The sequence below is a fragment of the Pseudomonadota bacterium genome, assembly GCA_038533575.1.
Classification (GTDB): Bacteria; Pseudomonadota; Alphaproteobacteria; order Rhodobacterales; family Rhodobacteraceae; genus Shimia_B.
The window spans coordinates 271,067-326,075 of record JBCAYL010000001.1 but is presented as its reverse complement, the minus strand read 5'-3'; the positions used below and the strand labels follow the sequence as shown (position 1 = coordinate 326,075).

At 66.4% G+C, this 55,009-nt stretch carries 57 protein-coding genes (2 of these 57 cut by a window edge); 25 read left to right on the top strand and 32 right to left on the bottom strand.

Annotation, left to right across the window (positions count from 1 at the left end):
• On the bottom strand, window positions 1-634 hold the 5' end (the start) of the coding sequence (gene ftsY, locus AAFM92_01775) for a signal recognition particle-docking protein FtsY (GenBank protein ID MEL7299089.1). 638 nt of this gene lie to the left of the window's left edge; 634 of the gene's 1,272 nt are visible here — the first part of the coding sequence; its start codon is at window positions 632-634; its stop codon lies off the left edge, out of view.
• A 124-nt stretch (window positions 635-758) separates the two neighbouring features.
• Window positions 759-2,444, bottom strand: coding sequence for an NAD(P)H-dependent oxidoreductase subunit E (locus AAFM92_01770; protein ID MEL7299088.1), 1,686 nt, complete (start codon window positions 2,442-2,444; stop codon window positions 759-761).
• 191 nt (window positions 2,445-2,635) lie between these two features.
• On the opposite strand from AAFM92_01770, the gene AAFM92_01765 reads away from it, so the two are divergent.
• Entirely contained in the window at window positions 2,636-3,031 is a 396-nt protein-coding gene (locus tag AAFM92_01765; protein ID MEL7299087.1) for a hypothetical protein, read from the top strand.
• A 3-nt stretch (window positions 3,032-3,034) separates the two neighbouring features.
• Here the strand turns inward: AAFM92_01765 and xseA are convergent, their stop codons facing one another.
• On the bottom strand, window positions 3,035-4,597 hold the full coding sequence (gene xseA / locus AAFM92_01760) for an exodeoxyribonuclease VII large subunit (protein ID MEL7299086.1): 1,563 nt from the start codon (window positions 4,595-4,597) through the stop codon (window positions 3,035-3,037).
• Window positions 4,598-4,663: 66 nt separating this feature from the next.
• On the opposite strand from xseA, the gene purD reads away from it, so the two are divergent.
• Window positions 4,664-5,938, top strand: coding sequence for a phosphoribosylamine--glycine ligase (purD, locus tag AAFM92_01755; GenBank protein ID MEL7299085.1), 1,275 nt, complete (start codon window positions 4,664-4,666; stop codon window positions 5,936-5,938).
• Between the two features lie 43 nt (window positions 5,939-5,981).
• On the opposite strand, the gene AAFM92_01750 is transcribed toward purD, so the two are convergent.
• Both AAFM92_01750 and AAFM92_01745 read right to left on the bottom strand, forming a co-directional pair.
• The gene (locus AAFM92_01750; protein ID MEL7299084.1) at window positions 5,982-6,680 is read right to left on the bottom strand and encodes a VCBS repeat-containing protein; all 699 of its coding nucleotides are present in this window, start codon (window positions 6,678-6,680) and stop codon (window positions 5,982-5,984) included.
• Window positions 6,681-6,741: 61 nt separating this feature from the next.
• Window positions 6,742-7,065 carry a 2Fe-2S iron-sulfur cluster-binding protein gene (locus AAFM92_01745; protein ID MEL7299083.1) on the bottom strand — a complete coding sequence of 108 codons (324 nt, stop codon included), beginning with the start codon at window positions 7,063-7,065 and terminating at the stop codon, window positions 6,742-6,744.
• A 137-nt stretch (window positions 7,066-7,202) separates the two neighbouring features.
• Between AAFM92_01745 and AAFM92_01740 the strand changes: the two genes are divergently transcribed.
• Window positions 7,203-7,583, top strand: coding sequence for an OB-fold nucleic acid binding domain-containing protein (locus AAFM92_01740; GenBank protein MEL7299082.1), 381 nt, complete (start codon window positions 7,203-7,205; stop codon window positions 7,581-7,583).
• An 88-nt stretch (window positions 7,584-7,671) separates the two neighbouring features.
• Window positions 7,672-8,205, top strand: coding sequence for a peptidoglycan-binding domain-containing protein (locus AAFM92_01735; GenBank protein MEL7299081.1), 534 nt, complete (start codon window positions 7,672-7,674; stop codon window positions 8,203-8,205).
• A gap of 57 nt (window positions 8,206-8,262) precedes the next feature.
• On the opposite strand, the gene AAFM92_01730 is transcribed toward AAFM92_01735, so the two are convergent.
• The 8 genes from AAFM92_01730 to rpiA form a co-directional block, all read right to left on the bottom strand.
• Window positions 8,263-9,666, bottom strand: coding sequence for a Do family serine endopeptidase (locus AAFM92_01730; protein ID MEL7299080.1), 1,404 nt, complete (start codon window positions 9,664-9,666; stop codon window positions 8,263-8,265).
• Window positions 9,667-9,920: 254 nt separating this feature from the next.
• Complete coding sequence (locus AAFM92_01725) at window positions 9,921-10,250, bottom strand: hypothetical protein (GenBank protein MEL7299079.1); 330 nt, start codon at window positions 10,248-10,250, stop codon at window positions 9,921-9,923.
• Between the two features lie 86 nt (window positions 10,251-10,336).
• Window positions 10,337-10,522: a DUF2065 domain-containing protein gene (locus AAFM92_01720; GenBank protein MEL7299078.1), complete on the bottom strand. Its 186-nt coding sequence runs from the start codon at window positions 10,520-10,522 to the stop codon at window positions 10,337-10,339.
• A 6-nt stretch (window positions 10,523-10,528) separates the two neighbouring features.
• Complete coding sequence (locus AAFM92_01715) at window positions 10,529-11,428, bottom strand: protease modulator HflC (protein MEL7299077.1); 900 nt, start codon at window positions 11,426-11,428, stop codon at window positions 10,529-10,531.
• Between the two features lies 1 nt (window position 11,429).
• On the bottom strand, window positions 11,430-12,605 hold the full coding sequence (gene hflK / locus AAFM92_01710) for an FtsH protease activity modulator HflK (protein ID MEL7299076.1): 1,176 nt from the start codon (window positions 12,603-12,605) through the stop codon (window positions 11,430-11,432).
• A gap of 78 nt (window positions 12,606-12,683) precedes the next feature.
• Window positions 12,684-14,126, bottom strand: coding sequence for an FAD-dependent oxidoreductase (locus tag AAFM92_01705; protein MEL7299075.1), 1,443 nt, complete (start codon window positions 14,124-14,126; stop codon window positions 12,684-12,686).
• 12 nt (window positions 14,127-14,138) lie between these two features.
• Window positions 14,139-14,612, bottom strand: a complete 474-nt coding sequence (locus tag AAFM92_01700; GenBank protein MEL7299074.1) for a hypothetical protein — start codon at window positions 14,610-14,612, stop codon at window positions 14,139-14,141.
• Window positions 14,613-15,401 (bottom strand): ribose-5-phosphate isomerase RpiA, encoded by a 789-nt coding sequence (gene rpiA, locus AAFM92_01695; protein MEL7299073.1) that lies wholly within the window; start codon window positions 15,399-15,401, stop codon window positions 14,613-14,615.
• Window positions 15,402-15,772: 371 nt separating this feature from the next.
• Here rpiA and AAFM92_01690 point away from each other — a divergent pair, with 371 nt between their 5' ends.
• Together AAFM92_01690 and AAFM92_01685 are read left to right on the top strand one after the other, a co-directional pair.
• A complete protein-coding gene (locus AAFM92_01690; protein ID MEL7299072.1) occupies window positions 15,773-17,143 on the top strand; it encodes an L-serine ammonia-lyase in 1,371 nt (456 codons plus the stop codon).
• A 45-nt stretch (window positions 17,144-17,188) separates the two neighbouring features.
• The gene (locus AAFM92_01685; protein ID MEL7299071.1) at window positions 17,189-18,133 is read left to right on the top strand and encodes a DMT family transporter; all 945 of its coding nucleotides are present in this window, start codon (window positions 17,189-17,191) and stop codon (window positions 18,131-18,133) included.
• Here the strand turns inward: AAFM92_01685 and AAFM92_01680 are convergent.
• Window positions 18,048-18,698 carry a thiamine diphosphokinase gene (locus AAFM92_01680; GenBank protein ID MEL7299070.1) on the bottom strand — a complete coding sequence of 217 codons (651 nt, stop codon included), beginning with the start codon at window positions 18,696-18,698 and terminating at the stop codon, window positions 18,048-18,050. The two genes, AAFM92_01685 and AAFM92_01680, sit on opposite strands and share 86 nt — an antisense overlap.
• A gap of 145 nt (window positions 18,699-18,843) precedes the next feature.
• On the opposite strand from AAFM92_01680, the gene AAFM92_01675 reads away from it, so the two are divergent.
• Entirely contained in the window at window positions 18,844-21,567 is a 2,724-nt protein-coding gene (locus AAFM92_01675) for a hypothetical protein (protein ID MEL7299069.1), read from the top strand.
• A gap of 70 nt (window positions 21,568-21,637) precedes the next feature.
• On the opposite strand, the gene AAFM92_01670 is transcribed toward AAFM92_01675, so the two are convergent.
• Both AAFM92_01670 and AAFM92_01665 read right to left on the bottom strand, forming a co-directional pair.
• A complete protein-coding gene (locus AAFM92_01670; protein MEL7299068.1) occupies window positions 21,638-21,880 on the bottom strand; it encodes a DUF2842 domain-containing protein in 243 nt (80 codons plus the stop codon).
• Between the two features lie 8 nt (window positions 21,881-21,888).
• Window positions 21,889-23,181, bottom strand: coding sequence for an adenylosuccinate synthase (locus AAFM92_01665; GenBank protein ID MEL7299067.1), 1,293 nt, complete (start codon window positions 23,179-23,181; stop codon window positions 21,889-21,891).
• A 132-nt stretch (window positions 23,182-23,313) separates the two neighbouring features.
• On the opposite strand from AAFM92_01665, the gene AAFM92_01660 reads away from it, so the two are divergent.
• The 17 genes from AAFM92_01660 (at window position 23,314) to AAFM92_01580 (ending at window position 37,826) form a co-directional block, all read left to right on the top strand.
• Window positions 23,314-23,712 carry a DUF6524 family protein gene (locus AAFM92_01660; GenBank protein MEL7299066.1) on the top strand — a complete coding sequence of 133 codons (399 nt, stop codon included), beginning with the start codon at window positions 23,314-23,316 and terminating at the stop codon, window positions 23,710-23,712.
• 59 nt (window positions 23,713-23,771) lie between these two features.
• Entirely contained in the window at window positions 23,772-24,131 is a 360-nt protein-coding gene (secG, locus tag AAFM92_01655; GenBank protein ID MEL7299065.1) for a preprotein translocase subunit SecG, read from the top strand.
• Window positions 24,132-24,269: 138 nt separating this feature from the next.
• Window positions 24,270-25,913: a CTP synthase gene (locus AAFM92_01650; protein ID MEL7299064.1), complete on the top strand. Its 1,644-nt coding sequence runs from the start codon at window positions 24,270-24,272 to the stop codon at window positions 25,911-25,913.
• 2 nt (window positions 25,914-25,915) lie between these two features.
• On the top strand, window positions 25,916-26,377 hold the full coding sequence (locus AAFM92_01645) for a TerB family tellurite resistance protein (protein ID MEL7299063.1): 462 nt from the start codon (window positions 25,916-25,918) through the stop codon (window positions 26,375-26,377).
• Entirely contained in the window at window positions 26,377-26,670 is a 294-nt protein-coding gene (locus tag AAFM92_01640) for a DUF1330 domain-containing protein (GenBank protein MEL7299062.1), read from the top strand. The genes AAFM92_01645 and AAFM92_01640 overlap by 1 nt, the downstream gene beginning before the upstream one ends.
• Window positions 26,671-26,750: 80 nt before the next feature.
• Window positions 26,751-27,191 carry a TerB family tellurite resistance protein gene (locus AAFM92_01635; GenBank protein MEL7299061.1) on the top strand — a complete coding sequence of 147 codons (441 nt, stop codon included), beginning with the start codon at window positions 26,751-26,753 and terminating at the stop codon, window positions 27,189-27,191.
• On the top strand, window positions 27,188-27,886 hold the full coding sequence (locus AAFM92_01630; protein ID MEL7299060.1) for a PhnD/SsuA/transferrin family substrate-binding protein: 699 nt from the start codon (window positions 27,188-27,190) through the stop codon (window positions 27,884-27,886). The genes AAFM92_01635 and AAFM92_01630 overlap by 4 nt, the downstream gene beginning before the upstream one ends.
• 66 nt (window positions 27,887-27,952) lie before the next feature.
• The gene (locus tag AAFM92_01625) at window positions 27,953-28,726 is read left to right on the top strand and encodes an amino acid ABC transporter ATP-binding protein (GenBank protein ID MEL7299059.1); all 774 of its coding nucleotides are present in this window, start codon (window positions 27,953-27,955) and stop codon (window positions 28,724-28,726) included.
• Window positions 28,727-28,754: 28 nt separating this feature from the next.
• A complete protein-coding gene (locus AAFM92_01620) occupies window positions 28,755-29,474 on the top strand; it encodes a transporter substrate-binding domain-containing protein (GenBank protein ID MEL7299058.1) in 720 nt (239 codons plus the stop codon).
• Window positions 29,474-29,797: a hypothetical protein gene (locus AAFM92_01615; protein ID MEL7299057.1), complete on the top strand. Its 324-nt coding sequence runs from the start codon at window positions 29,474-29,476 to the stop codon at window positions 29,795-29,797. Before AAFM92_01620 ends, AAFM92_01615 begins: the two co-directional genes overlap by 1 nt.
• Window positions 29,790-30,653: an ABC transporter permease subunit gene (locus AAFM92_01610; protein MEL7299056.1), complete on the top strand. Its 864-nt coding sequence runs from the start codon at window positions 29,790-29,792 to the stop codon at window positions 30,651-30,653. Before AAFM92_01615 ends, AAFM92_01610 begins: the two co-directional genes overlap by 8 nt.
• 91 nt (window positions 30,654-30,744) lie before the next feature.
• Entirely contained in the window at window positions 30,745-31,548 is an 804-nt protein-coding gene (locus tag AAFM92_01605; GenBank protein MEL7299055.1) for an ABC transporter permease subunit, read from the top strand.
• Window positions 31,545-32,840 carry a glutamine synthetase family protein gene (locus AAFM92_01600; GenBank protein ID MEL7299054.1) on the top strand — a complete coding sequence of 432 codons (1,296 nt, stop codon included), beginning with the start codon at window positions 31,545-31,547 and terminating at the stop codon, window positions 32,838-32,840. Before AAFM92_01605 ends, AAFM92_01600 begins: the two co-directional genes overlap by 4 nt.
• A gap of 162 nt (window positions 32,841-33,002) precedes the next feature.
• Window positions 33,003-33,686 (top strand): type 1 glutamine amidotransferase, encoded by a 684-nt coding sequence (locus tag AAFM92_01595; GenBank protein MEL7299053.1) that lies wholly within the window; start codon window positions 33,003-33,005, stop codon window positions 33,684-33,686.
• Entirely contained in the window at window positions 33,683-35,038 is a 1,356-nt protein-coding gene (locus AAFM92_01590; protein MEL7299052.1) for a glutamine synthetase family protein, read from the top strand. Before AAFM92_01595 ends, AAFM92_01590 begins: the two co-directional genes overlap by 4 nt.
• Window positions 35,035-36,324: an FAD-binding oxidoreductase gene (locus tag AAFM92_01585; GenBank protein ID MEL7299051.1), complete on the top strand. Its 1,290-nt coding sequence runs from the start codon at window positions 35,035-35,037 to the stop codon at window positions 36,322-36,324. Before AAFM92_01590 ends, AAFM92_01585 begins: the two co-directional genes overlap by 4 nt.
• A gap of 131 nt (window positions 36,325-36,455) precedes the next feature.
• Window positions 36,456-37,826: an aminotransferase gene (locus AAFM92_01580; GenBank protein MEL7299050.1), complete on the top strand. Its 1,371-nt coding sequence runs from the start codon at window positions 36,456-36,458 to the stop codon at window positions 37,824-37,826.
• 136 nt (window positions 37,827-37,962) lie between these two features.
• Here AAFM92_01580 and phaR read toward each other — a convergent pair whose 3' ends face one another.
• The 3 genes from phaR to phaC form a co-directional block, all read right to left on the bottom strand.
• Entirely contained in the window at window positions 37,963-38,505 is a 543-nt protein-coding gene (gene phaR, locus AAFM92_01575; protein ID MEL7299049.1) for a polyhydroxyalkanoate synthesis repressor PhaR, read from the bottom strand.
• 171 nt (window positions 38,506-38,676) lie between these two features.
• On the bottom strand, window positions 38,677-39,123 hold the full coding sequence (locus AAFM92_01570) for a phasin, PhaP (protein ID MEL7299048.1): 447 nt from the start codon (window positions 39,121-39,123) through the stop codon (window positions 38,677-38,679).
• Window positions 39,124-39,261: 138 nt separating this feature from the next.
• Window positions 39,262-41,055 carry a class I poly(R)-hydroxyalkanoic acid synthase gene (phaC, locus tag AAFM92_01565; GenBank protein ID MEL7299047.1) on the bottom strand — a complete coding sequence of 598 codons (1,794 nt, stop codon included), beginning with the start codon at window positions 41,053-41,055 and terminating at the stop codon, window positions 39,262-39,264.
• Window positions 41,056-41,243: 188 nt separating this feature from the next.
• On the opposite strand from phaC, the gene phaZ reads away from it, so the two are divergent.
• Window positions 41,244-42,512: a polyhydroxyalkanoate depolymerase gene (phaZ, locus tag AAFM92_01560; GenBank protein MEL7299046.1), complete on the top strand. Its 1,269-nt coding sequence runs from the start codon at window positions 41,244-41,246 to the stop codon at window positions 42,510-42,512.
• 73 nt (window positions 42,513-42,585) lie between these two features.
• Here phaZ and AAFM92_01555 read toward each other — a convergent pair whose 3' ends face one another.
• The 13 genes from AAFM92_01555 to AAFM92_01495 form a co-directional block, all read right to left on the bottom strand.
• Window positions 42,586-43,293: an alpha/beta fold hydrolase gene (locus AAFM92_01555; GenBank protein MEL7299045.1), complete on the bottom strand. Its 708-nt coding sequence runs from the start codon at window positions 43,291-43,293 to the stop codon at window positions 42,586-42,588.
• Between the two features lies 1 nt (window position 43,294).
• Complete coding sequence (locus AAFM92_01550; protein MEL7299044.1) at window positions 43,295-44,422, bottom strand: cobalamin-independent methionine synthase II family protein; 1,128 nt, start codon at window positions 44,420-44,422, stop codon at window positions 43,295-43,297.
• Between the two features lie 153 nt (window positions 44,423-44,575).
• On the bottom strand, window positions 44,576-45,598 hold the full coding sequence (locus AAFM92_01545; GenBank protein ID MEL7299043.1) for a transporter substrate-binding domain-containing protein: 1,023 nt from the start codon (window positions 45,596-45,598) through the stop codon (window positions 44,576-44,578).
• On the bottom strand, window positions 45,598-46,689 hold the full coding sequence (locus AAFM92_01540) for a transporter substrate-binding domain-containing protein (protein MEL7299042.1): 1,092 nt from the start codon (window positions 46,687-46,689) through the stop codon (window positions 45,598-45,600). The genes AAFM92_01545 and AAFM92_01540 overlap by 1 nt, the downstream gene beginning before the upstream one ends.
• Before the next feature lie 267 nt (window positions 46,690-46,956).
• Complete coding sequence (locus tag AAFM92_01535) at window positions 46,957-47,904, bottom strand: ester cyclase (GenBank protein MEL7299041.1); 948 nt, start codon at window positions 47,902-47,904, stop codon at window positions 46,957-46,959.
• 2 nt (window positions 47,905-47,906) lie between these two features.
• Complete coding sequence (locus AAFM92_01530; GenBank protein MEL7299040.1) at window positions 47,907-48,896, bottom strand: LacI family DNA-binding transcriptional regulator; 990 nt, start codon at window positions 48,894-48,896, stop codon at window positions 47,907-47,909.
• 52 nt (window positions 48,897-48,948) lie between these two features.
• The gene (locus tag AAFM92_01525) at window positions 48,949-49,695 is read right to left on the bottom strand and encodes an SDR family oxidoreductase (protein MEL7299039.1); all 747 of its coding nucleotides are present in this window, start codon (window positions 49,693-49,695) and stop codon (window positions 48,949-48,951) included.
• Window positions 49,685-50,347 (bottom strand): hypothetical protein, encoded by a 663-nt coding sequence (locus tag AAFM92_01520; protein ID MEL7299038.1) that lies wholly within the window; start codon window positions 50,345-50,347, stop codon window positions 49,685-49,687. The genes AAFM92_01525 and AAFM92_01520 overlap by 11 nt, the downstream gene beginning before the upstream one ends.
• Window positions 50,344-50,766, bottom strand: a complete 423-nt coding sequence (locus AAFM92_01515) for a VOC family protein (protein ID MEL7299037.1) — start codon at window positions 50,764-50,766, stop codon at window positions 50,344-50,346. Before AAFM92_01515 ends, AAFM92_01520 begins: the two co-directional genes overlap by 4 nt.
• Complete coding sequence (locus AAFM92_01510; GenBank protein ID MEL7299036.1) at window positions 50,763-51,626, bottom strand: ester cyclase; 864 nt, start codon at window positions 51,624-51,626, stop codon at window positions 50,763-50,765. Before AAFM92_01510 ends, AAFM92_01515 begins: the two co-directional genes overlap by 4 nt.
• Before the next feature lie 166 nt (window positions 51,627-51,792).
• Complete coding sequence (hisD, locus tag AAFM92_01505) at window positions 51,793-53,118, bottom strand: histidinol dehydrogenase (GenBank protein MEL7299035.1); 1,326 nt, start codon at window positions 53,116-53,118, stop codon at window positions 51,793-51,795.
• 97 nt (window positions 53,119-53,215) lie between these two features.
• The gene (locus tag AAFM92_01500; protein ID MEL7299034.1) at window positions 53,216-54,565 is read right to left on the bottom strand and encodes an MFS transporter; all 1,350 of its coding nucleotides are present in this window, start codon (window positions 54,563-54,565) and stop codon (window positions 53,216-53,218) included.
• A 215-nt stretch (window positions 54,566-54,780) separates the two neighbouring features.
• Window positions 54,781-55,009, bottom strand: the final stretch of a protein-coding gene (locus AAFM92_01495; GenBank protein ID MEL7299033.1) for an alpha/beta hydrolase. 527 nt of this gene lie beyond the right edge of the window; 229 of the gene's 756 nt are visible here — the last part of the coding sequence; its start codon lies beyond the right edge, outside the window; the stop codon is at window positions 54,781-54,783.

Below are 55,009 nucleotides of genomic sequence, written 5' to 3'. Positions count from 1 at the left end.
GCGGGCGCGCAACGCCCTCCATGATCCGCGCAATCTCCTCGGCCATGAGGCTCTTGATGTCGCGCGCCGACAGGCGGCGGCCCATGCGGCCCTCGGCCATGTTGGCGGTGACGCGCAGCGCCGTGTCCACGCCCATGTCGGAGGTGATGAGAAGCTCTTCGAGCTGCTCGAGCATGTCATCGTCGAGGACGCGCTTCTTCTCCGCCGGGCTTGCACTGCGTCCCATGAGGCGCCCGAGCAATCCGGGCCGGGGCGCGGCCTCTTCCGGCGCCTCGTGCGTGACCGTTTCCACGGGAACGGGCGCGGGCCTCGCGGCCTCCGCGGGCGGCGCCCTCACGGGCTCCGGCTCGGGGTCCGGTTCCGGCTCGGGCTCTGGTGCGAGCGCTCGCGCGGGCTCCGGCTCAGGCTCCGCCGCGCTCTCGGGCTCTGCCTCTGGCCCCGGGGCCGGCTCCGGCTCGGAGGCCGGGGCGGATTGCGCTTCGGGAGCTTCATCCGTGCGCATCTCATCCCGGGCTTCATCCGGGACCTCCGCCGCCTCCACCGTCCCGCCGTCATCGACGATGGCATCGAGCCCCTCGTCGAGCTTCGAGCTCGACTTGAACAAGCGGTCTTTGAGTTTGCCGAAGAAGGACATGTCACCTCGCGTTTCTCGTCACCTAACCCTCCCACGTCGGGAGGGGAAGATGCGGGGAGGCGCATAGAGGACGCGGGCGGGCGCTATCGAGGGCCTAGGTCATCGGAGCAGCCCCGTGTGCGGCTCAGATTTCCTCGGGGAAATGCCGCATGACCGACTTGATCGGGTTCGGCGCCGCCTGCCCGAGGCCGCAGATGGAGGCGTCGACCATGACATTCGAAAGCTCCGTCAGCAGCCCCTGATCCCAGTGATCGGCCTGCATGAGTTTGACCGCCTTCTCGCAGCCCACGCGGCAGGGCGTGCATTGCCCGCAGCTTTCATCCTCGAAAAATCGGAGCATGTTCAGCGCTGCGGCCCGCGCGCTGTCCTGGTCACTCAACACGACCACCGCCGCGGAGCCGATGAAGGTGCCGAGCGGCTGAAGCGTATCGAAGTCGAGCGGGACGTCGTTGATCGTGGCAGGCAGAAGCCCGGAGGACGGGCCGCCTGGCTGATAGGCCTTGAAGACATGCCCGTCGGCCATGCCGCCCGCGGCCGCGATGACATCCATGATCGTTGAGCCCGACGGCAGAAGATAGACGCCCGGCCGCGCCACGCGCCCCGAGACGGAATAGGAGCGCAGGCCCGTGCGGCCGTTCTTTTCCACGCCCGACAGGATCTCCGGCCCCTCACGGCAGATCCGCGCGACCCAGTGCAGCGTCTCGATGTTGTGGACGAGCGTGGGCTGCCCGAAGACGCCAACCTGGGCCACGAAGGGCGGGCGATGCCGGGGAATGCCGCGCTTGCCCTCGATGGACTCGATCATCGCGCTCTCTTCGCCGCAGATGTAGGCGCCCGCTCCGCGGCGAAGCTCGACATAGCCCGGCGCGATCAGGCCCGCGACTTCCATGGCCTTGAGCTCGGTGGCGAGGATATGGAGCACGGCCGGGTATTCGTCGCGCATGTAGAGAAAGACGCGCTCCGCTTCCACGGCCCATGCAGCGATCAGCATCCCCTCGAGGAAAAGGTGCGGCGTGCGCTCGAGATAGTAGCGATCCTTGAAGGTTCCGGGCTCGCCCTCATCGCCGTTGACGGCGAGGTATCGCGGCCCGGGATTGGCGCGGACGAAGCCCCATTTCTTGCCAGACGGGAAACCCGCGCCGCCGAGGCCCCGAAGCCCGGCTGCGAGGACGCGCTCCTGCACCTCTTCCCAGTCCCCGTCCTCTCGGAGCTCGGCCAGCGCCTTGTAGCCTCCGGCGGAGCGATAGGCGGCGAGGCCTTCATAATCCGGGATCTCCGGATGGATATGGACGGCGGCGATGGCGTCCTTGGTCTTTTCGACGGTGGCGTGGTCGACATGGTGATGCCCGAGCTCGAGGACCGGGGCGGTATCGCAGCGGCCCATGCACGGCGCGCGGAGCACGCGGACTTCGCCCGGGTCGAGCCCTGCCTCCAGGGCGGATTTCAACTCCTGCGCCCCGGCCAACTCGCACGAGAGCGAGTCGCAGACGCGAATGGTCAGCGCCGGCGGGGGCGTTTCGCCCTCCTTCACCACGTCGAAATGCGCGTAAAACGTCGCGACCTCGTAAACCTCCGCCTGCGAAAGGCGCATCTCCTCTGCCAGAGCGCGGAGATGGGCCGCCGAGAGATGCCCGTAGGTGTCCTGGATCAGGTGGAGGAACTCGATGAGGTGATCACGCCGCCGTTCCCGCGCCCCGAGAAGCGCCTTCACCTCGTCCCACGCGCGATCATCGAGCGGGCGCCCCTTCGTGTGGCGCCTTCCCTTGCCCTTGGCGGATTTCCAGATGCCTTTGCCTTCGTCGAGCGCCACGGCGCACCTCCTTCGTCGGTCGCGGGCAGCATAGGGCCTCCGCCCCCGGCCCGTCGCCCGAAAACGACATCTGCGCCCCGTTTCGCGCGCCCGAACGCCGCAGGCAAAGGACCGTGCGTCGCCTATGGGCGACAGGGGTTTCTCAAGCGAAGGCACTGGCCAAGCCCCGGCCCCGGTGGCACGGTCACCCCATGCGTATCCTTGCCCTGGCCGTTGCCCTGTTCGCCTGTCCCGCTGCGGCCCAAGAGACACCCATGACCGCGGCGGAGTTCGAAGCGTTCGTGACGGGGCGCACGCTGAGCTACGGCCGCGCGGGCGAGGCACCCTACGGCACGGAGGAGTACCTCCCGGGCCGCCAGGTCCGCTGGGCCTTCGCCGGGGAGGAGTGCCGCGATGGCTTCTGGTATGACGACGGGCCGCTGATCTGCTTTGTCTACGAGGACAATCCAGAGCCGCAATGCTGGCGGTTCTTCGAGGGGCCGGGCGGGCTGCGCGCCGATTTCGCTGGGCGCGATGGTGCTCCCGTCTACCAGGTGCAGGAAAGCGAGGAGCCGCTCTTTTGCCCCGGTCCGCAGATCGGTGTCTAAGCCCTAATCCCCAGCGTCGAAGAGCGAGCCCTGCGCGCCGCGCGGCGCCGCCTTTGGCTTTCTTGCAGGCGCGGCGACGGTCGCTCCCGAGCTCCCCGTGGCCAGGCGACCGTCGGCAAACTCGATCTCGATCGGCTCGGCAGGTTTCACCTGCGCCTTGCGGGTGACGACCGCGCCGCCGGAGCGCACGACCGCGTAGCCGCGCTCGAGCGTGGCCTTGTAGCTCAAGGTTTCTCGCAGTCGGTCGAGGGCGGTCAGACGGTCCCGAAGCTTTGCTTGGCGCGTGGCCGAGACATCGCAGAGCCGCGTGGCCAGCCGCGTTAGTTCCTGCCGCTTCTGCGTGAGACGCTCCTCCAGCAGCCCCGGCGAGAGGCGCCCCCGAGCATCGAGGCGTTCCCGCTTCGTCGTGGAGGCGCGCAAGAGCGCGGGCCCGAGACGCGCAGCCCAGCTCGAAAGCCGCCGGCCCTCTTCCGCCAGCCCACGGGTCAGAAGCCCCGGCCCGAGCGCGGCCTGGGCGAGGCGCACGCGGCGGCTTTGCACGGCGGAGGCCAGCGCGGGTTTGAGCCGCGCCTCCGCGAGATCAAGCCGTTGGCGCGGCGCCGCCATGAGCGCCTCTGCCCGTGGCAGCGCGCGGGAGAGATCGCGGAGCCGCTGGCCCCGCCCGTCGAGAATGGCGCCTTCGCCGCGGATGAGGCGCGCGCCCTGCTCCTCCACCCAGGCCAGAAGATCGCGGCGCACCGGCACGGCGAGCTCGGCCGCCGCCGTGGGCGTGGGCGCCCGCCGGTCGCTCACATAGTCGATGAGGGTCGTGTCGGTTTCATGCCCCACGGCGGAGATGAGCGGGATCTCGGATGCAGCGGCGGCGCGGGCCACGCTCTCCTCGTTGAAGCCCCAGAGGTCCTCGATGGAGCCGCCACCGCGCGCCACGATGATGAGATCGGGCCGAGGAAGCGCGCCCCCGGGCGTGAGCGCGTTGAAGCCGGTGATGCCCGCCGTCACCTCCGGTGCGCAGTTCTGGCCCTGCACGGCCACGGGCCAGATCAGGACCTTCCGCGGAAAGCGGTCACGCAGGCGATGGAGAATATCACGGATGACGGCGCCCGTGGGCGAGGTCACCACGCCGATCACCTCGGGCAGGTAGGGCAGCGGCTTCTTGCGCTCCGCCGCGAAAAGCCCCTCTGCCTCGAGCGCCTTCTTGCGCTTCTCGAGCATGGCCATGAGCGCCCCCTGCCCCGCCACGGCAAGCTCATCGACATTCATGTTGTATTTCGATTGCGGCCCGAAGGCGGACATGCGGCCGGTGGCCACCACCTCCATCCCCTCCTCCGGCATCACGCCGAGGCCGGTCACTTGCCCCTTCCAGGTGGTGCAGGAGAGCGTGTTCCGGTCATCCTTGAGATCGAAGTAGAGATGGCCTGAGCGCGCGCGCACCACGCGCCCCACCTCGCCGCGCACGCGAATGCGTCCGAACTCGCCCTCGATGGTCCGCTTGATCGCGCCGGAGAGCTCCGAGACGGAGTATTCAGGCGTATTCATTCCCGGGGTCGGATCGTCGAGGAGGTCCATGGAGCGCTCTTGTGATGGGCTGAACCGGAGTCTAGGACGCGCGGCGAAAGAGGGAAAGGGCGGGCCATGAACATCCTCATCCTGGGCTCGGGCGGGCGCGAACATGCGCTGGCCTGGGCGGTGAAGCAGAACCCGAAATGCGGGCGGCTCATCGTGGCGCCCGGCAATGCGGGGACCGCGGCGATCGCCTGGAATGCCGATCTCGACATCGAGGATGGAGAGGCCGTGGCGGCCTTCGCGCAGGAACAGACGGTCGATTTCGTGATCATCGGTCCCGAAGCGCCCCTGGCGGCGGGCGTGGCCGATGCCCTGCGCGAGGCTGGCATCCTCTGCTTTGGCCCGTCGGCGGCCGCGGCCGCGCTCGAGGCCTCAAAAGCCTTCACCAAGGGCGTTTGTGACGCGGCCAGCGTGCCCACGGCGGCCTATGGTCATTTCTCCGATGCGGGTGCTGCGCACGCCTACCTCGCCCGCCATGGCGCGCCCATCGTGGTGAAAGCCGACGGCCTCGCAGCGGGCAAGGGGGTCACCGTGGCCATGACGGAAGAGGAGGCCCGCGCAGCTGTCGACGCGCTCTTTTCAGAGCCCGGCGCGGAAGTGGTCATCGAGGAGTTCATGGACGGGGAAGAAGCCTCCTTCTTCGTCCTCTGCGACGGCGAAGACGCCGTTCCCATCGGCACGGCGCAAGATCACAAGCGCGTCGGTGAGGGCGACACGGGCCCCAATACCGGTGGCATGGGAGCCTATTCCCCCGCCCCTGTCCTGACGGACGCCATTGCCGCGCGCGCGATGGACGAGATCGTGCGCCCGACACTCCGTGAGATGTTCCGCCGTGGCATCCCATACCGCGGGATCCTCTATGCCGGTCTGATGATCGAGCACGGCGCGCCGCGTCTGGTGGAATACAATGTCCGCTTCGGCGACCCCGAATGCCAGGTCCTGATGATGCGCCTCGGCGGTCAGGTCCTCGACCTGCTGCAAGCCGCCGCCGAAGGCCGCCTCGCGGATGCGCAGGTGAACTGGGCCCAAGACCACGCACTCACCGTCGTCATGGCCACCGACGGCTACCCCGGCAGCTACAGCAAGGGCAGCGAAATCGGTGGTCTCGCCGCTTTGCCTGAAAGCTCGACCGTCATGGTCTTTCACGCGGGCACCCGCGCCGAGGAAGGCACAGTGCGCGCCGCCGGCGGGCGCGTTCTCAACGTCACCGCCCGTGGTGCCACACTCGAAGAAGCCCACGCCCGCGCCTACGGGACCCTCGCACAGATCGACTGGCCCGAAGGCTTCTATCGTAAGGATATCGGATGGCGCGCGCTTGCGCCTGAGGGGCTCCCTGAGGCCTAAGGCTGGCACCAATCCGGCTGATCGCGTCGCGTAGGGCCCCGCCTTAGCAGCTCAATGCTTCCGCGAAAGAGGCGCGGCCGGAATGGGCTCCGATGTCGCGCGCCTCAAGCGCTGTGCCGTCGAAACGCACGGCCAGAAGCCGCTGCCAGCCCGCATCCGCCACGATCATCTCCGGCCCCGCGCCACAATCGCGGAGGCCGCCGGCAATGTCCTCTTCTCCGATCCGGTGGTTCGTCACACCGGGCAGCGAGGCTACCTCCACGGGATCGAAGGCGCTGCCACTGGGCTGCAGCCGCCAAATGCGGAGCGTGCGTGCGAGATGCGGTCGGTCCACATAGGCGATCTCCACCCGGCCATCTCCGTCGAGATCGCCCGCCCCGACAATGGCCAGCCACCGGAAGCGTGTGCCGATGAAGGGATTGCGGGCAATCGGGACAAGCGCCCCGTCCCGAACATCGTAGACCGCGAAGCGCGCGCCGAGCCGCTCGTGGCTTTCCACCACCAGGAGCTCCTGCCCGCCGTCACCGTCGATATCAACGAGGCGCGGCTCCACATCCTCGAAGACCATGGGCCGGTCCCAGCGGAGCACCGCGCTGCCCCCGTCCGCCAAGCGCACGGAAATCGCTGCGTGCTCGGACGGGTCGCCCAGCACGCCATGGCCGTATCTTTCCGTCGGCTCCGAAAAGCGCGCCGAAGCGATGTCGGCCGCCCCAGGAAGTGGTAGCCCTAGGCAGAGGCCCATCAGCGCGCCGCGCGCCCACCGGCGCCACCCGTCGGACGGCAGACGCGGCGCCCCCCTCACGTCAGAACTGGCTCTCTGGGAGGTCCACGACGAGCCCGTCCATCTCGTCTGTGATCTTAATCTGGCAGCTCAGCCGCGAGCGGCCCGGGATCTGCGCTTGCGCGAAGTCGAGCATGTCTTCTTCCAGCGGGTCCATGGCGGGCATCTTCTCCGCCCAGCTTTCGGAGATGTAGGCATGGCACGTGGCGCAGGCGCAGGCCCCGCCGCAATCGGCCTCGATGCCCGGCACGTTGTTGTTGCGCGCCGCCTCCATCAGTGTTTCGCCCGCCGAGGCTTCCACGTGATGGGTCGCGCCGTCATGGGCGACGAAGGTGATCTTGGCCATGTCGTCTCCTGGAATTTCCTTGGGGCCCTGCTCGGCTCCCTGAGTATCGGATCTCGGGAAGATATAGTCACACGCACGAGGATTGCGAAGCCGTTTCCGGCTTGCCCTCCCGCGCGCGTGTTCTTACTTTGTTCGCCATGCCCACCTACCCCGCCCAGGATTGGCCCCGCCCCCCCGCCGCGGTGCCCTGCGATATGCTTCCCATGGTCCCCAATGGCGCGCGCTGCGTCGTCGCGGGCCTCGTGCTGGTGCGGCAGCGCCCAGGCACAGCCAAGGGCGTGATCTTCATCACGCTCGAAGACGAAACCGGCATCTGCAACGTCATCGTCTGGCGCAAGATCTACGAGGAGTTCCGGCGGGCGGTCATCGCCGGTCGCATGCTCCGTGTCACCGGCCAGCTCCAGCGCGAGGGCGCGGTGACCAACATCGTCTCCCAGCATGTGGAGGATATCTCCTACATGCTCGACGATCTGCTGAAGCCCAATATCGAGATCGCGCGCGCCGGGGATCAGCCCTGAGGCGACGCGCGCCGTGCCGGAATGGCGATCAACGGTAGCGGGACGGCCCGGGCTCCGCTAAGCTCCAGCAAAACCGCAGCCAAAGCGGATGAGAGCAGTGAAACACATTATTCTACCGTTGGCGCTGTGCGCCTTCACGGCGGCGTGCGGCACCGTCGAAACCGTCACGCGCGCGGACCCTGCCCTGCAGCGCTTCAGCTCCCAGGACGGCCCACCCAATGCGGCGCCGGGAAGCTGCTGGGGCAAGGACGTCACGCCCGCAGTGCTCGAAACCGTGACCGACAACATCCTGCTGCATCCCGCCGAGATCGGCTCGGACGGCATGGTCCGGCGCGAAGCCGTGTACAAAACCGAAACCCGGCAGGCCATCGTCCGGGAACGGCGCGAGATCTGGTTCGAAACACCCTGTGAGGCCGCGCTGACGACGGAGTTCGTGGCGTCGGTCCAGCGCGCCCTGACAGCGCGGGGCGTCTACTCGGGCGACATCACCGGCGAAATGGATGCGCGGACCCTACGGGCCGTGCGCGCCTACCAGGCGCCGCAAGGGCTCGACAGCGCGATCCTCTCCATCGCTGCCGCTCGGAAGCTCGGCCTCGTGGCGGTGCCGCGCGAAGACGGCTGAGCGCATGAAAAAGGGCCCGCGCGGGGCCCTTTCTCGATAGGCATGGCATGTCCGTCGCTATTCGAGGCCAAGCGCCACGAAGCGCGGGTCCTCTCCACGGCGCACCAGAAGCAGCACCGAGCGGCGGCCCGCGTCACGGGCTGCATCGATCTGCGTGGAAAACGCCGAAAGCGTCGTCACGCGCTGCTGACCGGCTTCCGTGATAACGTCACCGGCGCGGAGCCCCTTTTCGAAAGCTTCGGAGCCCTCTTCCACGTCGGAGATCAGAATGCCTTCGATGTCGCCGACGCCGAGTGCTTCCCGGGCCTCGTCGTCGAGGACAGAGAGCGTCAACCCGAGCTGATCCATCTGCTCGGGTTCATCTTCGCTTTCCGGACCGGGCGCCGCGGCGGGGACCTCGATCGCGGTCTCGCGGCGCCCCAGCGTCACGGTCAGTGTTTCCGTCCGGCCATCGCGGAGGACCACCACTGGCACCTCCTTGCCCACGGGCGAGTTGCCGACGATGCGCACGAGCTCGCGCGTGTCCTCGATCTCGACGCCGTCGAAGCGGATGATGATGTCATTGGTTTGCATGCCGGCATCCATCGCCGGGCCCTCGGGCACGTCGGTCACGGCTGCGCCGCGCGCATCCTCGAGGCCGATGGCCTCGGCGAGGTCGGGTGTAACGTCCTGGATGCGGACGCCGAGCCAGCCGCGGCGCGTCTCGCCGAACTCACGGAGCTGGTCCACGACGTTCGTGACGACGTTCGACGCCATAGAAAAGCCGATCCCGATGGAGCCGCCATTGGGGCTCAGGATCGCCGTGTTCACGCCGATCACCTCGCCCTCGAGATTGAAGAGAGGGCCGCCCGAGTTACCGCGATTGATAGCGGCGTCGGTCTGGATGTAATCATCATAGGTGCCCGAAAGCGCGCGGTTGCGCGCGGACACGATCCCTGCCGAGACGGAGAAGCCCTGCCCCAGCGGGTTGCCCATGGCCACGACCCAGTCGCCCACGCGCGCGGTGTCGCTGTCGCCGAAAGGCACGAAGGGCAGCGGCGTATCCGCCTCCACCTTCAAGAGTGCGATATCGGTGTTGGGGTCCGTCCCGATGAGTTCGGCCACGAGCTCATCACCCGAGAAGAACTCGATGGTGATCTCGTCCGCGCCCTCGATGACGTGGTTGTTGGTCACGATGAAGCCGTCCTCGGAGATGACAAAGCCCGAGCCCAGCGCGGAGGAGCGGCGCGGCCGCTGGCCCTGATTACCGCGGCGGTCTTCGAATTCGCGGAAGAAATCCTCGAAGGGCGAGCCTTCGGGCACGATTCCCTGGGGGCCGCGATCCGTGCGCCCGGCCACGACCGTCGACGTGGTGATGTTCACGACGGACGGGCTGATCGTTTCGGCAAGATCCGCAAAGCTCGGCGGCGCCGTCTGCGCCTTGGCGACAATGGCCTGCGCCATGAGGAGCGCGACAGCCATGAAGGCGACCCAAGCGGCCTTCACATAGGTCTGGCCTGTATTCGTTTGGGGGATGGCCCTGGCCTCGGCCCGGCTCGTTGGATGGGCGTCTCGTCTCATTGAGTACTCCTCGGGGTGTTCCTCGTCGGGGCCACGGGGCCCCTTCGTCCTGCCCCACCAACGTAGGGTGACATGAAAGCAACGCAAATGGGTGAATTTCGTCTGTCACTGCCATGTGACTGGGCAGTGAGGTGACGCAAGGTCCGCTCGTCGGTTCAGCGGTGCCGGGCAGAAAGCCGGCTCCGCCCCGTCGTGATCACAATGGTCTTGTGGCGCGGCAAGGGTTTAGCACGCTCGGGATCCGAGACGAGGACGAACGATTCATCGCGGGGCACGAGGACGGGGCCACCGCTCTTCGGCACCACGATGACCCGTGGTTTTCTTTGCACGCGATGATGCAAATGGCGCGGATGGCGCTTGAGGATGATGAGCGTCTGGCCGGGATCGGATCGCGTGACCAGCTTGATGCGGTCATGCGCGTCGACCGCGGGCGCGGCCAGCATGGCCCCGCAGAGTGCGGTAGCAGCGAGGCGGGCTGTCTTCACGAGCGCTCCCCAAAAGTGCGACGGATAGCGCATGGTACCACCAAGGGCACAAAGCGGCTCTCACGTTGGCGCGATGGCCCGCGCGGCTAGGCGGCGGCGAGAAGAACGAGGACGATGCCCGCGGCCAGTGCGCCGAGCCCGATGAGGCGCCGCGTCTCAAGCGGCAGGGATTTCAGGGCCTCGAGCATGTCCTCAACGAGAGAAGGGGCCAGCGCATAGACCAGCCCCTCCACTATGAGCACCAGACCAAGCCCGGTGAGTATCCAGCTCATCGGCGCCTAGCGATCCGAGTTCGGGATCGCGCCGCCGATCTCGCCAGTGGGCGAGTTCAGGAAGTTGAAGAACTCGCTGTCCGGCGACAGCACCAGCGTGGTGTTCTCGCCCTGGAGCGAGCGCTGGTAGGACGTCATCGAGCGGTAGAAGTTGAAGAACTCCGGGTCGCGGCTGAAGGCGTCGGCGAAGATCCGTTCGCGGGCGCCGTCGGCCTCACCGCGGATGATCTCGCTTTCGCGCTGCGCCTCGGAGACGAGCTCCACCACGGTACGGTCCGCCTGGGCCTCGATCCGCTGCGCGGCCTCGCGGCCGCGGGCGCGTTCGTCGGTAGCCTCCCGCACACGCTCGGCGCGCATCCGGTCGAAGGTGGCTTGAAGGTTTTCCGGCGGCAGGTCGGTCCGCTTGAGGCGCACGTCCACCACGGTGATCCCGAGGCCCAGCGCTTCCTCTGCCGCGCCGTTCCGGATCTGCGCCATGAGCGCGGCCCGGTCGACGGAGAGGATGTCGTTGGAGCTCACGCCACCGAGGGCTGCGCGAAGCTCGTCGCGCAGAATGCCGTCGATGCGGTTGGCCGCGGCGAGCTCGCCGCCGAGGCCCACGGCCTGACGGAAGCGCTCCACGTCGGTGATGCGGTAGCGCGCGAAGGCGTCCACGACGAGACGGCGATCGTCGAGCGGCGTGACCTCGAGCGGGTCCACGTCGATCGACAGGATCCGGTCATCGTATCGCACGACTTGCTGGATCAGCGGGATCTTGAAACCGAGGCCCGGATCCTCCTTGACCTGCACGACGCGGCCGAACTGGAGCACGAGGGCCTTCTGCCGCTCGTCGACGATGAAGATGGAGCTGAGGCCGACCACGATAAGGCCGACCACGGCGATGAGGGCGATGATTGAGCGACTCATATCAGTTGCTTCCGGAATTGTTTGCGCTGCGGCGCAGTTCGTTCAAAGGCAGGAACGGGATCACTCCCTGGCCACCGGCGCCTTCGCCGGACGTGTCGTCGAGGATGATCTTGTCCACGCGGCCGAGCACCTGCTCCATCGTCTCCAGGTAGAGACGCTGGCGCGTGATGTCGGGCTGTTGCAGGTATTGGTCGAGAACCGCGTTGAAGCGCGAGGCTTCACCTTCGGCGGCATTGACTACCTGCGCGCGGTAGCCTTCCGCCTGTTCCAGCACCTGTGCCGCTTCACCGCGGGCCTCGGCGAGGACACGGTTGGCATAGGCGTCGGCTTCGTTCTGGAGACGGTCACGCTCCTGTTCGGCGGCCTGCACGTCGCGGAAGGCGTCGATGACGTCCTGCGGCGGGTCGGCGCGGTCAAAGTTCACGCGGATGACGTTGATCCCGCTCTCGTATCCGTCGAGCGTGGTCTGGATGAGATCCTCCAGTCGCTGGGCGATGACGGCGCGGTCTCTATTCAAGATCGGCGCGAGCTGGCTCTGCGCAATGATCTCGCGCATGGCCGATTCAGCCACCGCGTCGATCGTCTCGGGCGGGGTCGCGAGGTTGAAGAGATACTGTGCGGGGTCGGAGATGTTCCAGACGACCTGGAAGTCGATGTCGACCACGTTCTCATCGCCCGTCAGCATCAGGCCCGCGTCACCGCCGCGGGTGCCAGTGCCGATTTCCACCGTCTGTTCGCGGGTCACCGGCAGGATCTCGTAGGTCATGACCGGCCAGGGCGCGAAGTTGAGGCCCGGCTGCCCGATAGAGGAGAAATCACCGAGGAAAAGCTCCACGGACTGCTCTTCCGGGCGCACCGTATAGAAAGAGTTGAACGCCCAAAGGACGAGGAGCGCCACGGCGCCGAGGCCGAGCGTGCCTTTCGTGAAGGCAGGGCCGCCATCGCCGCCGCTGCCGGAGCCGTTGGAGCCGCCACCGCGGCCTCCCATGAGCACGCGCAGCTGCTCTTGGCCCTTCTTCATGATCTCGTCGATTTCGGGGATCTGCGGACCACCATCATTGCCGGGCCGGCGACCACCGCCGTTGCCGCCATTCGAGCCGCCGCCCGTGGGACGATTGCCCCGGTTGCCGCCTCCTGAATTGCCGCCCCCCCAGGGGCCGCCAGAATTACCAGCCATTGCTGTTCCTTGCTCGTTTGAGAATTGCATACGGATTGATCAGTCAGATGTGTGTTTTTGGCCCGAAATCAACTGCTCTTAGGCCGTTCGCACCGGTGTTTTCATGGTCACGAGTTCTTCTGACATCGTGGGATGCACGGCGCAAACCCGGTCAAAGTCCTCCTTGGTGGCACCCATCTTCACCGCGATCCCGGCAAGCTGGATCATCTCGCCCGCCCCGTCCGCCACGATGTGGCAGCCCAGAACCTTGCGCGTGGCCTGGCTCACGATGAGCTTCATCAGCACCCGTTCGTCCTTGCCCGCGAAGGCCTGCCGCATGGCGCGGAACGAGGTGGCATAGATCTCGATCGCCTCCTGGTCGCGCGCCTCCTCCTCGGTCATGCCCACGGTGCCGAATTCCGGTTGCGTGAAGACGGCGGAGGGGACGAGGTCATGGTCCACCGGCGTGGGCGTGTCGTTGAAGACCGTCTCGACGAAAGCCATGCCTTCGCGGATCGCCACCGGCGTCAGCTGGATCCGGTTGGTGACGTCGCCGATGGCGTAGATCGACGGCGTGGCAGTGCGGGAATATTCGTCCACGATCACCTCCCCGCGCCGGCCGATCTCGGCCCCGGCTGAGGCGAGCCCCAGCCCGTCGGTGTTGGGCGTGCGGCCCGTGGCGAAGAGCACCTGGTCGAAGACCATCTCGGCGCCCGTAGTCGATTTCACCCACATCGGCCCTGCCTTGCCTCGTGGGCCCTCGTAGGGCGGGACGTAATTCGTGCGATCCTTGATCGGCACGCTGTCCATGTCGGGGTCATGATCGGCGGCGCGCTTGAGCTCCATGATGTTGGTGCCGGTGTGCAGGTCCACGCCACGGCGGCGCATGCCGTCGGCGATGGCGCCGCGCGCCTCGTCGTCGAACCCCCGCAGGATCTGCGCGCCGCGGTACCACTGGCAGACCTCCACGCCGAGACCTGTCATGATCCCAGCGAACTCGCAGGCGATGTAGCCGCCGCCGATGATCAGCATCTTCTTGGGCAATTCATCGAGGTGAAAGATCTCGTTGGACGTGATGCCGAGCTCTGCGCCCGGCATGTCGGGCACCACGGGGTGCCCGCCCGTGGCCACGAGGATCGTTTTTGCGGTCTTGGCGGTGCCATCGGCGAGTTCGATCCCGTGCGCGCCCGTCACGATCGCCCGCTGGGAGAAACGCTCCACACCGGAATTGTCGAGAAGCCGCTGGTAGATGCCTTCCAACCGGTCAAGCTCTCGCTCGAGCTTCGTCTTGAACCAGTCCCACTGGAAGGCCCCGCTGGTGACCTCCCAGCCGTAGTCGCGCGCTTCCGCGAAAGCCTCTGAATAGGTGGACGCGAAGACCATAAGCTTTTTGGGCACGCAGCCCCGGATCACGCAGGTGCCGCCGTAGCGATCCTCCTCCGCGAGTGCCACACGTGCGCCCCCCGCCGCGGCCACCCGCGCCGCGCGCGTGCCGCCGGAGCCACCGCCGATGACGAAGAGGTCGTAGTCAAAGTCAGCCATGGCCGGGGTCCTTCAGGTCTTGGTGCGGTCTATCTCGGGAAGGCCGGGACGTAGGGCCCTGATCCGCGCAGTGAAGTCTTCTGCGGCCTCTTGGCCCATCATGCGAAACGAGACGAGCGCGTAAGCGGTCCCGTTGTCATCGTATTGCAGGATGCCCACCCGGCCCGATGGGTCGAGCGTGGCTCCGGTGAGGGCATCGGCGTCGAACGCGTAGAGCCCGCCGGTCGGCCCGATCACCTCCACGCGCCCTCCCATGATGCGCGCCACGAAGGGCCGCGTGAGAAGCGCGCGGAGCGTGTAGGCAAAGAGCACGAAGCCCACGACGGCGAGCGCGAGCCAGCCCCATCCCGCGCCAGCATTGAAGTAGCCGCCGGCCATGACCGTGACAAAGGCGTAGGCCGCGATGTTGAAGACCATCCCCCGGCGCCGGGCACGGGCCATGGGATAGATCGTTTCTTGGGCGGCGTCGGCGTCTGGGGCGCTCATCTAGTCCATCAAGTCGGTAAAGAGGTTGTCGGTCTCGACGAAGTTGATCTTGTCTTCACTCACGGTGCCGTCGTTGATGTCGCGCACTTCCACGCGGCCGTCTCCGTAGCCGATGATGACCACGTCACAGATATCCATGAAGAGACCGTTTTCGACGACGCCGGGGATCTGGTTCATCGCCATGGCGAGCTGGCGCGGTTCACCGATGCGATTGAGATGGAGATCGAGGATGTGATTGCCCTCGTCCGTGACGTAGGGGGCCGCCCCGTTCATGCGCAGCGTGACCTGCTGCCCGAGGACATCCATGGCGTTGAGCATTTCCTCGAGGAGGGCGCGGGTGGTCTGCCATCCGAAGGGGATCACCTCCACGGGCAGCGGAAACGCTCCCAGCGTGTCGACCTCCTTGGTGACATCGGCGATGACCAGCATCTGGTCGGAGGCCGTGGCCACGATCTTTTCCTGCAGTAGCGCGCCCCCGCCCCCCTTTATGAGGTTGAGATCCGCGTCGAATTCATCGGCTCCGTCTATGGTGATGTCGAGCCACTTGGCCTCGTCGAGCGAAATGACCTCGATCCCGACGTCCCGCGCGAGCGAGGCGGTCCGCGCAGAGGTGGGCACGCCCTTGATCCGCAGACCGTCCTCCCGCACCGCTTCTCCAAGGCAGCGGACAAGCCACGCTGCCGTGGAGCCCGTGCCGAGGCCCACCTTCATGCCGGTCTCCACGAAGTCAGCGGCGCGCTTGGCCGCGACGAACTTTGCCTTGTCGATGGGTGAAAGTTCACCTCCCATCCCTGTCTCCGCCCTTCTTCGCCGACATGGCCCGTCTATAGGCGCAAGCGCGGGCCGACGTAAGGGGGAGCCGCACGCCCGGGCATTTCGGCTTTTTGCAAAGTGACGGTGGGGAAATCCCGACTTGTGGCAATGGAGGGCATGGGTGATCTTTGCCGGGTGAACGCCTCAGTTATTTGATGACGTATTGGTTTCGCCTTCGATGGCTTGGTTTCGGGGCGTTCACACCATCCTCCCTGGATATTACCCTGGCCACGTCGACATGACGCGCACCCGTCAGCCCCGGTGTAGGCGCACCGAGTCCCAAACCGGCGCATCAAGCGTCGCTTTTGAGCTGGGGATCGACCGCTGCGCGGCCTAAGTCACGGGATATGTTCCTCTCGGTCTTCGAGCTTTTCAAAATCGGCATTGGCCCCTCCTCCTCGCACACGATGGGGCCCATGGTGGCCGCCGCGCGGTTTCTCGAGGCCCTGCGCGCCAGCCCGTTCCAGCCCGCGGGCCTCCGGGCACGCCTCCACGGCTCGCTTGCCTTCACGGGTGTCGGGCACGCCACGGACCGCGCCGTCATCCTCGGGCTTGCTGGCTTCGAACCAGCCACCTTCGACGCCGACAAGGCCGAAAAGACGCTGTCGGAGATCAAGGCGACGGGTCACGTTTCACCGCCCGACCTCCCGCCCCTGCGCTTCGATCCGAAAGAAGACCTCGCCTTCGACTACGGGCCGCCCCTGCACGGCCATGCGAATGGTCTCGTGCTCATGGCCACCGATGGCCAGGGCGACGTGATCTTTCAGGAGACCTACTATTCCATCGGCGGCGGTTTCGTCGTCACGGAGGCGGAGCACGACGCGCCCGCGGAAGATGACGGTCCACCGGTCCCCTACCCCTTCGCCACCGCGGCGGAAATGCTCGAGATGTGCGCCGAAAGTGGCCGCAGCATCGCCGGCCTCAAGCGAGCAAACGAACTCTCCCGGATGGGCCCACTCGCGCTCGACGCAGGGCTCGCGCGCATCTGGGAGGTGATGAATGCCTGCATCGATCGCGGGCTCGCCTCCGAGGGCATTCTTCCCGGCGGGCTGGGCGTCAAACGTCGGGCCCGCGGCATCCATGAAAAGCTCCTCTCCGAGCGCGGCATGAACCTCTCTGCCCCGCACACGATCAATGACTGGATGACCGTCTACGCCATGGCCGTGAACGAGGAGAACGCAGCCGGGGGGCAAGTGGTCACCGCCCCGACGAACGGCGCGGCCGGGGTCGTGCCCGCCACGATCCGCTATTGGCTCGACCACGTGCCGGGCGCCGCCCCCTCGAAGTTGCCCGACTTTCTCCTGACCGCCGCCGCGATCGGCGGCATCGTGAAGATGAACGCGTCGATCTCCGGAGCAGAGGCGGGATGCCAGGCCGAAGTGGGCTCCGCCGCCGCCATGGCCGCCGCCGGGCTCTGCGCAGTCCTCGGCGGTAGCCCCGCCCAGGTGGAGAACGCCGCCGAGATCGCGCTCGAGCATCATCTCGGCATGACCTGCGACCCGGTGAAAGGCCTCGTGCAGGTGCCGTGCATCGAACGCAACGGCCTGGGCTGCATCAAGGCCGTCTCCGCCGCCTCGCTCGCGCTCCGCGGGGATGGATCGCACCTCGTGCCGCTCGACGCGGCCATCGAGACCATGCGCCAGACCGGGCGGGACATGAGCGAGAAATACAAGGAGACCTCGCTCGGCGGCCTCGCCGTGAACGTCCCGAACTGCTGAACGACCCCGCTGGTCATCGAGGGCATCGGGGCGTAGCGTCAGCCCATGGCTGGTGATCGTCCCTTCCTCGGCGTCCTTCTCATGCTGGGCTTTTGCGTGCTCATCCCGGTGAGCGACGCCCTCGCGAAGATCCTTGGCGCCACGCTGCCGGTCATGCTCATCGTCTTCGTGCGGGTGGCCACGCAAGGCGTGCTCCTCGTGCCGCTCAGCCGTGCGCTCGAGCCGCGCTTCTGGCCCGAACGCCGCTACATCGGTGCCATCGTGTTGAGGACGCTTTTATATATCGGTGGCCTCGCGACGATGATCACAGCGCTTCGCTATCTGCCCCTCGCCGATGCCGTGGCCATCGCCTTCGTGATGCCTTTCATCATGCTCCTCCTCGGACACTGGTTCCTCGGCGAAGAGGTCGGCGCGCGGCGCATCGGGGCCTGCGTCGTGGGCTTTGGCGGAACGCTCATGGTCATCCAGCCGAGCTTCGAGGAGGTGGGCGCGGCGGCGCTCCTGCCGCTCGGGGTGGCCGTCCTCTTTTCGCTCTTCATGCTGGTGACCCGGCAGATCGCCAAAGCGGTGGAGCCTATCGCGATGCAGGCCCTGTCCGGTCTCATCGCGTGCGCCATCCTCGGGCCGCTTCTCATGGTCGGGTCGCAACTCGGCTGGTCCGACCTGCGCGTCTCGCCTGTCACGGGCGCGGAAGCGGCGATGCTCGCGGGCATGGCGCTCATCGGCACGGCGGCGCATCTCCTGATGACGTGGTCGCTCAAATTCGCGCCCTCGGCCACGCTCGCGCCCATGCAGTATCTCGAGATCCCTTTCGCCACGGCGGTGGGCTACATCGTCTTCCGCGACCTGCCTGACGGGCTCGCGGCCCTCGGCATCGCGATCACCATGGCCGCGGGGCTCTACATCATCCTGCGAGAGCGGCGCACACCTGCCCCAGCGCCGCAAGCGGAAGCATCACCAATACTGAGCGGCGATCCACGCGCACGGTAAGGGGCCCGCCCAGCGCGGTGTTGGATGTGGATGTCATGCCGTCAGGCGACACGGGCGCATCGTCGAGGGGGTAGCGCAGCCCCGTGGTCGTGAGTCGCGCAGGCAGGAGCGGATAGAGCGCCACGGGCGTGCCTTCCTTCAGATCAAGGGTGAAGGTACGCGGTGCCAGAAATGCAATCTCGGTCTTCGACAGGAGCACCACCGGGCGCGGCTCTTTCAGGAGCGCGGAAAAGGCCGCGAGCTGATGGTCGAGCCGCCCCCCGAGAAACCCGACCCCGAGAAAGAGCGGCGCCTCCACGGCAGCGAGACACTTTTCGAAATCCGTGCTGTTCTGATCGGGGCGGTGCAGGCGCTCTGCGTTGCCCAGATCCTCGGCGTCGAGGCTGTCGAAATCACCGATCACGGCGCGCAGCTTGTGCCCGCCCTGCCGCGCCAAACGCGCACCCCCATCGGCGGCCACAAGGAGGGGCGCAAACGTCAACGCCGTGTTAACCAAGCTCCCCGTAGCCTCGCCCCCGCCCAGCAGCGTCACCGGCCTTTCGGGCGATTGAATGGGGCGAAACATAGGCGAATCCTGTAATTTGAGGGAGATGACCACAAAGGCGCCATGAAAATACACGACAAAATCCCCTGTTGCGGTCCAATGGACGGCGCACGGACTGGTAAATTGCCGCTTAATCGAGTGGCAAATAGATAAGTGAGCAATCGCCATGGTTGGTAACAGCAAAGTTCTGACGGTGTCCTACGGGACGTTCTCGTGCACCCTTGAAGGGTTTGACGACAGCTTCGACACCATGAAAGCGATCGCCGAGTATTTCCGCGATCTCGCAGCGGAGGATCGCTACTTCGGCGCCGAACCGCCGCAGCCGGATGCAGAGGTCCTGGCCCGCATCGCCGAGCGCGAACTGGCCCGTGGCGTGCAAGCCCGTGCCGAAGGCGGCAAGGTCCTCATTCAGCCCACGGCCGCGCCGGAACCCTCGCCGGAGCCCGCGCCCCAGCCTGAGCCCACACCAGCTCCCGCCGAAGCGGAAGCGCAGGAGACCGAGGCCGCACCGGCAGCCGCCGCCGAGCCCGAAACGGCAGAGGCCGCCGCGCCGATTGCAGCGCCGGAGATCGCAGCCGAAGCACCCGCCGAGGTCACCGAAGAGGCCGTCTTCGAAGCGGAGGCCGAAACTGCCGGCGTGATGGATGCCGAGGAAGAGCTCGCCGGGACGGACGACGTGGAAGAGCCCGAGATCGTCGCAGACGCGGACGAGGGTTCTTCCGCGGAGTCCGACACGGTCGAGGCAATCGGAGAGGAAGAAGACGACGCTCAGGCCGAGGACGAGGCCGAGGCGGATGGGGCTGCTGAAGAGGCAGAGACGCTCGAAATCGAAGAGGGCGAGATCGAGGTTGCCGAAGCCGCCGAGATCGAAGACGCACCCGACGCAGATATCGACGAGATTGATGCCGCCGACGCCTCTGAAGAGACCTTCGACATGGAAGACGAAGCTGCAGAAGCCCTCGCGGCAGACGAAACCGAGACCGAGACAGCCGAGGAAGAGGCTCTGGACGACGTTCCGTCCATAGACGACCTCGAAGAGGTCGCCGAGGGTGAAGGCGAGGCCGTCGAAGCGTCGGACGACGCGGATGAGGTGACGGAAGAGTTCGCCGCGCCCGAGGCTGCAGAGACCGAAGAGACCCCTCTGCCCGAGGCCGACATGGCCGAGGACGATACCGAGGAGGTCGCCCACGACGATGAGGAGATCGCCGCGGACACGGCCGAGATCGAAGAGGACGACGCGCCCGAAGCTGCTGAAGCCGCCGAGGACGAAGACGAAGATGAGATCTCCGACATCGCGGCCCGCGACGAAAACGAAGCCGAGGAAGTCGCCACGAGCGATGCTGTGGCCGAAGACGACGCCGTGGCCGCGCAAGAGCAGCCTGAAGAGGAGCCCGCGCCGAACAGCCTCGCCGCAAAGCTCCGCCGCATCCAGGCCGTGGTGACCTCTGCCGCGACCGGCACGGGCGCCGCGGCCATCGCACGCCGCATGGCCGGCCGCGCCGACGAAGCGCGCGAGACCTACATGGAAGACGAGCACGCCGAGACCGGCGGAGACGAGAGCTCCACGATCGACAGCGTCTTCGCTCAGATGCAGACCCGCGCCCAGGAGCGCGCCGCGGCCGCCGAGACGGACGCCCCGGAAGACGCGGTCGTCTCCGAAGACGGCAACGCCGCGCAGGAAGAGGTGGCCCTCGCTGAGGATCAGACCGACGCGTCCGACGACATCGAGAGCGACGCCCCCGCCACGCACCGCGTGCTCAAGATGAAGCGCGCGGATTTCGAGGCGGCGATGGCTGCGGCCCGGGCCGAGACGGCGGAGGCACACGACGCCGTCGAAGAGGATGACGAAGACGACGTATCCGCCTTCATCGCGAACGCGGAGATCGAGGGCGTCGACGAGACGACCGAGGAAATCGAAAGCTCGCTCAGCGAAGAGGACGAAGCGGACCTCATGGCCGAGCTCGCTGCCGCAGAGGCAGAGGCCGGCACCGATATGGAAACTGACGCGGAAACGGACACGGGCGAAGACGCACCGGTCGCTAAAGCCGACGAAGATGAAGACGAAGACATCACAGCCGAGGCCGAAGAGGTCGACGCCCAGTCCGATGAGCTCGAGACCGACGAGGCGCTGATGGCGGCCGCGGAGACCGCGAGCGCGGACGAGGAAGAAGATGACGTCGACGCCGCCTTCCCGGACAGCGACAGCACCGTGTCGCGCCTCATGGACGAAGCGGACGCCAAGCTCGATGAGCCGGAGACCCGCACCCGCCGCGAAGCCTATTCGCACCTGAAGGCCGCCGTGGCCGCCAAGCAGGCCGCGCGCTCCATGGGAGAGGCGGAGCACGTGACCGACGCGGAGCGCGAGGGCGATTACCGCGCCGATCTCGCCGAGGTCGTGCGTCCCCGCCGCGCGTCCACCTCAGACAAGGGCGCCCGGACGGAGCGTCCGAGCCCCGCACCGCTGAAGCTCGTGGCCTCCCAGCGCGTCGACACAGGCCATGACACCGACGCCGATGCCGCCGCGGCAGAGCCCGTGCGCCCACGCCGCGTGGCAACGACGCCGGCCCCGGCAAGCCCGGCCCAGCCGGCCCCGGGTGCGTTCAGCGCCTTCGCGCAACAGGCCGGCGCCGATGGTCTGCCCGATGTGCTGGAGGCCGCCGCCGCCTACCTGACGCATGTGGAGGGGGCCGAGGTTTTCTCCCGCCCGCAGGTCATGCGTGCCGTGCAGCAGGCCATGCCGCAGGGCAGCTTCACCCGCGAGGACGGCCTGCGCGCCTTCGGCACGCTCCTGCGCCAGGGGCGGCTCGAAAAGATCCGCGGCGGCCAGTTCCAGATCACGGAAAGCACGCGCTACCAGCCGGAGGCACGCGAGCTCCGCGCCGCGGGCTGAGCCTTACGCCTGAAAAGCAAGCGCCCGCGCGGATCCTCCGTGCGGGCGTTTCGCGTTCTACTCTGCGCTTCTATTGCTCGGGGGGCGCGTCTGGGTCCGGCTGACCCACGCCGAGAAAGACCTTTTTGAGCGGGATCGCCCAGAGGACGCCGAGCGCCACGTAGATGGCAAGCTCAAGCAGGATCGGCGGCTGCATCCCGAACCACACGCGGAAATAGCTCATGATCGTCACCGCCACCACGATGTAGGCGGGCAGCGCGAAGATCAGTATGAACAACGACCAGCGTTTCTTGGCTTTGTGGCTCAGGGCCATGGGCGTCCTCAATCGGCGAAGGGATCGGTCACGAGGATGGTGTCCTCGCGCTCGGGCGAGGTGGACACTAGGGCCACCGGGCACTGGATCAACTCCTCGATCCGGCGCACGTACTTGATGGCGGCGGCGGGCAGATCGGCCCAGCTCCGCGCCCCCGCCGTGCTCTCCGACCAGCCCTCGATCGTCTCGTAGACCGGGACAGCGCGGGCCTGCGCCTCTGCCGCCGTGGGCAGATAGTCGAGGCGCGCCCCATCGAGGTCGTAGCCCACGCAAATCTTGAGCTCCTCGAAGCCGTCGAGCACGTCGAGCTTCGTGAGCGAGATGCCGGAGACGCCCGAGGTGGCGCAGGTCTGCCGCACGAGGCAGGCATCGAACCAGCCGCAGCGGCGCTTGCGGCCCGTCGTCGTTCCGAATTCGTGGCCGCGCTCTCCGAGGCGCTGGCCCTCCGCATCGTCGAGCTCGGTCGGGAAGGGCCCCTCGCCCACGCGGGTCGTGTAGGCCTTGGTGATGCCGAGCACGTAGTCGATGCCGCCAGGCCCGATGCCCACGCCCGTGGCGGCCTGCCCTGCAATGACGTTGGAGGACGTCACGAAAGGATACGTGCCGAAATCGATGTCGAGGAGCGCGCCCTGCGCGCCTTCGAAGAGGATCCGTTTTCCGGCCTTGCGCTTCTCGTTCATCACCTTCCAGACCGGCGCCGCGTAGGGCAGGATCTCGGGCGCGATCTCGCGGAGCTTCGCAAGGAGCGCGCCGCGATCCACCTCCTCCATGCCGAGGCCCCGGCGCAGCGCATCGTGATGGACAAGGGCGCGATCCACCCGCGCCTCGAGCGTGGCGGCGTCCGCGAGGTCCGCCACGCGCACGCAGCGACGGCCAACCTTGTCCTCATAGGCGGGGCCGATACCGCGGCCCGTTGTGCCGATCTTGGCCACCGCATTCTGGCTTTCGCGGGCGCGATCGAGCTCACCATGGATAGGCAGGATGAGCGGCGTGTTCTCGGCGATCATCAGCGTCTCGGGGCTGATCTCCACGCCCTGGGCGCGCACCGTCTCGATCTCGTTCACGAGGTGCCACGGATCGAGCACGACGCCATTGCCGATGACCGAGAGCTTGCCGCCGCGCACGACGCCCGAGGGCAGCGCGTGAAGCTTGTAGACCTTGTCGCCGATGACAAGGGTGTGGCCCGCATTGTGCCCGCCCTGGAAGCGCGCGATGACATCCGCGCGTTCCGAGAGCCAATCGACGATCTTGCCCTTGCCTTCATCCCCCCACTGGGTGCCCACGACGACGACATTGGCCATGCTCGATCCCTCGGCTCTGCGTTCAACCGCGCGCCTCCTAGCGGAACGAAGCTCAGGGTGAAAGCCCCAGCGACCGCCTTTCCGCCCGGCGCCGCCGCTTGACGGCACGGGCGCGGGCGGGGAAAGGGAGGCATGGCAAGTATCCTGATCCGCTGGCTCTTCGCATTCCTTCTGCTGTCGGCCACCTACAATCCGACGCCCTACAATTTCGTCCGCCTGGGGCTCGACAACTATGCCGAGGCCACGTCCTTCGTTGTGCTCGGGGGGCTCGTGCTTTTCGTGGGATACGTCATCTACCTGCGGGCGACGCTGCGCTCCATCGGAGGCTTTGGGATGCTCCTCGTGGCGGCGCTGGTGGGCGCGCTGATCTGGGTCGCCGTGGACCTCGGCCTCGTGAACCTCGAGAACCCGAGCGTGAACCTCTGGCTCGCAATCTTCGCGGTGTCCGTGGTCCTCGGTATCGGGCTGAGCTGGTCCATCGTGCGGCGCAGGCTCTCGGGGCAGGCCGATGTTGACGATGTCGAAGAGTAGGGTTGCGGGGGCAGCGAGTCGCTTCTAGATACGCCCCGTTCCGCCAAAAGGCCCATGCCATGCAAAACGTCGTCCTGATCATCCTTCTGCTCCTCGCGGCCGCGCTCATCGCGGTGGTGCTGCTCCAGCGGTCGGAGGGGGGCGGTCTCGGGATCGGCGGCGGATCGGGCGGCGGCATCCAGGCCCGTGGGCAAGGCAACGCGCTCACCCGGCTGACCTGGATCCTTGGGACGGCCTTCATGGCCGCGGCCCTCGCGCTCACGCTCATCTCCGCGCAGAATGCAGGCTCCTCCTCGGTGCTCGATGGCGGGGACGCGTTGCTGCCGCCGGGCGAGGCCGAAACGACCGTGCCCGCGGGCGAAGACCTGCTGCCGCCCTCTCTCGATGACGAGGAGCCGCTCCTGCCGGTGGCGGAGTAAACACTAGAAGTTGCGCCGGAGAGCCCTCGGCGCGCTTTATCTAGCTGGCAGCCATGGACAGCGTGGGGCGAATCCTTATACGCTTAAATCCCGTGGTGCTGCGAATTCGAGCACGCAAGACACGACGGGGGAGCCGGCTTGGCACGTTTCATTTTCATTACTGGCGGCGTGGTGTCCTCCCTCGGGAAGGGGCTCGCTTCGGCCGCATTGGGTGCGCTTTTGCAGGCCCGCGGCTATTCCGTGCGCCTCCGCAAGCTCGACCCTTATCTCAATGTCGATCCCGGTACGATGTCACCTTTCGAGCACGGCGAAGTCTTCGTCACGGATGACGGCGCGGAGACAGATCTCGACCTCGGGCATTACGAGCGGTTCACCGGCGTCCATGCGCGCGGCACGGACTCCGTGTCCTCGGGCCGGATCTACTCCAACGTGCTCGAGAAGGAGCGCCGCGGCGACTACCTCGGCAAGACCATCCAGGTCATTCCCCACGTCACAAACGAGATCAAGGACTTCATCTCCATCGGCGAGGACGAGGTCGATTTCATGCTCTGCGAGATCGGCGGCACGGTGGGCGATATCGAAGGCCTGCCCTTCTTCGAGGCGATCCGCCAATTCGCCCAAGACAAGCCGCGCGGCCAGTGCATCTTTATGCACCTCACGCTCCTGCCCTACATCAAGGCCTCCGGCGAGCTGAAGACGAAACCCACGCAGCACAGCGTGAAAGAGCTGCGCTCCATCGGCCTCGCGCCGGACATCCTCGTCTGCCGCTCGGAAGGCCCCATCCCGGCCAAGGAGCGGGAGAAGCTGGCGCTCTTTTGCAACGTGCGCGCCGACAGCGTCATCGCCGCGCAAGATCTGAAATCCATCTACGAGGCACCGCTCGCCTACCACCGCGAGGGGCTCGACCAGGCCGTGCTCGATGCCTTCCAGATCGCGCCCGCGCCGCGCCCCGATCTCAGGCGCTGGGAAGACGTGGCCGACCGGATCTACAATCCGCAGGGCGAGGTGAAGGTCGCCATCGTGGGCAAGTACACCCAGCTCGAGGACGCCTACAAATCCATCGCCGAGGCGCTGACCCACGGGGGTATGGCGAACCGGGTGAAGGTCAGTGTCGAATGGGTCGATGCGGAGCTCTTCGAGCGGGAAGATCCCGCGCCGCATCTCGAAGGCTTCCACGCGATCCTCGTCCCCGGTGGGTTTGGCGAGCGGGGCACGGAGGGCAAGATCAAGGCCGCGCAGTTCGCGCGCGAGCGGAAGGTGCCGTATCTGGGCATATGCCTGGGCATGCAGATGGCCGTGATCGAGGCGGCGCGCAATCTCGCCGATCTGGGCGATGCGGGCTCGGAGGAATTCGATCACGAAGCCGGCGCCAAGCGTTTCACGCCTGTCGTCTACCACCTCAAGGAATGGGTGCAGGGCAACCATAAAGTCTCGCGCAAGGTCACCGACGACAAGGGCGGCACCATGCGCCTCGGCGCCTATGACGCCGTCCTCAGCGACGGATCGAAAGTCGCCGAGGTCTACGGCGCCACCGCGATCGAGGAGCGGCACCGCCACCGCTATGAAGTCGATATCGAGTACCGCGAGAAGCTCGAGGCCAAGGGTTTGCGCTTCTCCGGCATGTCGCCCGACGGCCGCCTCCCCGAGATCGTGGAGGTGAAGGACCACCCCTGGTTCATCGGCGTTCAGTTTCACCCGGAGCTCAAGTCCAAGCCCTTCGAGCCCCACCCGCTTTTCAAGGATTTCGTGCGCGCCGCGAAGGACACCAGCAGATTGGTCTAGCCATGTTCGAACGTCTCTTCGAGCTCTTCAAACCCGAGGTTTACGAGACCCCGCTGCCGGAGGCAGATGCGGAGCATGCGTTCGGCGCGCTGATGGTGCGGGTGGCCAAGGCCGATCACGCCCTGCTCTACCAGGAGCTTGAGCGGATCGACTACATCCTGGCCAAGCGCAACGGGCTCTCGGCCCTCGACGCTGCCAAATTCCGAGCGTCCTGCGAAAAGCTCGAGGAAGCCATGCCTTCCACCCGCGAGCTTTCCGAGATCCTCGTCAAGGAGGTGTCGGAGGAAGACCGCGAGCAAATGTTCGTGGCGCTCTGGGAGGTGCTCTTGGCCGACGGGCTGCGCGACAAGCGCGAAGAGGTCGTGGTGGACCGCGTGGCCTCCGTCGTTGGCATCGGGGCCAACCGTGCGGCGATGCTGGCGGCAAACGTGCTGCCCGGTATGCCGAACAAGGACGGGACGTGATGCCCAAGGGATACTGGATCGCGCATGTGACCGTGGACGACGCCGACGCCTACGAACATTACAAGGCCGCGAACGCAGCCCCCTTCGCCGAATACGGCGCGCGCTTCCTCGTCCGCGCCGGGGCGCAGGACGTGCCCGAGGGCGCAGCGCGCCCCCGCACCGTCGTGATCGAGTTTCCGACCATCGAGGCCGCCCGTGCCTGTTTCGCCTCCGAGAGCTACCAGGCCGCCAAGGCGATCCGCGATCCCATCGCCACGTCCGACCTCGTGATCGTCGAGGGCTACGACGGCTGAGCGCCCCGCATGTGTCCGCATGGCGTCGCGCCTCCGGCCCGGGAATTGCCCTCGCCGGGGAAGCGACTTAGATACCGCCCATGTTCGGAAATCTCCTCAACCGCTTGGCCCAGCCAGAACCCGATCCCTTGGACGACGGCGATGCGCGGCTCGCGCTCACGGCGCTTCTCGTCCGCGTTGCCAAATCCGATGGTGCCTATGACGAGGCCGAGCGCGCGCGTATCCTCGCCATCGCCACCAAGCGCTACGGCCTGTCGCCGTTCGAGGCCCAGGCACTGGTGAAGGACGCCGAAGCGCTCGAGGGCGAGGCACCCGATACTGTCCGCTTCACCCGTGCCATCAAGGATGCGGTCCCCTACGAAGAGCGCATGGGCGTCATCGAGGCGCTCTGGTCCGTGGTGCTCGCCGACGGCGTGCGCGATGCCGAGGAAAACGCCCTGCTGCGGCTCGTGGCGAACCTGCTCGGCGTCAATGACCGCGACAGCAATATCGCGCGACAGGCCGCAGAAGCCGCGCAATGATCGCATCCCTTCCGATGTACGATCAGCCGCGGCTGCAAGCGGCGAACGACGCGCTGTGGGCGGCCATCCGCGATGCCCTGCCCTTTGCCGCGCCTCACGCGCTCACCCGCTCGGATGATCTCATGGCGATCTGGACGGCGCCGGATCTCCTCCTCGCGCATACCTGCGGCCTCATCATGCTGCGCCCGCTGAAAGGACGCGTGCACTACGTGGCCACGCCGGATTTCGGGATCGAGGGCTGCCCGCCCGGCCATTATTCCTCCGCGCTCGTTCACCGCGCAGGCGAGGCCCCGGGCGCGCGGCTCGCCTTCAACGAGCCCGACTCCCAGTCGGGCTGGGGCGCGGCGCAGGGCCACGGGTTCGTCCCCGTCATTGAAACCGGCGCCCATGCGGCCTCCATCGAGGCCGTGGTCGCTGGCAAAGCGGACGTGGCCTTCATCGATCGCCACACGCTCAAGATCCTCGGCCTGCCCGCAGGTCTCACGGTCGCCAAGACCACACCGCCCACGCCCGCCCCACCGCTCATCACAGCGCGCGCTGAATGGGTGGCCCCGCTGCGCGCGGCCCTTGCTGCGGCCTTCGAGGCGCTTCCGGCCTCCGAACGCGAGGTCCTTGGGCTCCGCGGCATCCACGTGCTCGACATCGCACAATATCGAGCCGTTCCCCTGCCTCCGGCCCCCGCCATGGCGGCGTGACGCAACGCATCCCCTTGCGGCGACCCGCAATTCATGGCGTATTTTGCCAAACCAAGGGAACGCCACGTGGCCAACGCTGCTCCGGTCATCGAAATCAAGAACCTGCACAAATCCTACGGCGCTCTCGAGGTGCTGAAGGGAGTTGACCTGCGTGCCGAGCGTGGCGAGGTCATCAGCCTCATAGGCTCCTCCGGCTCTGGAAAGTCGACGCTCCTGCGCTGCTGCAATCTGCTCGAAGACAGCCAGGAGGGGGAGATCCTCTTCGAGGGCGACGCGGTGCGGTGGTCGGGGCAAGGCCTAGCGCGGCGACCGGCGGACAAGCGACAGGTGCTGCGCATGCGCACGAACCTTTCCATGGTCTTCCAGCAATTCAATCTCTGGGCGCATCTCACCGTGCTCGAGAACGTCATGGAGGCCCCGGTCCAGGTGCTCGGCAGCGACAAGGGCGAGGCCGAAGCCACCGCAAGGCAGCTTCTCGGCAAGGTGGGTATCGGCGACAAATGCGAGCGCTACCCGGCTGAACTTTCAGGCGGTCAGCAGCAGCGCGCCGCCATTGCCCGCGGCCTTGCCATGGAGCCCAAGGCCCTGCTTTTCGACGAACCCACCTCCGCCCTCGACCCTGAACTCGAGCAAGAAGTGATCAAGGTGATCCGGGGCCTCGCAGACGAGGGCCGCACGATGATCATCGTCACCCACGACATGGCCATGGCGCGGGACGTCTCGAACCACGTCGTCTTTCTTCACGAGGGCCGCATCGAGGAGGAAGGCGCACCCGCCGATCTCTTCGGCGCGCCCAAATCCGCGCGACTGCAGCAATTCCTGTCCGCCGTCGCCGCCTAACCAAAAGCACATCAACGGGAGAAAACTGATGAAGCTTCTGACTGCAACCACCGCGCTGGCCCTCGTCGCCGGCATGGCCATGGCCGACGGGCATTCCGTCGTCCGCCTCGGCACCGAGGGCGCCTATGCGCCGTGGAATTTCCTCGACGACAACGGCGAAGTCGCGGGCTTCGAGCGCGAGCTGGGCGACGAGCTCTGCGCACGGGCCGAGCTGACCTGCGAGTGGGTGACGAACGACTGGGACTCGATCATTCCGAACCTCGTCTCGGGCAACTACGACGCCATCATCGCGGGCATGTCGATCACCGACGAGCGCGACGAGGTGATCGACTTCACGATGGGCTACACCCCGCCGGACCCGTCGGGCTACCTCGCCGCCTCCGCTGACGCCGATATCGACGGCGGCGTCGTGGCCGCGCAGGTCAATACGATCCAGGCGGCGTTCCTCGCGGAGAAGGGCGTGACCGTCCTCGAATTCGCGACGCCGGAAGACACCATCGCGGCCGTGCGCAACGGCGAAGCCGATGCCGTCCTCGCCGACAGCTCCTTCCTCGCGCCCATCGCGGCCGAAGATGCAGGCCTCGTGCTGCTCGAGCAGCAGGAGATGATCGGCGGCGGCGTGGGCATGGGCATCCGCGAAAGCGACGGCGAGCTGCGCGAGACGTTCAACGCGGCGATCCAGTCCATGAAGGACGACGGCTCGCTCAACGCGCTGATCACGAAGTGGGAAGTGTCCTCCACCTTCTGATGATCTTGCCCGATACACATCTCGGGCGATTGAAAGCCTGGCTTCGCGGTTGGCCGCGGAGCCATGTCTCGGCCCTCGTGGAGGGCCGAGACGACGCGGGGCATTTCTATACCCATGTCGCGGCGCGCGTGGATGATATGTCCGCCCTGGAAGACGCCGTCTCGCAGCTCTTCGCGGAAACCGGCGCCCACCTCGTGGAGGTGGCCGAAGCGAAGGCCGGTGGGCCGCGTATACCACCGGACTGCACCATCGTGCAGACCGCCGGGCGCACCTACTTTTCCGTGGATATCGCGGGCCCGGAGCGCGAGCGCGAGCATGTTTGAGTTTTGCGCCGACCCTGCCCAGTTGGAGACGCTGCGCTGGTTTGCGTGCTACTTCACCACCGGCAAGCACGCGCTCTTCTACTGGTCCTTCCTGACGGTCTTCGTGCTCCTCGGCATCACTGCGCCGGCGGCGCTCGCTTTCGGCTTCGGCGGGGCCACGGCGGCACGCTCGCGGATCGCACCGGTGCGCTGGCTCGGGAAGGCCTATATCGCGGTGGTACGGGGCGTCCCGGACATCGCCTTCTTCCTCTTTTTCGTGATCGCGCTCGACCAGGGCTTTGAGTGGCTGCGCCACCAGGCGCTTTGCCCGGACTGGACCGACCCCATCCGCCAGGGAAATGATTTCATCGTCTGCGCCGAGGCGAAGCTACCGCTCTCGACGGCCCCGCAATGGCAGCACGAAGTCTACGGCTTCTTTCTCGCGGTCCTGACCTTCGCGATCGTCTTCGGCGCGTTTGCCGCCAATGTCCTTTTCGGCGCGATGAACGCTGTCCCTCGGGGCCAGATCGAGGCGGCCGAGGCCTATGGCATGAACGCGCGGCAGGCCTTCTGGAGGATCACCGTGCCGCAGATGTGGGTTTTCGCGCTGCCGGGCCTGTCGAACCTCTGGATGGTCCTGATCAAGGCCACGCCGCTCCTCTTCCTGCTCGGCGTCGAGGACATCGTCTACTGGGCGCGCGAACTAGGCGGGACGCAGCTGGCGCGCTTCTCGGATTATCCGCACGGGGATTGGCGGCTGTGGTACTTCCTCTTCCTGCTGGTGTTCTACCTCGCGTTCACGCGGGTCTCAGAGCGGGTGCTGGGCCGGATCAACCGCCGCCTCAGCCGGGGCCAGGCGACCTTGGGCGCGAGGTGAGGGGCGGGGAGAAACACGCCCCGGGCCTGCCCCGGGGCCTCTTTGCCCGAGCAGGAGGTCCCGGGGCAGGCCCGGGACGCGCGAGGGCTCGATGACCTGTTGGGAGACAGTTCAGGCCTATGCCTTCCGCAGCCTCGGCTACGGCGAGCGCCTGCTGCCGCGCGATGATTTCACGCTGTGCCAGCATTTCACGCTCATCGGCTCGGGGCTCATCTGGAACATCTACTTCGGCCTCATCGCGCTTCTCGCCGGGTTCGTGCTGGCCAACCTCGTCGCCGTGGGCAAGGCCTCCGCTAAACCGTGGATCGCCAAGCCTGCCGACTGGTTCATCCTCGTTTTCCGGGGCTCCCCGCTCTTCATCCAGTTCTTTCTCGCCTACTTCATCTTCCTTGAACTGAAGAATGCCGAGATCCTCCCCTGGCTCACTTCCGCCTGGGCAGGGGCGCTGATCGTGCTCTTCCTCAACACCGCCGCCTATTCCGGGGAGATCTTTTACGGCGCGCTGAAGTCGGTGCCCCGCGGCGAAGTGGAGGCCGCCGATGCCTACGGCATGTCGGGCGTCACGCGCTTCCGGCGCATCATCTGGCCCACGCAGCTGCGCCTGGCCTGGCCTGCCTACACGAACGAGGCGATCTTCCTCTTTCACGCCACGACGCTCGTCTTCCTCTCGGGCTTTCCCGCGCAGCGCCAGCAAGGGGACGCGCTCTATTACGCGCAGTATTTCGCCGACAAGACCTTCAACCCCTTCATGCCCTACCCGATCCTCGCCTTCTACTTTGTTCTCGTGACGCTCGTCCTGATCTTCGTGATGGGCCTGATCAACAAGCGCCTCAATCAGCATCTGCCACAAGCGGCGCGGCGGCGGTTGCGCTTCCGCCCCACGATGATCCGGTGAGCGGGGAAAGCACCTCCGCGCGGATCGCGGCAGTGGATCTCAACGGTCTCTTGCGGGGTAAGCGCGTGCCGCGCGGCAAGCTCGGGCAGCCCATGCGCATGCCCTATTCCGCGCTCAACGTGGATATCTTCGGCTTTGATATCGATGACAGTCCCCTCGTCTTCGCCTCGGGCGATGCGGACGGAACGCTCCTGCCCGCTCCCCGCGATCCCGTGCCGCTGCCCTGGCTGGCCCATCGCCCGCCGCTGCAGCTTTCGTCCATGCATCACGAGGATGGACGCCCCTTCGAGGGCGATCCGCGGAGGGCTCTCGACCGCATCCTCGCGCGCTACGCCGATCGGGGCTGGGGCGCCCACTGCGCGGTGGAGCTCGAATTCTACCTCGTGGAACTCGACGGCGCGCTCGCGGCCCCGGTGAACCCGCGCTCGGGGCGCAGGCTTTTGTCGCCGCAGGTCCTCGGGCTGCGCCAGCTCGACGGGTTCGAGGCCTTCTTCAACGATGTCGAGGCCGGCGCCGCCGATATGGGCCTCGCAGCGCTCACGATCACGTCGGAATCGGGACTGGGCCAGTTCGAGGTCACGCTCGACCATGGGCCCGCCATGACGGCCGCCGAGGACGCGATCCTCCTGAAAGAACTCATCAAGGGCACCGCCCGCAATCACGGGCTCTCGGCCACGTTTCTCGCCAAGCCCTTCTCGGAGGATGCCGGGAACGGGCTCCATCTCCACGCCTCGGTGCTCGATGCCTCCGGCGCGAATGTCTTCGACGATGGCGGCCCAGATGGCATGCCCACGCTCCGCCACGCCATCGCGGGCACGCTCGCCGCGCTCCGCGCCTCGACCGTCCTTTTCGCGCCGCACCTGCCGAGCTACGCGCGCTTCGTCGACAATGCCCATGCGCCCACCACCGCCAGCTGGGGCTACGACAACCGCACGGTGGCCGTGCGCGTGCCGTCGGGCCCGCCCGCCGCGCGGCGGCTGGAGCATCGCGTGGCGGGGGGAGACGTGAACCCCTACCTCCTCTTCGCCGCCATCCTCGGCGCCGCGATCACAGGGATCGAGGACGCCGCGGAGCCACCGGCGCCCGCTAAGGGCAATGCCTATGCCCAATCCGACCGCGGCCTCGCGCCGGACCTGCCCGCCGCCATCGAGGCCCTGTCAGAGCCCGTCATGGCGCGGATTTTCCACCCCGCCCTTCTCGACGGTCTCACGCGCACCAAGAGACAGGACTTCGCCCGATGTGCGCAGCTCTCCGAAAGCGATCTCGTCCAGGCGCTTCTCGAAACGGTCTGAGGTGATGCATTCCCGCCCCGGGCCTGACCAAGGGCCTCGCTCTTAAGGGACGGCAGAGGCCCCGGCGCCAGAGCCGGTGCTTGCAGGGCCGGGGCGTGCAGGGCCCGGCTTCCCTTCCCCCCGATCCGCGCCTATCTTCGCTCGGAAACTCACAGGTGATCCATGCATATCGGCATCCTGCAATGCGGCCACACTCCGCCCGAGGTCGCGGCCGAGCACGGCGATTTCGACGATCTTTTCCTGCGCCTTTTCGAGGGCCACGGGCTCAGCTTCACGACGTGGAACGTCGTGGACATGGTCTTTCCCGAGACGATCCATAGCGCCGAGGGCTGGCTCATCACCGGCTCGAAACACGGGGCCTACGAGGATCACGCCTTCATCCCACCGCTCGAGGCCTTCATCCGGGACGCCCATGCCGCGCTCAAACCCATGGTGGGGATCTGCTTCGGCCACCAGATCATCGCGCAGGCGTTGGGCGGACGCGTGGAGAAATTCTCCGGCGGATGGGCCATCGGGCGCCACGGCTACGTCATCGACGGCGATGACGTGCACCTGAACGCCTGGCACCAGGACCAGGTCGTGGAGCGCCCCAAGGAGGCCCGCGTCGTGGGCCAATCCCCCTTCTGCGCCAACGCCGCGATGACCTATGGCGACCACATCATGACCGTGCAGCCCCATCCCGAGATCGGGAACGACGTGCTCGCCACCTATCTCGCGACGCGCGGTGCCGATCCGATCTTTCCGCGGGACAAGATCACCATGGCGCAGGAGATGCTCCGCTCCATGGGCGACGAGCCGCGGATCGCCGCGCGCCTCGCACGCTTCCTCAAGGAGGCGCGGCCATGAATCCCTGGCTCAAGGACTGCCCCGCCGTCACGCAGAAATACCTGCAGGATCATCGGCTCGACGAGGTGGAATGCATCATCGCCGACTTGCCCGGCATCGCCCGCGGCAAGGCGGTGCCCGCCTCCAAATTCGACAAGCAGGGCGCGTTTTACCTGCCCAACTCGATCTACTTTCAGACGATCACGGGCGGCTGGGGCGAGGCGGCGGGCGAAGAGGGCTTCACCGAGCCCGACATGATCCTGAAGCCCGACTACTCCACCGCCACCGCCGCGCCCTGGACAGCCGATTGGACCGTGCAGATCATCCATGATGCCGAGGACCGTAAGGGCGCGCCCATTCCGTTTTCGCCGCGCAACGTGCTCAAGCATGTCTGCGCGCAATACGAGGCCATGGGCCTGACGCCCGTGGTGGCGCCGGAGATGGAATTCTTCCTCGTGGCGCCGAACCTCGATCCGGCCCGCCCCATCGAGCCCATGATGGGCCGCTCGGGCCGCCCGGCGGCCGCGCGGCAGGCCTATTCCATGTCGGCGGTGGACGAGTACGGCCCCGTCATCGACGACATCTACGACTATGCCGAGCTGATGGGGCTCGAGATCGACGGCATCACCCAGGAGGGCGGCGCCGGCCAGGTGGAGATCAACCTGCGCCACGGAAACCCTGTGAAACTCGCCGATGAGGTCTTCTTCTACAAGCGCATGATCCGGGAGGCCGCGCTCAAGCACAATTGCTACGCCACCTTCATGGCCAAGCCCATCGCCGGAGAGCCCGGCAGCGCGATGCACATCCACCACTCGTTCCTCGACGCCGAGCGCAACAACATCTTTTCCGGCCCCCAGGGCGGCGAGACGGACGCCTTCTATCACTTCATCGCGGGGCTCCAGACCCACCTGCCCGCCGTGATCGCGCTCCAGGCGCCCTACGTGAACAGTTACCGGCGCTATGTCAAAGATCACGCCGCGCCGATCAATCTCGAATGGGGCCGTGACAACCGCACCACCGGCATCCGCATCCCCGTCTCCGAGCCCGCGGCCCGGCGCGTGGAAAACCGCCTCGCCGGGATGGACTGCAATCCATACCTCGGCATCGCGGCCTCCCTCGCCGCGGGGCTTCTCGGGCTCAAGAACGAGGAACGCCCCAGCCGCCAATTCCGCGGGGATGCCTACGAAGGCGAGGGCGACATCCCCCGCGATCTCGGCCGCGCGCTCGACCTCTTCGACGAGGCCACCGCGCTCCATGAGATCCTCGGCCCCGAATTCGCCCGCGTCTATTCCATCGTGAAGCGCAGCGAGTACGACGAGTTCCTCGAAGTCATCTCGCCGTGGGAGCGGGAGCACCTGCTCACCAACGTATGAACCCGCTCTTTCGCAACGACGCGCCGGGGCGGTTCCCGGCCTCCTGGTACGCCGCCACTGCCGATATCCCCGCGCCGCGACTGGCCTTGCAGGGCCACGCTAAAGCTGACGTCGCCATCCTCGGCGCGGGCTTCACCGGCCTCACCTGCGCGCTGGAACTCGCCCGGAAGGGCGTGCACGTGGCGGTCATCGAGGCACACCGCGCGGGCTTCGGCGCGTCGGGGCGCAATGGCGGACAGGTGGGCTCGGGCTTCAACATCGACCAGCAGACGCTGGAAAAGGAGCTTGGCCGTGACGCCGCCCGGGGGCTGTGGGACCTCTCCATGGAAGCCAAGGCCATGGTGCGCGACTTTTGCGCCGCCTCCGCGCCCGAGGCGCGGTTCACCCCCGGCGTGGCGCATGGCGCGTGGAAACCCTCCGAACTGCGCGACATTCTCGAGGAGGCGGAGCACCTCTCGCAGCACTACGCCTTCGAGACCGAGTCGCTGCAGGGCGACGCCTTCCGCGATGTCGTCCGCTCGCCCGTCTACAAGGGTGGCACGATCGACCGCGACGCAGGCCACGTCCACCCGCTGCGCTATTGCCTCGCACTGGCGCGGGAGGCGGAAGCCGCAGGGGTCACCATCTATGAGATGAGCCCGGTGGAGCGCATCGACCGCACCACCTTCCATACCCCGCAGGGCAGCCTGACCGCCGACACGCTCGTCCTCGCAGGCAACGGCTACATGCCCCTGCTGGAGCCCGGCTACGCGGCCCGCATCTGCCCGATCAACAGCTTCATCGCCGCCACGGAACCTCTGCCAAATCCGTCCGCCGTCCTGTCGCAGGACATCGCCGTCGCCGATGACCGCTTCGTCGTGAACTACTTCCGTCTGAGCGAAGATGGCCGCCTGCTTTTCGGCGGGCGCGAGAATTACGGGATCGGGTTCCCGAAGGACATCACCACCCGCCTGCGCCAGCGGATGCTGCACCTCTTCCCCCAGCTCGCCGAGGCGCGGATCGATTATGTCTGGGGGGGCACGCTGGGCATCACGCTGCGCCGCGTCCCACTCGTTCGGGAGCTCTCGCCCGGGCTCTGGGCCGCGGGCGGCTTTTCCGGGCACGGCGTCGCGCTCACCGCCATCGCCGGCCGCACCCTCGCGGAGGCCATCATGGGCGACCGCGGCCGCTTCGAGACGCTCGCGCGCCTCCCCTGCCCGCCCTTCCCCGGCGGGGCACGCTCACGGGCGCCGCTCCTCACTCTGGCGATGACCTGGTACAGTTTGCGTGATAGGCTTGGGCTATGAGCAATCCGTTCCGCAACACCTCCGCCTGGTCCTGGTTCAAAGCCCCGCCTGCGCGCTGAGCCCCCGCTTCTTTGTGCCCCGTACCTCCGCCGGAGGCACCCGCTCTCGCCACCAGCGCCAGGAAAAAGATCATGAAAGACCATGCCCCCAACAGCTGGGAAGCCCGCGCTGACCGCGTGAGCCTCTACGGCTTCACAGACCTCCCCACCATCGCCGACCGTGGCGCCGTCGTCCTCACGGGCGGCTCGGGCCCCTATGTGCGCGACGTCCACGGGCGCCAGTATCTCGACGCCAATTCCGGCCTATGGAACATGGTGGCGGGCTTCGATCACCCGGGGCTCACGAAAGCCGCGCAGGACGCCTACGCCAAGTTCCCCGGCTACCACGCCTTTTTTGGGCGCATGGCCGAGGAGACCGTGGCGCTCTCAGAGCGGCTGGTGGAGGTCTCGCCCTTCGAGACGGGCAAGGTCTTTTACACCAACAGCGGATCGGAGGCGAACGACACGATGGTCAAGATGCTCTGGTTCCTCGCCGGGGCCGAGGGCCAGCCCGCGCGGCGCAAGATCATCACGAGAAAGAATGCCTATCATGGCGTGACGGCGGTCTCGGCCTCCATGACGGGCAAGCCCTATAACAGCGTTTTCGGATTGCCGCTGCCCGAGTTTCATCACCTCACCTGCCCGCATTACTGGCGCGAAGCGCAGGACGGCGAGGACGAGGCCGCGTTCACGGCCCGCCTCGCACGGGAGCTTGAGGATCTCATCGCGCGCGAGGGGGCAGAGACCATCGCAGGCTTCTTCGCGGAGCCGGTGATGGGCGCGGGCGGGGTCATCCCGCCGTCCGCCGGCTACTTCCAGGCGATCCAGCCGATCCTGAAGGCGCACGGCATTCCGCTCATATCCGACGAGGTGATCTGCGGCTTCGGACGCACGGGCGAGACCTGGGGCTGCGAGACCTATGGCTTCATGCCCGACGCCATCATCTCCTCGAAGTGCCTCACGGCGGGTTTCTTCCCCATGGGGGCCGTCATTCTCGGGCCGGAGCTCACGGCGCGCCTGCAAGCTGCCTCCGAGGCCATCGAGGAGTTCCCCCACGGGTTCACGGCGTCCGGGCACCCGGTGGGCGCGGCCATTGCCTTGAAGGCGATCGATCTCATCCTGGGCGAAGGCCTCATGGATCAGGCCCGCGCACTCACGCCCCGCTTCGAGGCGGGTATGGCCGACATCATGGCGCGGCATGAAAATATCGGCGAGGTGCGCGGAAAGGGCCTCATGGGCGCGCTCGAGGCCGTGCGCGACCGGGCGACGAAGACGCCGTTCGAGGGGCATCTCAGCGTCTCGGAGCGTATCGCCAATGCCTGCACGGATCAGGGGCTGATCTGCCGGCCTCTGGGGCAGGCCATCGTCCTCTGCCCGCCATTCATCATGACCGACAGCCAAATGGACGAGATGTTTACAAAGCTCGACGCGGCCCTAACACAAGTCTTCCTCGACGTGGCCTGACCGGGGCCCTCACGCCCCGGGCCTGACCCGGGGCCTCTGGCTCCTCAAGACGCGGCACCCCAAGGTGCAGTCCTCAACATCATTCTATAATACAGGGAGGTTCCGGATCACGTCCGGGGCGCGACGCGCACGGGTCTCAGAGCTTGGCCAGCTTGTCCTGGAGCTCCGCCAGTTGCTTCTTGATCGCGTCGAGGTCTTCGCCGGACTCCTCATCGCCTTCGGACGCGGGCGCCGACCAGCCGGACACGCCGCCGGTCATGGCCTTCATGAAGGCCTCCTGCTGCGCCTTCATGGCCTCGAAGCCGGGCATCGTCGCCATCGGGTTCATGGCGCCCATCTGGTCCATCATCTTGGATTGGCCATCGCGCAGCATCTCGAAACTCGCCGCGAGGAACTGCGGCACGACGCTCGTCGCCTGCGTGGTGTAGGTGCGCACGAGGTCCTGGAGCACGGTCACCGGCAGGACGTTTTCACCCTTTGACTCATGGTCAGCGATGATCTGAAGAAGGTACTGCCGGGTCAGGTCGTCCCCGGATTTCAGATCCACGATTTTCACATCCCGGCCCTCGCGGATAAAGGCGGCGATGTCTTCGAGCGTCACGTAATCGGATGTCTCGGTATTGTAGAGCCTTCGGCTCGCGTAGCGCTTGATCAGCAGAGGCGCGTCCTTTTTCGTCATGAAGCGCATCTCCTCCCGAAAACGCCCGCCAAACTTCGCGGCGGTGCAGAACGCTACCGCGCCGGTGCAGAATGTCCAAACAAAAAGAGGGCGGGCGAAGGTAACCTTCGGCCCGCCCAGGTATCACACCGCAATTGGGAGGATGTGCGGCGTGTTCAGGAAACCTGATTATTACTTCGCCGTGGCTTTCTTCGTTGCCGCGGTGACGTCGTCGGTGGCTTTCTTGACGGCGGCGGTGGCTTCGTCCGTCATGTCCTTGCCTGCGGCGAGCATGAGCTCGACGGTATCCATCTGCACCTTCTTGGCGACCTCAGCGAAGGCTGCCATGTGCTCAGCTGCGGTCTCAGCGGAGAAAGATGCGAAATCCGTCATCGCTTTACCGTAGTCCGCCATCTCGGGCTTCGCCTTCGTGACGTCGGACACCTTGCCGATGGTGGCTTTCGTCCACTTGGCGGAAATCTCGGTGGACTTCTCAGCGGCGTCGAGGGTTACGGCAGCCATCTTCTCAGACAGCGTGGTGGAGGTCTTGAAGGCATCTTCCATGGCTTTGGTATCCACGGGGAATGCGCCCATCATGTCCTTGAACATGGCGGAGAAATCTTGTGCTTGCTTGGCCATTGTACGGTCCTTTCAGTCGCTCCCGGGACCATCCCGGCTTTCTGCGTCTGCAAAGAATATACGCGCTGCAACGCAGCATTTCAAGTATTTTTGCTGCACTGCAGCAAAAATCTGCTTCTCGGAAATTATCTATTCAAATCAGCTGGTTGGTTCGGCCGTCACGTAGGTGCCGGGGGCTGCGGGCAGCTCTTTTTCCTTTGCGCCCCCCGGAATCCGCGCCTTCACAGTCCCGTCTGACCGGTCCTTGAGCCAAGCGCTCCAGCGCGGCCACCACGACCCCTCGACAAAATCGGCCCCGTCCTTCCAGGGGTCTGCCGCGCGCTTCAGGTCGGGGTTGATGTAGTGCCCGTACTTCTTCTTCGACGGCGGGTTCACGATGCCCGCGATATGCCCTGACTGCGAGAGGATGAAGGTCTTGTCGGTGCTGCTCATCTTCTGGACGCCGTAATACGAACTCTTCCAGGCGGCGATGTGATCTGTTTCGCAGGCGATGGCGCAGAGCGGCACATTCACCTCCTGGAGGTAGAGCGTATCATCGCCCAGCTTGAAGCCGCCATTGGCGAAGAGATCGTCCTGGCAAAGCCCCCGGAGATACTCCACCGCCATCTTGCCCGGCAGGTTCGTGGAATCCCCGTTCCAATAGAGCAGGTCGAAGGCGGGCGGCGCTTCCCCCATCATGTAGCTCTTGATGGCCGGGCCATAGATCAGGTCGTTGGAACGGAGATAGGAGAAGGTCCGCGCCATGTAGATGGATTCAAGCAGCCCCGTCCGCTGGCACTCGGCCTCGATCCCGTTGATGAAATCGTTGTTCAGGAACACGCCCACCTCGCCCTGGTCGGAGAAGTCCGTGAGCGTCGTGAAGAACGTGGCGCAGTTGATATCATCGGTCATCTCGCGCTTGGCACGTCGGGCGAGCGTGAGCGCCAGCGTCGTTCCGGCGATGCAGTAGCCCACGACATTGACCTTCTTGACGCGCGCCTTTTTCTTCACCTCGGCGATGGCTGTCTCGTAGCCCTCTTCGACGTAATCGAGCATCCCCACCTCGGCATAATCATGCCCGGGGTTCACCCAGCTCACCATGAAGACGGTGTGCCCTTCATCCACCAGCCACTTGATCAGCGAATTCTGCGCCTTGAGATCGAGGATGTAGAACTTGTTGATCCATGGCGGGAAGATCAGGATCGGGGTCTTTTCCACCTCGTCCGTCGTCGGGCTGTATTGGATGAGCTCGAACATCCGGTTCTGGAAGACGACACGGCCCGGCGTCGTCGCAAGGTTCTCTCCCACCACGAAAGCGTCCTTGTCCGCGAGCGTGACCATGAGATCGCCGTGGTTGGCCTCAATGTCAGCCACGAGATTTTCGAGACCTTTCACAAGGCTCTCGCCCTCCGTCTCAACCGCCCGCTCAAGGGCCTCGGGGTTGGTGCCGAGGAAATTCGACGGGGAGAACATGTCGATGATCTGGCGCGAGAAGTACTCCACGCGCCGCTTCTCGCGCGGCTCGAGATGCTCGATGTCCTGGATCGCCTGCCCCACTGCTTCGGCGTTGAGCATGTATTGCTGCTTGAGGAAGTTGAAATAAGGATGCGTGTCCCAGAGCGGGTTCTGGAAGCGCCGGTCGAAGGGCGTGTCATCCTTCGGCGCCTGGATCTTGCCCTGCGAGAGCGCGGCCTGCGCTTCCACGTAGTGTTTCACCGACTTCGTCCAGAAGCCCACCTGGTGCTCCATGATCTTCGCCGGGTTGGCCATCATCTCCGCCATGTAGGCGGTGGCCGCCCGCATGAAGAGCTCCTGGTTGGGCCCCTGAAGCGCTTGCGGCGTGGGTTCCTTTTTCTCCGAAAGCGCCGCAACCAGCCGTTTCGTGAGCTGATCGACGCGCTCCAGATTTGCCGTGAGTTTCTCGGATGGCGTGAAGTCGGTGTCGTTCTTCATTGCTTTCTCAACTACTTCGGCCTAGTTTGCACTTGCAGCATAATCGCTGGGCGCCCGGATCACGAGGCGCCGATACGCGACTGTTGGTCTGACCTCTAGTACTACCCGTTCGAGCAGGCAGGTCCAAGACAAGTCCCGAAAATAAGGGGCACCTGGGAGATGGGACACGGCCTAAGGGGGGCCAGACGATGCGCTACATGATGAGCTACGACCTCATGGAATCCGCCCGCAACACCAACGAATGGTTGGGCGCGACGGCCAAGGCGCTGGGCTCCTACCCCGCGCTGGCCATGGTGCCAAATCCGATGGTGCAGTGGATGGCAGCCTGGGGCGAGGTGACGGAGCGCACCTTCGCGCGCATGGTCGCCAAGCCCGATTGGGGCCTCGCCTCGATCTCTATGGCTGACGGCAAGGATCACCTGATCTCCATCGAGACGGTGGTCGAAAAGCCCTTTGGCGATCTTATCCATTTCGCCGTGCAGGGCCGGAAGCCGCAGAAGCGCCGGGTGCTTCTGGTCGCGCCCATGTCGGGCCATTACGCGACACTTCTCCGAAAGACGGTCACCTCGCTCCTGCCGGATTGCGAGGTCTACATCACGGACTGGCACAATGCCCGCGACATCCCCGTGAGCGAGGGCAAGTTCGACGTGGAGGATTACACCCTCTATCTGGTGGAGTTCATGAAGGCGCTGGGCCACGACACCCATGTCATCGCCGTCTGCCAGCCCGCGCCGCTCGCGCTTGCGGCGACAGCCTACCTCGCCGAAGACGACCCGAAGGCGCAACCGGCCTCGCTGACGCTCATCGGCGGCCCGATCGATCCCGATGCAGCCGCCACCGATGTCACTGATTTCGGACGCCGCGTGACCATGGGCCAGCTCGAAGAGACGATGATCCAGCGCGTGGGCTTCAAGTACAAGGGCGTGGGCCGCATGGTCTATCCCGGCCTGCTGCAGCTGGCCTCGTTCATGTCGATGAACGCCGACACGCATTCCAAGAGCTTCTACGACCAGATCATGCGCACGGCCCAGGGGGAGGCCTCCGACCATGACCGCCACAACGCGTTCTACGACGAGTATCTCGCGGTGATGGACATGACGGCGGAATTCTATCTCTCCACCGTCGAGCGCGTCTTCAAGGAGCGCCACATCGCGCAGAACACGTTCACCGTGGCAGGCCGCAAGGTCGATATCTCGAAGATCACGGACGTGGCGGTGAAGATCGTGGAGGGCGAGAAGGACGATATCTCGGCCCCCGGGCAGTGCCTCGCGGCGCTGGAGCTTCTCACAGGGCTGCCGGAGGCAAAGAAGGCGGCCCATCTCGAGCCTGGCGCAGGGCATTACGGCATCTTCGCCGGCAAGAGCTGGCGCAACAACATCCGGCCTCTCGTTCTGGAATTCATCGATCAGAACGCGCGGAAGAAGCCCGCCCGCGCCGCCAACAAGAACGCCGCCTGATGCAAAGGTGCTTTGAAGGCGGCTTGAGTAAGCCGCTACGAAGCGGGGTTTGCCCGAGGCCCGCCCCGGCGCGCTATTGCAGGACGAGAGGCTGCCTGAGCCAGCTGCGCAAGAGCTCGGTCGTCGCCTCCGGCTGCTCCAGCGGGGGCAGGTGCCCGGCCCCCTCCACCAGCTTGAAGCTGCTGTAGGGGATGAGTTCGGCCATGAACTTGTGCCGCTCGGGCGGGCAGAGCGCATCTTCCGCGCCGCACAGGACCAGAGCCGGGCACTTGATCTTGCGCAGCGTGCTCTGCTGGTCCCGCCGCCGTTGCAGCGCGCGCGACTGGTGGAGAAACACCTCCGGCCCCAACGTCTCCGCCATATCCATGCACAGGTCGAGGATCTCGCGGCGGTGCGGCCCGTGGGCGAGGTATTGCGGCTTCATCTCGTCACGCATCACCTCGCGCAGCCTCCCCGCCTTCACGCGCACGATCTGGGGCTCCCGCGCCGCCGCGCGTTCGGGCGTCTCGGAGAGCGGATTGGTGTCCATCAGCGCGATCCGCGTCACCCGGTCAGGCGCCCGGCGGATCACCTCCATCGCGACGATGCCCCCCATGGAGAGCCCGCAGAGCGCGAACTTCGCCGGGGCCGAGGTGAGCACGTTGGAGGCGATCTCCTCGATCCGGTCACCCACGCAAACCGGCGCGACCATGACCGCCCGCTCCCGGCTCAACGCGTTGAGCTGGGGCGCGAAAAGACGGGCATCGCACATCATGCCCGGCAGAAAGACGACGGGCTCCATCTCAGAGCCGCGCGCTCGCGAGCTCGGCCCCCTCGGCAAGCGCGCCAAGCTTGGCATAGGCGATATCCGGGTCCACGGCGCCGAAACCCGCGAAGGTGCCGAAGCCGCAATCGGAGCCCGCGATCACGCGCTCCGCCCCCACGATGCCAACGAACTTCGCGATGCGCTCGGCCACGAGTTCGGGATGCTCCACGAAGTTCGTGGTGGAATCGACGACGCCGGGCACGAGCACCTTGTCTTCCGGGATCTCCCCCGCGCGATCGCGGAAGACGGTCCATTCATGTGCGTGGCGCGGATTGGACGTCTCGAAGAGGAGCTGCGCCGCATTCACCGACATGAAGGTCGAAAAGACCTTCGCCATGTCGATGTCGCAGACATGGGGGCCCTCGTAATTGCCCCAGCAGATATGCACCCGCACGCGGGACGGATCGATGCCGTCGAGTGCGTGGTTCAACGCCTCCACGTGGCTCGCCGCGATCTTCAGGAATTCCGCGTCCGTCAGGTCGGCGAAGAGCATGTGCCGCGAAAGCGCGAGGTCCGGGCAATCGAGCTGCAGGTAGAGGCCCGCGTCCACGATCGTGCGGTATTCCTCCCGCATGGCGTCGGCGAGCGCGGCGAGGTATTCCTCCCGCGTGGGGTAATAATCGTTCTGCAGGAAAAGCGAGATCACCCCGGGCGAGGCCGCATTCATGAAGCCCTCTTCGGCGCGATGGGCGGCCATCCCGGCCTTGAGGTTCGCGATGTCGATCTCGAGTTCGCCCTGCCCTTTTGACGCCACCGGCCCCACGCACATGGGCCGCGCGTATTGCGGCGTGCCGCCATCATCGGCGAGCCGCTTCAGAAAGCCGGGAAAGAGCTTCAGATCGGCGGGCGCGTTGCGCGGGCTGTCTCCGCCAAAGCCGGTGTAGCGATCCTTCACGTAAGTGGCATAGCTGATCTTCGAGGTCTCGCCATCGCTCACCACGCCCACACCCGCGGCCACCTGCCGCCGTACCGTTTCTGCGCAAGCCTCCGTCATCGCCGCCTGAAACTCGGCCTCGTCATAGGCCGCGCCGTTCTCGCGGGCGAAGATGAAATCCACCACTTTCTGGGTTCGCGGCAAGCTGCCCACATGGGTCGTCTTGATCATCTGCCTCTCCTCTTTTGGGGCCACCTTACCGCCCGCGCCGCGCCCCTCAAGCCCAAAGAAAAAGCGCCACCCCGGGCTGCAAACGGGGTGGCGCTTCATCTCGCAGTCTGGACGCGCGGGCTGCAACGCGCGGCCATGATGCTCATGGAAAGATCAGTTCACCCGATCCCAGAACACCCCCAAGTGACGCGAGACGATCTCGTCGTAGCGCGCGCTCTCCTTCAGCCGCGCGAGCCCAGCATTGATGCGGTAAAGGTGCGTGGTGCCGCGCCAGTGCCGCTTTGGAATGATGACGTGGAGCCCCTCGACACCGAGCGGCCGGGGGAGCGGCGCGACCGCGCCCCGCAGGCCCATCTCCGTGAGGGTCGTCCAGCCGGTGAACTCGTTGAGTGCCACGGCATCCACCGCCCCGGCGCTCAGAAGATCGAAGCAATCCCGCGCCGTGGCAGGGGTCTCGAGCGCGACGAGGCCTTCCGTGAGCCAGCGGCGATCTGCGCTATCGAGATCGAAGGTCGCAAGCCCCGCCGGGCGGCAGAGCGTCTGTCCATGGAGATCGCCGTCCTCTTCAAAGACGAGGTCCGAGCCCTCCGCAACGAAGAGCAGGCTCAGAAGCTCCACGACCGGATCGGAAAAGTGAAAGGCCACGCAGTGCGGGTGCTCGGCCATGGCGGCGCAATCGGGCCTCGCCCAGGGGAAGCCCATGTCGAACTCCGCGTCATCCAGCGCCGCGAGATGGGCCGACCAATCGTCGTTCCAGTCGATGGAGAAGCTGACGGCGTCCGGCGCCTTTTCCAGAGCGGCCACGACGAGCTCCGTGACCATCCCTTCGAGCGGCCAGTCGCGGTCCGTGAAGGGGGCGAAGTTGCTCCCGGTGAGAAGCCGTATCTCCGCTGCGTCGGGCGTGAAGGGCGTCGTTTCCATGGCGAATGTCTCGCCCCCGGGCGGGCACGGGATGGCGAGCGCCGTCCCCTCAGGGATGTCGAGGGGGTCTGCCAGCGCCTCGACATTGGCGTAGTATATCAGCGACCAGCGCTCGAGCGCGCCGTAGTAGCCCTCCGCGATGGTAAAGATCGTTTCACCGGGTGCCACCACGTGCCGCGCGGTGACGCAGTCAGCGGCGGCGGGCGCCCCGAGGAGCGCGAGCGTCACAGCGGCGGCATGGCGAACATGTCCCATCAGGAGCCCGCCAATTCTGCCCAGATCCGGGTCATGTGCGTGTCGATGGTGCGCTGGTAGGTCCCGTCGCGCTTGATCTCGGCGAGGCCAGCATTGACGAGCGCGATGAGCTCGTCTGCCTCGGGATGCGCCTTGTGCGCGACGATGTGGAGCCCGTCGATGGCGATGGGCCGCCCGGCGGCGACCTCCACCTGCCCGGCGAGGCCCAGCGCGTTGATCTTCTCGCGCCCGGTGAACTCGTTGAGCACGACACCGTCATAGGCGTCCGCGACGAGCCCCTCGAAGCAGGCTTCGATGGTCTCCGGCATATCCAGCGAGACGTGACCGTCCGCGAGCCAGTTCCGCCCCTTTTCGTCGAAGATGAAGGTCGAATAGCCGGCCGGGCGGCAGAGCGACGCGCCGTGAAGATCGCTGTCACTCGAGAATGTGAGCGGATCGCCCGTGCGGACAAAGAGGAGCGTCAGCACCTCGAAGACAGGCTCCGAGAAAACGAGCGTCTCGCAGCGGGCGGCGCGCGGGTTGGCCGCGCAATCGGGCTTGAACCAGGGGAAGCCGAGGTCGAGGAGCGCTTGCGAGAGCAGCGGATCGTGATGGGAGGCCCAGTCATTGACCCAGTGAATGGCGAAGCCGTCGTCGGGCGCGGCAGCCTCCATGGCGCGAGTTACGATCTCGGTGAACATGCCCCCACCGGGCAGCGTGCGGTCCGTGAAGGGGCGATAGTCATCCGCGGTCAGAAGGTTGATCCGCTCCCGCGTCTCCGGCGTAGCAAAGGGCACCGCGCTCAGTGCCGACACTGCCTCGATCTTGTCGAGCGACAGCCCGTCCTCCAGCCCCGCGGGCAGCCCGTCGATGCAGGTGAGCGTGAGCCGTGTGCCCACCGTGATCCGCTCGGGATCATCGCCGATGCGGGCCACGTTGGTCTGGTAGATCACCGACCATTTGCGCGCGTCCTTGTAGAGGTCGTTGGCGATCTGGGTGAGCGAGTCTCCCCGCGCCACGGTGTAGGTGCCGCCGCAGGCCGCGGCAGAGGTTGCGAGCCCCGCAGATATGGCAAGTATCCCGGCCAAAGCAGCCGAAAGACGCGTCAACATAATGACCCCCAGAAACAAGGCGCTCAATAATTCGTGGTCGCGCCCGTACTTGTCAGCAGATGTCGTGAAATAAGGCCAATCTTGGGGATAGCGTCAAGGCGGCATCCATATGATGCGGCACGCTACGATGAACCTCCGGCCGTATCGCGTTGGATTCAGGGGCAAACACCCGGTGTCACAGTGTCGGAAGAAAATCCGGCCCGGGCCCCCGATCCTGCGCCGGGCGGCCCAGGGCCCCAGAATCACCCGCCCGCCATCACCCGCCGGTCAGGCGAGGATCTGCGCCCAGATCGCCAGCTCGTCGTAGCAAACCCATTCGCGCCGCAAGCCCCAGGGACCGAACTCCGCGTGACAGATCCCCATGACATGCACCCGTTTGCCGGAGGGCCGGCCAAAGCTGCCCCAGCCCTCGTGGAGGCCATCGAGGCTCCACCGAATGGCGGCCCGTGGTGGCATGAGCGGGTCCTCGCGCCCAATGACGTGCTGGAGCTTGAACTCTGCGCCCGGGAAGGCGCTGCGCAGCCCGAGCCAGAAGGCATCCGCCGCCTCGCGGCCCGTTGCGCTCACCCCGCCGGGATACTCGAGCGTGCAGGCACGGTCCCAGTTCTCGTGGATGGCGTTGATCTCCGCGCCCATGATCCGCTCGAGCAGTACGGCGTACCTGTGCCCCCAGGGGTCATCATTGCCACGCCCGGTATAGGGTCCCGTGATGTCATTTTCGGGCAAGAACGCGCCCATGGGCCGCCCTGCCTCCATCTCGGTGCGCACGAAGGCCTCGGGCGTGTGGCCGAGCTGGCGGGCGATGACGCCGTTATCCCGCACCAGCCATTCGTCGCTGATCTGGTTGTCCTTGGCATAGCAATCCGCCATCCCCCGGAAGCGCAGCTTGATGCCGCTCGCGGGGCCGAACTTGCCGCCGTGATGCGTCGCCGTGGAGAAGATGCGGTGCGAGGAGAGCATCCCCTCCTCCGGCGAGCCGGACCAGATCACGTCCTCGCCCAGAAGCACGCGGTCCGGGAATTCGTCGAGCGTCTCCAGCGTGTTCTGCGTCATCCCCGCTTCACCGGTGGAGATGCCGGCCGGCACGCGCACGATCACGTCGGGGTGGTAGAAGGCCTTCATCGCCGCGCCGAGGCCACGGCCCTCCCAGATCTCCTCGGTGATCTTCAGGATGTAGTCGGGGAAGTCTTCGAACTCGTTGGAAAATCCGCGCATGCCTAGCCTTTCTTGCGAGTGGAGCCGCGCACGATGAGCTCTCCCTCGATTTCCACGCGGCGGGGCGTGGTATCCCCGTCGATGAGCGCCATCATCCGCGCCACGGTGGCGTCGACCATTTGACCGGACGGTTGGCGCCACGTCGTCAGATCATAGGCCGACCACGCCGCCATGGGCACATCGTCAAAGCCCACGATGGAGATGTCCTCGCCCGCTCTCATGCCGCGTTCGTGGCAGAGCGCGTCGAGGGCCGCAAACGCCATGTGATCGTTTCCGGCAAAGATCGCGTCCACGCCTGCCTCGTCCACGAGCGCGCAGGCCGCCGCCCGTGCCCGCTCCCGGCTGTAATCGCCCGCGATCACCGACGCCTCGAGCCCGTGGCGCGCCAGCCCCTCGGCAAAACCCGCCGCCCGGTCCCGTCCGGTGAGCGATCCTTCCCAGCCCGCGATATGCCCGATCTTGCGGTGCCCGAGCGCCACCAGGTGATCGGCGATGCCCGCACTGGCGGCGCGGTTGGCGCAGGTCACTTGCGTGAGCGCGCCCCCGGGCTGCCCGCGATTGAAGAGGACGACCGGGATCCCCGCCACTGCACAGCGATCCATCAGACCGTCGGAAATCGCCACCGAGGCCGCGATGATCCCGTCCACCTGGTAGTCCAGCAGCTCCTGCACCACCGCCTCCACATCCGACGACCAGGACGCCGTGAAGATCAGCATGTGATAGCCCTGCGCCTGCAGCGCGTTCGAGAGCCGCTCGAGCGCGTCGACGTAGAAGGGATTCTCGAGGTAGGCTACGACGAGCCCGATGATCTTCGAGCGCCCGGTGATGAGCGAGCGCGCGAGCACGTTGGGCCTGTAGCCCAGCTCCTCGGCGGCCGCGCGCACCTTGGCTTGCGTGGCCTTCGAGGCAGACGCGCCGGAAAAGACCCGGCTCACCGCCGATTGCGACACCCCCGCCCGCTTGGCGACGTCGAAGGAGGTGACCTTCGTCATGGCGCAGCCTCTCGCAGCGCCACGAATTTTTGCAAAGATTCGTGCGCGCGGGTCATCCGGCCGTCCAGCCGCCATCGACGAGGATGGACGTGCCGGTAACGAGCGCGGCCGCGTCCGAGGCGAGGAATGTCACCGCCCCCATGATGTCCTCCACCTCGCCCACGCGGCCGAGCTTGATCTTCTCCTCGATCCATTTCACGCGCTCGGGGTTCGAAAAGGTCTGTTCCGTCAGCGGCGTGCGGATGAAGGTAGGGCAGATCGTGTTCACCCGGATGCCTCGCGGACCGAGGTCGATGGCCATGCTCTTCGTCATCCCCTCCACCGCGTGCTTCGTCGCGGCATAGACGCTGCGGTCCACCCCGCCCACATGGCCCATCTGGCTCGAGATCTGGATGATTGAGCCGCCGCGCGGCATCTGCCGCGCCACCTCCTGCGCGAGAAAGAAAGCGGCCTTGAAGTTTATCGCCGTGACGGCGTCGAAATCCTCCTCGGTCACGTCGAGCATGGCGGCGTGGCGCGCGAGCCCGGCGGAGTTGCAGAGAATGTCGAACGGCTCTGCGCAGACGGCACGAACGGCGGCGCGATCCGTGACGTCGAGCGTCACGCCCTCCGCTGCATATCCGGCCAACTGCAAGGCCTCCGCAGCCTCCTGGACCTGCCCCGCGCTCCGCGCCGCGAGCACAACATGCGCGCCCGCCTCGGCGAGCGCCGCCGCGCAGCCCAGCCCGATGCCACGAGAGCCGCCCGGCACGAGCGCGCGCTTTCCGTCCAGCCTGAAAGAGGGGGTCCTAGGCAGCATCGTGGTCTCCGGGGATGGCGGGATAAGTGATCCCGCGGAAGGGCGGAAAATCGGCGTAGCGCTGGGTCCTCTCGGGGTCCGGCGTCATCCCCGGCTTGAAGAGCGTTCCCTTGGGCCGGGCATAGCTCAGGATGCGATGGGCCAAATGGCCCTCCCGCCAATGGATGTTGAAAGCCGCGTTCTTCGGAAAGAAATAGACCTCCTGGAACGGCAGATGATCGAAGAGCCACCAGGCCAGATCGCGCCAGTCGCGCCCCCGGCGATACTGCGCGGCAAACCACGGCACGCCCACCGAGACGCAGGCCCCCATCCGGCCCTTGGCGTCGCGCACATCCCAGATGTGATGCGCGTAATTGGCCTCGTTCCGCGCGCATTTCTGCGGGTTCACCTGCGTCGCGCCAAAATCGTTCATCTCCGGCGAGCGGTAGGCCGAGCGGATGTCGATGGGGCCGAAGGTCTCCACGAGCGGATCGAGGCAGTGCTTGGCGAGCTTGCGTCCTGCCGCAAGCGCCAGATCGGGGTCGGACGGGAAATTCTGCAGCCGGTAGAAATTCGCAATCTCGGAGGTCATAAAATTGCGCATCTCGAAATGCCGCGACAGACGCGCGCGCCCGAGCGCCTCGAGCGCGGTGTATGAGCGCGGCGCTCTCATCCCCAGCTGAACGAGCCGTCTTCGGCAGGCGGCGAGAACGGGTTGTGGCTCAGCTCCCAGACGTAGCCATCGGGATCCGCGACAAAGGCGGAATGCCCGCCCCAGAAAATGTCGTGCGGTTCCTTGAGCACCCGCCCGCCCGCTGGCACGACAAGCGCGCAGATCGCGGCCACCTCCGCCTTTTCGCGGACGTTATAGCCCAGCGTGATCCCCGAGAAGCCCGGCGTCACCGCGGTGCCGAGGTCCTTTGCCATCGCCTCGGCCGGATAGAGGCCCAGCACCTGCCCGAGAAGCTCGAAGACCGTGATGCCCGCATCCTCTGTTTCTTTCCGCTCCCAGCCCAGGGCTTCGTAGAACGCAGCGGACCGCGCCATGTCAGTGACAGCGAGCGTGATGAGCGAGACGCGCTGCTCCATCATCGCAATTCCTCCATCCGCGCGAAGACGTCGATGCCAAGCTGCTGGTAGAGATCGATGAGGTCAACGAGAACCCAGTTCTCGCGGATGAGCCCGTTCTCGATGCGCCAGAAATCGAGCGACTTGAGCGTGACCTCGCGGCCCACCCCCGGCAGCCCGAGCCAGCCCGCGTTACTCAGCGTCTGGCGCATGTTGGGCCAGCCCGTGACGCCCACGTAATTTCCTTCGGCGAAGAAGTGGTAGACCATCTCCTCGCGATACTTTCCGCGGTCGGGCATGGCGGCCAGGAAGGGGATCTGGTGCTGGCGGCGAAAGCCTGCGATGCCCCGCGCCGTTCCGATCCCGGCCGGGCCGTACCAGTGCATCTTCGGGTGCCAGAAGCGCTCCATCTCCATGACCTCGGGCCCGCCCTCTGCCGGGTGCCGGGACATGGCGCCAAGCATCTCGAGCACGAGCTCTTTTGCCGCCGCTCCCTCCCCGCCAGGCGAAATCCCGTCAGAGGTCGCAGGCCCCGGAACACACCAGTTGCGCCCGAGCGACGGCGCCATGGGCCAGGCGCGGGCCTGCATCATGACTTCGGGGATGTCCCAGCCGAACTGCGTCTCCACGATGTCCGCGCCGTCGAGACGAAAGAACTCGTGAAAGCGCATGTGCACCGTGCGCCGCGTGGCCGGAATGCCGAGCCAATCCCCGGCAAAGGTGCCGACATAGGTGCCCGCTTCGCCAACCCACGGGAGACCCTGCCCGTCCACGCCGGCGATCGAGATGTAACGCCGCCGCTCCAGATCGGGCCAGGCCGCGCCGAGCTCCGCATACACATCCCAAAGCCCGGCCGCGTCACGGGTTCCAAACGGCTCGGGCATCCGGCAGACGGCCCCGGACAAGCCGTTCATCGGCCCGGAATAGTCGTAAAGTCCCCGTGCGAATGCCTCTACCGCCTCAGCCATGCTTCTTTGTGCCCTGTACCTCGGGGGTCCGGGGGCAGAGCCCCCGAAAAGGCGCGGGTGGGCGGGCCCACCCACTCCCACATCACTCGGCGGCCTCGCGGTAGGGCGCGCCCTCGCCGTAGGGCACATTCACCCCGCCATAGCGGCGCACGCGGACGTTGCATTGCTCGGCATGGCCCACGAAGCCCTCCAGCATGCAGAGCCGGGAGCCATACTCGCCGACCAGGGTCGCCGCCTCGTCGCTCGTGACCTTCTGGTAGGAATGCGTCTTGATGAACTTGCCCACCCAGAGCCCGCCGGTATAGCGCCCGGCCTTCTTCGTGGGCAGCGTGTGGTTCGTCCCGATGACCTTGTCGCCATTTGCGACGTTGGTGCGCGGCCCGAGGAAGAGCGCGCCGTAATTCGTCATGTTCTCGAGGAACCAGTCGTCGCGGTCCGTCATCACCTGGATGTGCTCGGAAGCGATATCCTCGGAGACAGTGAGCATCTCCTCGTAGGAGTCACACAGGATCACCTCGCCGTATTCCTCCCAACTCACCCGCGCGGTCTCGGCCGTGGGCAGGATCTCGAGAATGCGTTCGATCTCCGAGAGCGTGTCCTCTGCGAGCTTCTTCGAATTCGTGATCAGCACCGCGGGAGAGTTGTAGCCATGCTCGGCTTGGCCCAGAAGGTCCGTCGCACACATCTCACCGTCGACCGTGTCGTCGGCAATCACGCAGGTCTCTGTGGGCCCAGCGAAGAGGTCGATCCCCACGCGCCCGAAAAGCTGCCGCTTGGCCTCCGCGACAAAGGCATTCCCGGGCCCCACGAGCATATCGACGGGCGCGATGGTTTCGGTACCGATGGCCATGGCGCCCACCGCCTGCACCCCGCCGAGGACGAGGATCTCGTCCGCCCCGCCCTCGTGCATCGCGGCCACGATGGCGGGATGCGGCGCGCCCTGCACGGGCGGCGCGGAGGCCACGATGCGCTTCACGCCCGCGACCTTCGCGGTGAGCACGGACATGTGCGCGGAGGCCACCATGGGGAACTTGCCGCCGGGCACGTAGCAGCCCACGGAATTCACCGGGATGTTCTTGTGGCCGAGGATCACGCCCGGCATCGTCTCCACCTCGATGTCGTGCATGGAGGCTTTCTGCGCCTCCGCGAAGCGCCGGATCTGGGCCTGCGCGAAGCGGATATCGTCCATCTCGCGGCTGGACACCTTCTGCATCGCCGCCTCGATTTCGGATGCCGTGAGCTTGAAGGCCTGCGGCTCGTACTTGTCGAACTTGGCGGAGAGGTCCTTCACCGCCGCGTCCCCGCGCGCCTCGATGTCGCTAAGGATGCCCTCCACGATGCCGCGCACTTTCGCATCGTCCTCGGCCCGCTCCTCGGCTGGTTTTCCGCGCTTGAGATACTGCGCCATCGCGTCCTCCCTGTCTGCTGTCAGGCCCAGCATAGAGCATGGCCGACCTGCCTCAAGGGATTTTTGCATACGCTTGCAAAATACCCGCGCCCGGGGGTCACGGCCGGGCGATCACCCGCGCCGCCATGGGGCGATAGAGAGCGAGGAGCGCGAGGATCGAGACGCCGAAAATCGCCGCTGGCACGAGGGTCATGGCATAGTGCAGCGCGCTCAGCGCCTCGGGAACCTGCGCGATGCGCCCTTCCGTCGTCGCTTGCCAGCCCCAGAGCGCGAGAATGAGCCCCATGGCCCCCGGGGCAAGGGCGTTGGCGAGCTTTTGACCAAAGAGCCAGATCGCCGAGAACGCGCCCTCGATCGCCTCGCCGGTCTCGGCCCGGGTGACGTCCATGAGGTCGGGGTACATGGCCCAGGGGATCTGCTGGTAGGCTCCGTTCGTGAAGCCCGCGATGAGGAAAAGCACGGCCACGGTGGTGACGTTCGTGGAGGGCAAAGCCGCGTAGAGCCCGCAGAGCAGCGCTATATAGGCCACGAGCCCCACGCAGAGGGCGACGGTCTTGCCCAGCCTGTTCGACAGGACCACCCAAACGACCTGGGAGAGGATCGAGCCGAAGACGAACATCCCGAGGAGCAGCGAGAGCGCGCCGAGGGCGCCCGCGAGCCCCGAAAGCGGCGTCGCACCGGTATCCTCGATGAGATAGATGACGGCAAAGGCGAGCCCCGCCGTGATCAGCGCCACCGAGAAGGTCATGACGCCGTAAAGGAGCGCGAGCACGACGAAGGCGCGGTTCCGGATCACGAGGCCCATCATCCGCACGGGGCTCACGCTCGACGGAAGCGAGATCCGCGGCGCGCGGCGGGTAAAGAAGACCGAGAGCCAGACCGCCCCGATGATGACGGGCGCCACGATGAGCGCCGCGGTCGCGTGGCCCGCGAGCGTGCCTCCGGCCAGCGCAGGCAGCACCGCGCCCCCGATGAGGATGCCGATCGAGGCAAAGCCCATGCGCCAGGCCACCATGGCCGAGCGTTCGCGGGCATCCTGGGTCATCTCCCCGGCCGTGGCGCCGTAGGGGATGGCCACCATTGTGAAGCCCACAGTGGCCAGAATGAAGAAGCCGGTGAACCAGAGCGCGTTGAAGGCGGGCGTGCCGCCGGGCGGCACCGCGAACATGAGATAGGTGCCCAGCGCGAGGACAACCGCCCCGCTCACCATCCACGGATAGCGCCTGCCGTATCGGCTTGAGGTCCGGTCCGAGAGATAGCCGATGGCGGGGTCGGTGATCATGTCGAAGAGGAGCACGCCCGTGGCGATGGCGCCCGCCAGCGCCGCATCGACGCCAAGATAGGAGGTCAGGAACGCCAGCACGAGGAGCTGCTTGACGATCACGAAGACCACGATGCCCATATCGGCGAGCCCCCAGCCCGCCTTCTGCCCGATCGATAGCGCCATGTTCCCTCCCCGCGCATCTTTCGGGCGACGCTAACGGCTCTCCCCCCGCGCGCAAAAGGAAACTTAACGTCACGGGGCCCGCTTGGGATGCCTCCGGCGGAGGTACGGGGCACAAAGAAACCAGGAGTGCGCCCCGCCGTTTGCCCCGCGCGGACCGCGGCTTCTTTGTGCTCCGTACCTCGGGGAGCTCGAGGGGCTGGCCCCTCGATCCCGCGCTAGCCGCCCAGCGCCGCGAGGACGTTCAGCGTCGCATCCTCGAGGACGGCGAGAGCGCGGGGGCTAGAGAAGCTGTGGTCGGCGTCCTTGAGCGCGACGAGGCGGATATCGTCCCCGCTGACATGGGCGAGGATCTCTACCGCACGCGCCATGGGTACGACCGTGTCCGCCGTGCCTTGCAGCATGCGCGTGGGCATGGGCAGCGCGAGCGGCGTGCGCAGCACGAGA

What these genes read in the sequence shown, in the direction of transcription:
- AAFM92_01765 (MEL7299087.1), top strand. Translation starts at nt 2,636, where the DNA reads ATGCGTATCCTTGCCCTGGCCGTTGCCCTGTTCGCCTGTCCCGCTGCG.
- xseA (MEL7299086.1), bottom strand. Translation starts at nt 4,597, where the DNA reads ATGGACCTCCTCGACGATCCGACCCCGGGAATGAATACGCCTGAATAC.
- purD (MEL7299085.1), top strand. Translation starts at nt 4,664, where the DNA reads ATGAACATCCTCATCCTGGGCTCGGGCGGGCGCGAACATGCGCTGGCC.
- AAFM92_01750 (MEL7299084.1), bottom strand. Translation starts at nt 6,680, where the DNA reads ATGGGCCTCTGCCTAGGGCTACCACTTCCTGGGGCGGCCGACATCGCT.
- AAFM92_01745 (MEL7299083.1), bottom strand. Translation starts at nt 7,065, where the DNA reads ATGGCCAAGATCACCTTCGTCGCCCATGACGGCGCGACCCATCACGTG.
- AAFM92_01740 (MEL7299082.1), top strand. Translation starts at nt 7,203, where the DNA reads ATGCCCACCTACCCCGCCCAGGATTGGCCCCGCCCCCCCGCCGCGGTG.
- AAFM92_01735 (MEL7299081.1), top strand. Translation starts at nt 7,672, where the DNA reads ATGAGAGCAGTGAAACACATTATTCTACCGTTGGCGCTGTGCGCCTTC.
- AAFM92_01730 (MEL7299080.1), bottom strand. Translation starts at nt 9,666, where the DNA reads ATGGCTGTCGCGCTCCTCATGGCGCAGGCCATTGTCGCCAAGGCGCAG.
- AAFM92_01720 (MEL7299078.1), bottom strand. Translation starts at nt 10,522, where the DNA reads ATGAGCTGGATACTCACCGGGCTTGGTCTGGTGCTCATAGTGGAGGGG.
- AAFM92_01715 (MEL7299077.1), bottom strand. Translation starts at nt 11,428, where the DNA reads ATGAGTCGCTCAATCATCGCCCTCATCGCCGTGGTCGGCCTTATCGTG.
- hflK (MEL7299076.1), bottom strand. Translation starts at nt 12,605, where the DNA reads ATGGCTGGTAATTCTGGCGGCCCCTGGGGGGGCGGCAATTCAGGAGGC.
- AAFM92_01705 (MEL7299075.1), bottom strand. Translation starts at nt 14,126, where the DNA reads ATGGCTGACTTTGACTACGACCTCTTCGTCATCGGCGGTGGCTCCGGC.
- AAFM92_01700 (MEL7299074.1), bottom strand. Translation starts at nt 14,612, where the DNA reads ATGAGCGCCCCAGACGCCGACGCCGCCCAAGAAACGATCTATCCCATG.
- rpiA (MEL7299073.1), bottom strand. Translation starts at nt 15,401, where the DNA reads ATGGGAGGTGAACTTTCACCCATCGACAAGGCAAAGTTCGTCGCGGCC.
- AAFM92_01690 (MEL7299072.1), top strand. Translation starts at nt 15,773, where the DNA reads ATGTTCCTCTCGGTCTTCGAGCTTTTCAAAATCGGCATTGGCCCCTCC.
- AAFM92_01685 (MEL7299071.1), top strand. Translation starts at nt 17,189, where the DNA reads ATGGCTGGTGATCGTCCCTTCCTCGGCGTCCTTCTCATGCTGGGCTTT.
- AAFM92_01680 (MEL7299070.1), bottom strand. Translation starts at nt 18,698, where the DNA reads ATGTTTCGCCCCATTCAATCGCCCGAAAGGCCGGTGACGCTGCTGGGC.
- AAFM92_01675 (MEL7299069.1), top strand. Translation starts at nt 18,844, where the DNA reads ATGGTTGGTAACAGCAAAGTTCTGACGGTGTCCTACGGGACGTTCTCG.
- AAFM92_01670 (MEL7299068.1), bottom strand. Translation starts at nt 21,880, where the DNA reads ATGGCCCTGAGCCACAAAGCCAAGAAACGCTGGTCGTTGTTCATACTG.
- AAFM92_01665 (MEL7299067.1), bottom strand. Translation starts at nt 23,181, where the DNA reads ATGGCCAATGTCGTCGTCGTGGGCACCCAGTGGGGGGATGAAGGCAAG.
- AAFM92_01660 (MEL7299066.1), top strand. Translation starts at nt 23,314, where the DNA reads ATGGCAAGTATCCTGATCCGCTGGCTCTTCGCATTCCTTCTGCTGTCG.
- secG (MEL7299065.1), top strand. Translation starts at nt 23,772, where the DNA reads ATGCAAAACGTCGTCCTGATCATCCTTCTGCTCCTCGCGGCCGCGCTC.
- AAFM92_01645 (MEL7299063.1), top strand. Translation starts at nt 25,916, where the DNA reads ATGTTCGAACGTCTCTTCGAGCTCTTCAAACCCGAGGTTTACGAGACC.
- AAFM92_01640 (MEL7299062.1), top strand. Translation starts at nt 26,377, where the DNA reads ATGCCCAAGGGATACTGGATCGCGCATGTGACCGTGGACGACGCCGAC.
- AAFM92_01635 (MEL7299061.1), top strand. Translation starts at nt 26,751, where the DNA reads ATGTTCGGAAATCTCCTCAACCGCTTGGCCCAGCCAGAACCCGATCCC.
- AAFM92_01630 (MEL7299060.1), top strand. Translation starts at nt 27,188, where the DNA reads ATGATCGCATCCCTTCCGATGTACGATCAGCCGCGGCTGCAAGCGGCG.
- AAFM92_01620 (MEL7299058.1), top strand. Translation starts at nt 28,755, where the DNA reads ATGAAGCTTCTGACTGCAACCACCGCGCTGGCCCTCGTCGCCGGCATG.
- AAFM92_01615 (MEL7299057.1), top strand. Translation starts at nt 29,474, where the DNA reads ATGATCTTGCCCGATACACATCTCGGGCGATTGAAAGCCTGGCTTCGC.
- AAFM92_01610 (MEL7299056.1), top strand. Translation starts at nt 29,790, where the DNA reads ATGTTTGAGTTTTGCGCCGACCCTGCCCAGTTGGAGACGCTGCGCTGG.
- AAFM92_01605 (MEL7299055.1), top strand. Translation starts at nt 30,745, where the DNA reads ATGACCTGTTGGGAGACAGTTCAGGCCTATGCCTTCCGCAGCCTCGGC.
- AAFM92_01595 (MEL7299053.1), top strand. Translation starts at nt 33,003, where the DNA reads ATGCATATCGGCATCCTGCAATGCGGCCACACTCCGCCCGAGGTCGCG.
- AAFM92_01590 (MEL7299052.1), top strand. Translation starts at nt 33,683, where the DNA reads ATGAATCCCTGGCTCAAGGACTGCCCCGCCGTCACGCAGAAATACCTG.
- AAFM92_01585 (MEL7299051.1), top strand. Translation starts at nt 35,035, where the DNA reads ATGAACCCGCTCTTTCGCAACGACGCGCCGGGGCGGTTCCCGGCCTCC.
- AAFM92_01580 (MEL7299050.1), top strand. Translation starts at nt 36,456, where the DNA reads ATGAAAGACCATGCCCCCAACAGCTGGGAAGCCCGCGCTGACCGCGTG.
- phaR (MEL7299049.1), bottom strand. Translation starts at nt 38,505, where the DNA reads ATGACGAAAAAGGACGCGCCTCTGCTGATCAAGCGCTACGCGAGCCGA.
- AAFM92_01570 (MEL7299048.1), bottom strand. Translation starts at nt 39,123, where the DNA reads ATGGCCAAGCAAGCACAAGATTTCTCCGCCATGTTCAAGGACATGATG.
- phaC (MEL7299047.1), bottom strand. Translation starts at nt 41,055, where the DNA reads ATGAAGAACGACACCGACTTCACGCCATCCGAGAAACTCACGGCAAAT.
- phaZ (MEL7299046.1), top strand. Translation starts at nt 41,244, where the DNA reads ATGCGCTACATGATGAGCTACGACCTCATGGAATCCGCCCGCAACACC.
- AAFM92_01555 (MEL7299045.1), bottom strand. Translation starts at nt 43,293, where the DNA reads ATGGAGCCCGTCGTCTTTCTGCCGGGCATGATGTGCGATGCCCGTCTT.
- AAFM92_01550 (MEL7299044.1), bottom strand. Translation starts at nt 44,422, where the DNA reads ATGATCAAGACGACCCATGTGGGCAGCTTGCCGCGAACCCAGAAAGTG.
- AAFM92_01545 (MEL7299043.1), bottom strand. Translation starts at nt 45,598, where the DNA reads ATGGGACATGTTCGCCATGCCGCCGCTGTGACGCTCGCGCTCCTCGGG.
- AAFM92_01540 (MEL7299042.1), bottom strand. Translation starts at nt 46,689, where the DNA reads ATGTTGACGCGTCTTTCGGCTGCTTTGGCCGGGATACTTGCCATATCT.
- AAFM92_01535 (MEL7299041.1), bottom strand. Translation starts at nt 47,904, where the DNA reads ATGCGCGGATTTTCCAACGAGTTCGAAGACTTCCCCGACTACATCCTG.
- AAFM92_01530 (MEL7299040.1), bottom strand. Translation starts at nt 48,896, where the DNA reads ATGACGAAGGTCACCTCCTTCGACGTCGCCAAGCGGGCGGGGGTGTCG.
- AAFM92_01525 (MEL7299039.1), bottom strand. Translation starts at nt 49,695, where the DNA reads ATGCTGCCTAGGACCCCCTCTTTCAGGCTGGACGGAAAGCGCGCGCTC.
- AAFM92_01520 (MEL7299038.1), bottom strand. Translation starts at nt 50,347, where the DNA reads ATGAGAGCGCCGCGCTCATACACCGCGCTCGAGGCGCTCGGGCGCGCG.
- AAFM92_01515 (MEL7299037.1), bottom strand. Translation starts at nt 50,766, where the DNA reads ATGATGGAGCAGCGCGTCTCGCTCATCACGCTCGCTGTCACTGACATG.
- AAFM92_01510 (MEL7299036.1), bottom strand. Translation starts at nt 51,626, where the DNA reads ATGCCCGAGCCGTTTGGAACCCGTGACGCGGCCGGGCTTTGGGATGTG.
- hisD (MEL7299035.1), bottom strand. Translation starts at nt 53,118, where the DNA reads ATGGCGCAGTATCTCAAGCGCGGAAAACCAGCCGAGGAGCGGGCCGAG.
- AAFM92_01500 (MEL7299034.1), bottom strand. Translation starts at nt 54,565, where the DNA reads ATGGCGCTATCGATCGGGCAGAAGGCGGGCTGGGGGCTCGCCGATATG.